Consider the following 55,983-nt stretch of genomic DNA (forward strand, 5'->3'; position numbering starts at 1 on the left):
GAGTAGATCTTCAGCGCTTCTTCGAGGGTGATCGAGAAGAGCTGGTCCTCGGTCGAGAGCGAACGCGAGTCCGTGCCCTTCTTCAGGTACGGCCCGTAGCGCCCGTTCTGCGCCGTGATCTCGTCCCCGGACTCCGGGTCCTTGCCGACCACGCGCGGCAGCGACAGCAGCTTCAGCGCGTCGTCCAGCGTGATGGTCTCGATGTCCATCGACTTGAACAGCGAGCCCGTACGCGGCTTCGGCGCCTTCGCCTTCAACGCCTTCTTCTGCGCGGCCGTGGCGTCTTCGGGGATCTCGATCTCCGGCAGCACCTCGGTCACGTACGGCCCGAAGCGGCCTTCCTTGGCGACGATGTCGTGCCCGCTCACCGGGTCGGTGCCCAGCGTGCGGCCCTCCTGCGGGGTCGCGAACAGCTTCTCCGCGATCTCCTGCGACAGCTCGTCCGGCGGCAGGTCCTCGGGCAGGTTCGCGCGCTGCGACTCGCCGTTGACCTCGCGCTCGAGGTACGGCCCGTAGCGGCCGACGCGGACCACGACCGTGTGCCCGTCCGCGTCGCTGAACAGCGGGATCGAGTTGATCTCGCGCGCGTCGATGTCCTCGACGCTGCCCTCGACCAGCTTCTTCAGCCCGCCCAGGCGGCCGATCGAGCCGTCCACGCCCATGTCGCCGCCGAAGTAGAACTTCGACAGCCACTGCGCGCGCTGCTCGTCACCGGCCGCGATGCGGTCGAGCTCGTCCTCCATGCCGGCGGTGAAGTCGTAGTCGACCAGCCGCTCGAAGTGGCGTTCCATCAGGCCGATCACGGCGAACGCGACCCACGACGGAACGAGCGCGGAGCCCTTCTTCCAGACGTACCCGCGGTCCTGGATGGTCTTGATGATCGACGCGTACGTCGACGGACGGCCGATGCCCAGCTCTTCCAGCTTGCTGACCAGGCTCGGCTCCGAGTACCGGGCCGGCGGCGACGTGGTGTGGCCGTCCGGGTTCAGGTCCGACGCGGTCAGCGCCTGGTCCTTCTCCAGCACCGGCAGGCGGCTCTGCTTGTCGTCGGCCTCGCCACCGGTCTCGGTGTCGACGGCTTCGACGTACGCCTTGAGGAAGCCCGCGAAGGTGATCGTGCGGCCCGAAGCGGCGAAGGTGCACTCCTCGCCCGAGGTCGCGTTGCCGACGATCCGCACGGACATCGTGGTGCCCTTGGCGTCCGCCATCTGCGACGCGATCGTGCGCTGCCAGATCATCTCGTAGAGCCGGAACTCGTCGGTGTCCAGCTCGCCCGCGACCTGGCCCGGCGTCCGGAAGACCTCGCCCGACGGCCGGATCGCCTCGTGGGCCTCCTGCGCGTTCTTCACCTTGCGCGTGTACTGGCGCGGCGACGGCGAGACGTACTCCTTGCCGTACAGCTGCGTGGCCTGGCTGCGCGCGGCCGAGATCGCCGACTCCGACAGGGTCGTGGAGTCGGTACGCATATAAGTGATGTAGCCGTTCTCGTACAGCTTCTGCGCGATCCGCATGGTGCGCTCCGAGGTGAACCGCATCTTGCGGCCCGCCTCCTGCTGCAGCGTCGACGTCATGAAGGGCGCGTACGGCTTGCGCGTGTACGGCTTCTCCTCGACGCTCGAGACCTTGAAGTCACGCTGCTTCAGCGCTTCGGCCAGGCGCCGCGCGTCGGCCTCCGCGAGCACGCGGACCTCGGTGTTCGACGCCTTCAGCTGCCCGTCCGAGCCGAAGTCGCGGCCGGTGGCCAGGCGCGCGCCGTCGACGGCGACGAGCCGCGCGGGAAAGTTTCGCGGCGAAGCGTCCTCGCCCGCGTCCATCGTGGCGGAAATGTCCCAGTACGACGCCGAGGTGAAGCGCATGCGCTCGCGCTCCCGCTCGACCACGATCCGGGTCGCCACGGACTGCACGCGGCCCGCCGAGAGCTTCGGCATGACCTTTTTCCACAGCACCGGCGAGACCTCGTAGCCGTAGAGGCGGTCGAGGATGCGGCGGGTCTCCTGGGCGTCGACCAGGTCGGCGTCCAGCTCACGGGTCGAGTCGGCGGCCGCGCGGATGGCCTGCTCGGTGACCTCGTGGAAGACCATCCGGCGGACCGGGACCTTCGGCTTCAGCGTCTCGAGCAGGTGCCACGCGATGGCCTCGCCCTCGCGGTCGGGGTCCGTGGCGAGGTAGAGCTCGTCGACGTCCTTCAGCAGGCCCTTCAGCTCGGTGACCTTGGACTTCTTGTCCGGGGTGACCACGTAGAGGGCCTTGAAGCCGTTGTCGACGTCGACGCCGAGCCGCGCCCACGCCTCGCCCTTGTACTGGGCGGGCACGTCGGCGGCACCGCGCGGCAGGTCGCGGATGTGCCCGACGGAGGACTCGACGACGTAACCGCCGCCGAGGTAGGGCGCGATCTTGCGGGCCTTCGTCGGCGACTCGACGATGACCAGCCGCCGGTGCCCGGCGCCGTTGCCCGCCGAGGCTCCGTTCTTCTTGGTCCGTGCTCCTGCCACGCTGTCCTGCTCTCCGCTCATCTCGTCCCGCCGCCGCGGGACTGCACCACGTCCCTGCCAGGGCCCGTGTCTCGACCTGCCAGTGTGCACGCTGTTCCGGCCCGGACGGCGCGGAGGTGGCCCAACACGCCGCCGGTCCTGTGCCCAGCGCATCGCCGCTGACCTCGACGATGTTTCCCCAACGTACCTGCCACGTGATTTCGGCCACGTCCCGCGCAGCCTAGCGCGTGACCGTCCGGATACCCTCCGTTCGACGGTGGTGGGCACGGGGACGTCACCGCTTCACTGGTTTCCCCGCCCAGCCGAAAGGATCCGCCATGACCCGACGCCTGCTCGGCGCCCTGTTCACCGCTGCGACCGCCACAGTATTGCTGGGTGTCACTCCGGCGAACGCGGCCGCGGCGAACTTCGCCGGCACCGTGGCCCTGTCCAACTGCTCGGGGTCGGTGGTCAAGCCGGCCGCTACACCCGACACCGCGCCCGCGCTCGTCATGTCCAACGGGCACTGCCTCGAAACCGGTTTCCCGGGGCCGGGCGAGGTGATCACCAACCGCGCGTCGAGCCGGACGTTCACGCTGCTCACCGCCAGCGGCAGCAACAAGGCGACGCTGCGGGCCAAGAAGATCGTCTACGGCACGATGACCGACACCGACGTGTCGCTCTACCAGCTCACCACCACCTACGCGCAGATCAAGGCCAGCTACGGCATCTCGCCGCTGGAACTGTCGAACGCGCACCCCTCGGCGGGCGCGGCGATCGACGTCGTCTCCGGCTACTGGAAGCGCATCTACTCCTGCAACATCGACGGGTTCGTCTACCGGCTGAAGGAGGGCAGCTGGACCTGGAAGGACTCGATCCGCTACACCTCCGCCTGCCAGACCATCGGCGGCACGTCCGGTTCGCCGATCGTCTCCGGCGGCAAGGTCGTCGGCGTGAACAACACCGGCAACGAGGACGGCGAACGCTGCACGGAGAACAACCCGTGCGAGGTCGACCAGGCCGGCAACGTCACCGTGCACTACAAGACGAACTACGGCCAGGAGACCTACGGCATTCCCGCCTGCCTCACCGCGGCCAACGAAATCGCCCTCACCCAGGCCGGCTGCACCCTGCCCCGGCCCTGACGCACCCGCCGCACCCGGTCAGGCCGTGCTCGTCGCGGCCTCCGGGTGCGGTTGTGGTTCCGCGCCCGGCCACGCCGCTTCGGCACCCGGCGGCGGCTCGCCGATCAGCTCCAGCAGCGCCTCCAGCCGGCGTTTCCCGGTGACCTTCACGGCCGGGACCTCGGCCTTCGGGCCGGTCAGCTTCGCCGCGACGCCCAACGGCGTCAGCGCCTCGACCAGCCGCTCGTGCATGCCGGGCGCGAGCGGATCGACGCCCAGCAGGTACCCCTGCGTGCCGGGACGGCCACCGGCCAGCGCCCACATCCGCAGCATCGCGCCGCTCAGCCGGAACCCCGCCGGCACCGCCTTGCCCGAGTCGTCCTCGGCCGGGCCCGCGCAGCCCTCACGCAGCCACCGCAGCGCCAGCGGCAGCAGGTCGACCCGGAACGACGTGCGCACCTGCGGGCGGCCGCAGTCGGCCTTCGACACCTGGGCGTCCGCGCCGCGGCAGCGGAACTCGCGCGCCAGGACGTGCGCCCGCCACGGCTCCTCGACGACCACCGACAGCCGGGCGGCGGTGCGCCCGAAGCCGGTGATCTGGCCGTGACAGCACAACAGGCCGGCCAGGTCGCCCAGGCCCGGCCCACTGGCCTCGGCGGAGAAGAGCGAGATCGTCCGATCCACCGCGCTATACTAGAACACAAGTTCGATTCGTGGCGAGCGTCACGGCGATCTTCAGCCGGCCGGTTGATCCAGCCGCCGGCATGCCGGAGCGCGCTGTTCCGCCCCCGCCAGCGCCGGGACGTCCCGGAGGCCCTTGAGGTAGTCGAGGGCGTCGATGCGGTCGAGAGCCGCCTTGGCGTCGCCGAGAGCGGCCTTCGTCGCCGGTGCGTTGCCGCGGACCGTTTCGATGCGCTGGCGCGCGCTCTCGGCCTCGGCGCGGATCTCGGCGAACTGCCGGATGACGTCCTTGCGGCCGGCGTCCGCCGACGGCACCGGCGGCGCACCGAGCGCGTTCAGCCCGGCCAGGCTCTGGTCGAGGCCGCCGACGACGGACGAAAGCAGGTCGCTGGACGTCCGGGACGCCTTCTGCGGCGTGCTCGGATCGACGGCAGGCAGATCCGCGAGGGTGCGGACCAGGTGTGTCACGGCGTCGCAGTAACCGGCGGCCCAGTCCGCCGCGGGATCAGCGTGGGGAACGACGGTCGTGACCGACAGATCCTGGTCGCGCGGCGGCTGCTCCGCGGACGGCTGCCCGCAGCCGACGAGACAGAAGGTGATCGTCGTGGTCAGGGCGGCGAAAACGGTCGGCCGCTGCCGCACTGGCGTACCTCCTGCCCGACGACGTCCCGGCAGGCCCGACGGTACCGACTCGGTGCTGCTTCGCAAGTCGCCGGGCCTTTCTGGGATGGCATGCCCCGGGCCCGGCACGCGTTGGCGCGCGCCGGGCCCGGGGTCACCTTGGAACTCAGGCCTTGATTTCGGCCGGGGTGTCGGAAATGACCGTCCCCCGCCGCTTCGAGACCACGATCGCCGCAACGATCACGGCGACCGCGACCAGCGAAATGATGATGCGGACCGCGGCGTTCTCGTCGGGGCCGATCGAGAACTGCACGACAGCGGGCGCGATCAGTACGGAGACCAGGTTCATCACCTTGATCAGCGGGTTGATCGCCGGGCCGGCGGTGTCCTTGAACGGGTCGCCGACGGTGTCACCGATGATGGTGGCCTCGTGCGAGGACGAGCCCTTGCCACCGTGGTTGCCGTCCTCGACCAGCTTCTTCGCGTTGTCCCACGCGCCACCGGAGTTGGCGAGGAAGATCGCCATCAGGGTGCCGCAGGCGATCGCGCCGGCCAGGTAACCGGCGAGCGCGCCGGTGCCCAGGCCGAAGCCGACCGCGATCGGGGCGAAGACCGCCAGCAGACCCGGGGTCGTCAGCTCGCGCAGCGAGTCGCGCGTGACGATGTCGACGACCTTGCCGTACTCGGGGCGGGTGGTGCCCTCCATGATCCCCGGGATGTCGCGGAACTGACGACGCACCTCGAAGACGACCGCGCCGGCGGCCCGCGAGACCGCGTTGACGGCGAGACCGGAGAAGAGGAACACCACGGCCGCACCGACGATCACACCGACCAGCGTGTTCGGGCTGACGATCTCGTTGACGAACGACTTCGCCGCGTCGAGACCGGTGACCACGCCGGTGCCCATGCCCGACAGCGTCTTCGTGATCGCGTCCGAGTAGGACCCGAACAGCGCCGTCGCCGCGAGGACCGCGGTGGCGATCGCGATGCCCTTGGTGATCGCCTTGGTGGTGTTGCCGACCGCGTCGAGCTCGGTGAGGATCTGCGCGGCCTTCTCGTCGACGTCACCGGACATCTCGGCGATGCCCTGCGCGTTGTCCGAAACCGGGCCGAAGGTGTCCATCGCGACGATGACGCCGACCGTGGTCAGCAGGCCGGTGCCGGCCAGCGCCACGGCGAACAGCGCGATGCCGCCACCCAGCAGGTAGGCGCCGAACACGGCGGCGCCGATCACGAGGGCGGTGTACACAGCGGACTCGAAACCGACCGAGATGCCGGACAGGATGACCGTCGCCGGGCCGGTTTCCGACGTCCGGCCGACGTCCTTGACCGGCTTGTACTCGGTGCCGGTGTAGTACCCGGTCAGCTTCAGGATGATCGCCGCGAGCACGATGCCGATGATCACCGCGACGGTCGCGATGACCGCCGGGTTGCCCGACGTCGAAGCGAATTCCGCGCCGAAGTCGCGGAAGCTGCTCGGCAGGTACACGAACGCCGCGATCGCCGACAGCACCGCGGAAATCACCGCGGAGATGTAGAAGGAGCGGTTGATCGTGACCAGGCCGCCTTCGCCCGCGCGCGCCTTGGTGATGTAGACACCGATGACGGCGGTGATGACACCGATCGCCGGGACGATCAGCGGGAAGATCAGGCCGTGCACGCCGAAGGCGGTGCTGCCCAGGATCAGCGCGGCGACCAGCATGACGGCGTAGGACTCGAAGAGGTCCGCGGCCATGCCGGCGCAGTCGCCGACGTTGTCACCCACGTTGTCCGCGATGGTGGCGGCGTTGCGCGGGTCGTCCTCCGGGATGCCCTGCTCGACCTTGCCGACCAGGTCCGCGCCGACGTCGGCGGCCTTGGTGAAGATGCCGCCGCCGACACGCATGAACATCGCGATCAGCGCCGCGCCGAACCCGAAGCCCTCGAGCACCTTCGGGGCCTGCCCGGTGTAGACCAGCACGACGACCGCGGCACCGAACAGGCCGAGGCCGACGGTGATCATGCCGACGACGCCACCGGTGCGGAACGCGACGCGCATTGCCTTCTCGCGCCCGCCTTCCTCACGCGACGCGGCGGCGACGCGCAGGTTCGCCTGCGTCGCCAGCCACATGCCGAGGTAGCCGATCGCGAACGAGAAACCCGCGCCGACCAGGAAGAAGATCGAACGGCCGATCTTCTCGTTCCAGTCGTCCGCGGGAAGGATGAAGAGCAGGAGGAACACGATCACGCCGAAAATGGCGAGGGTGTTCCGCTGCCGCTTGAGATACGCGGCCGCGCCTTCCTGCACCGCCTTGGCGATGTCCTGCATCTTGGCGGTGCCCTGGCCTGCGGCCAGCACCTCCTTGAGCAGGACGTAGCCGATGACGAGTGCGGCAAGCGCGACCACGGCGACTACACCGACAATCGTGTAGCCACCTCCGGAGAGCGTGATGGACCCGCCCTCCGCGAGGAACTGCCGTGACATTCGTCCTCCAGGAGACGTCGCCGTGCGCCAGCGTCGACGGCAAGCCGAGGGTTCGACACGGCCGGCGCTGGCATGGACCCTGTACCGAGCGACACGCTAGCCGGGCAGCAATGCACGTCTCACATGACGCTCACCACAGAGGGTGTGGATTGCGGGAGTGTATTGGTATCGCAACCAGCGTCTTCACGCCGTCCCGGGGACGGTACATTCCGTTACCTTGTGAGCCTCCTCACTTGAACGATCACTCTGATGCCGATCCGTTGGCGCAGCTGGGGATGGGCGGAACTGTCGTACCCCTGTGCCAAGCTCGGCGGGTGGACGAAACACGTGGGCAGCGGCTGCTGAGGCGGGTGACCGCCGGCACCCCGTCGCGCGAGCACCCGGTCACGCACGTCGCGGACCTGCCGGGTCGCGCCGCGCGCTACGCAGAGTGGCCGTCGTGGGCGGATCCGGCGGTTGTCGCTGCGCTGCGTGACTGCGGGGTTTCGGCTCCCTGGGCGCACCAGGCCGAGGCGGCTTCGCACGCGTACGAGGGCCGGCACGTCGTGGTCTCGACCGGCACGGCGTCGGGCAAGTCGCTGGCGTACCAGCTGCCGGTGCTCTCGCGGCTGGCCGCGGGCGAGAAGGCGAACGCGCTGTACCTGTCGCCGACCAAGGCGCTGGGGGCGGACCAGCTGCGGTCCGTGTCCTCTTTGGACGTACCCGGGGTGCGGGCGGCGTCGTTCGACGGGGACACGCCGATGGCGGAGCGCGACTGGGTGCGTGCGCACGCGAACTGGGTGTTCACCAACCCGGACATGCTGCACCGCGGGATCCTCTCGGCGCACGGCCGGTGGGCGACGTTCTTCCGGCGGCTCCGGTACGTGGTCGTGGACGAGTGCCACAGCTATCGCGGCGTCTTCGGCTCACACGTCGCGCTGCTGCTTCGCCGGCTTCGGCGGGTGGCGGAGCACTACGGCGCTTCGCCGGTGTTCGTGCTTGCTTCGGCGACGACGGCTTCGCCAGCTTCGTTCGCTTCGCGATTGACGGGCGTGCCATGTGTCGCCGTGACGGAGGACGCGTCGCCGCGCGGCGCCCGGACGGTGGCGCTGTGGGAGCCGCCGTTGTTGGAGGAGCTGACCGGGGAGAACGGCGCGCCGGTCCGGCGGCCGGCCGGCGCGGAGGCGTCGCGGATCCTCGCCGACCTGGTGGTGGAAGGTGCGCGGTCGCTGGCCTTCATCCGGTCGCGGCGGGGCGCGGAGCTGGCCGCGCTGGGTGCGCGTCGCATTCTGTCCGAAGTGGACCCCGCGCTGGTGGAAACCGTTGCGGCGTATCGGTCTGGTTATCTTCCGGAGGAGCGTCGCGCACTCGAAGCGGCGTTGTTGTCGGGGCGTCTCCTCGGGGTGGCGACGACGAACGCGCTGGAGCTCGGCGTCGACATCGCGGGGCTCGACGCGGTGGTGCTGGCCGGCTACCCGGGCACGCTCGCGTCGTTCTGGCAGCAGGCCGGGCGAGCGGGCCGGTCGGGCGACTCGGCGCTGGTGGTGTTCGTCGCACGGGACGACCCGCTCGACACGTACCTGGTGCACCACCCGGCGGCGCTGCTTTCGCGGCCGGTCGAGACGGCGGTGCTGGACCCCGCGAACCCGTACGTCCTGGCGCCGCAGCTGGCGTGCGCGGTGGCCGAGCTGCCGTTGACGGTGCCGGAGCTGGAGGTGTTCGGCGGCGCGGCGGCCCTGGAGGTGCTGGCCGAGCTGGCGGAGCAGAAGCTGCTGCGGCGCCGGTCGAGCGGCTGGTACTGGACGTCACGGGAGCGGCCGCACGCCGAAGTCGGCATCCGCGGAACGGGCGGCGAGCAGATCGCAGTGGTCGAATCGGACTCGGGCCGGATGCTGGGAACGGTCGACCCGGGCTCGGCGTGCTTCGCGGTCCACCCGGGCGCGGTGTACCTGCACCAGGGATCGTCGTACGTGGTCGACGAGCTGGACCTGGAGACGGGGCTGGCGCTGGTGCACGCGGAGAACCCGGACTGGACGACGACGCCACGCGAGGTCGTGGACATCTCGGTGCTGAGCACCCAGGAGAAGCAGGACTACGGCGGAGTGAGCATCTGCCTCGGCGAGGTGGCGGTGACATCCCAGGTGGTGGGCTACCTGCGGCGGCGACCGTCCGGGGAGGTGCTGGACCACACGCCGCTCGACCTGCCGGAGCAGAGCCTGCGCACGCGAGCGGTTTGGTACACGGTTTCGGCGGAGTTGCTCGGGCCGGCTGCTGGTGGGGGGAAGGGCTGGCGAGGGAGTTCGCGCGGTACCGGTGGTGGAGGTGCGGAGGGCCCGGCGGCGGCTGACACGGAGGTCGCACCGGATCCGGGCGGCTCGCCCGGCTCTTTGGCGGCGGACTCCGGCGCTGCGGGCGGTTCCGGCGGTGCGGCCGCTGCCTCGGCTGCGGGCGGTGCCACCGACGCGGAGGCTGCGAGCGGCTCCGTGACTGCGGCCGGCGACTCGACCGGGTCGGCGGCCGCGAGGCCCTTCACTACCGTGGCCGGCTCCGCGACTGCGGCCGGCGGTTCGGTCTCTACCGCTGCCGCGAGTGGTGCTCCGGGTGCGAGCAGTTCCGGCGTATCCGGTGATGGCGAGGCGGGGACCGGGGGCCATCGGGTGGGGACCGAATCTGCGGGGCCGGTGGGGACCGGGGAGGAACCCCTGGCGAGCGGTCGGGGGCCCGCTCACGAGGGTGGCAGGACACCGGGGGGTGCCGGACTGGTTCCGGCACGGGTCCCCGGTGCCCTGCATGCCGCCGAGCACGCGGCGATCGGCCTGCTACCGCTGTTCGCTACGTGCGACCGGTGGGACATCGGCGGGGTGAGTACCGCGTGGCACGAGGACACCGGGGAGGCGACGGTGTTCGTGCATGACGGGCATCCCGGGGGTGCGGGATTTGCCGAACGCGGTTATGCCGCGATTGTCCCGTGGCTGGCCGCAACGCGGGAGGCGATCGTCTCCTGCGAGTGCCCGACGGGTTGCCCGTCCTGCGTCCAGTCGCCGAAGTGCGGGAACGGCAACGAGCCGCTGGACAAGGCGGGGGCAGTGGCTGTTCTGGACACCGTGCTCGGGGCGTTGCGTCAACACGGCGCCTAGGACGGCCACATCTTGGCTCATGGAGTTGTGTCCTGCTCCGCCTCGGCCGGGCTGGGACCGGCCGGCGGCGGTGGTGCGGGTGGTTCAGGCCGCGCTGGACTGGACCAGCTGCGGGGCGTGCTCGCCGGCCAGGGCCCGCACGAGGACGTCGTGCACCTCGGCGGCGTCCGGCAGCTGCCAGCCGCACACCTCGGGCTTCACGCGCCAGTGCACGACACCGTGCTGGAACGGCGAAGGCGGCAGCGGGATGTAGCTGTCCTTGCCGTGCCACTGGATGGCGGCGCGCTCGGCCAGCTCGGCCGGAACGCTGTCGGCGACGGTGGTGAGGAACAGCCAGCGGCCGTTCGGCAGCGCGATGATCGGCGCCGGGTGGCCCAGGGCGCGGAGGAGGCGGCAGGCGCGCTTGCCCAGTTCGTCGTCGACCTCGATGGCGTCGAGCACGGTGCCGGTGGCGACGAGCAGGCTGTGCGTGCGGTTGGAGAACCAGGTGGCGACCTCGTGGGCGTGGGTGCCCAGCTGCTCACGCCAGGCGTCACTGGCCGGAACGGGACGGCGCCAGGTGAGGTCGTCGCCGTCGGTGAGCGGAGCGGGGTTGACGCCCGGGAGCACCGGCCAGCCGCGCCAGGCGAGACCGATCGCCTCCGCCCGTAGTTCGATGCGGAAGGCGCCGCGCCAGCTGTCCGGCCAATTCGCGTCCAACATTGTCTTTCCTGCCTTAAGGTTCCGGTTCGCCGCGACCCCGCTAGACCCTGTCGTGGTGTCGCACATCTCACTTAACGGCAAGTTGCACATTGCCCGGAACCCCCGCGCGACAACCGGTGGTTACGAGGCGATGAACGCCCAGTGATCTATACGGCCCGACCGAACGCCCAGGCGCGGATGGACGGTAAACGGCAACCACACACGGACCGTTCATCGTGCGAAAGCCCTGGATTCTTCGGTTTTCGGAGGAGCGGCCGGCGGCCCCGAAGCCGCCCTTCGGCCCAGGTGAGCAGCGGATTCGACCGCTCGCCGTACACCAACGACCGCTGCCCGTGACATTGAGCCGCTCATCGGCCGGCCGGGCGGATCAGCCGGTCATCGCCGCATACCGACCGGTCGGCGTCCGGCGAACGGTGCCGCGGGCGCGAGGCCCGCCGAACGGCGACGGTGGTCGGCCCGCGGGCCGCCGCTGGGCATCGGACGGCCACGATGGGCCAGGCCGCGGGGCCGGTTAGATGCCTCGGATGGCCACGTCCGTCAGCCTGCGGGGCCGGCGCGGGCGCGAGCCGACGAGCGGGGCAGGCCGGCGAGACCGGGGCTGGGTGCCTCCACCTCGACCAGGGCGTCCAGTTGCTGCCATCGGCAGGTCAGGAGCGTGACTCCCATCCGGGTCGTCACCCACCTCGCGCGCTCGCATGCTCCGGTCGGGCCCTCCGCGGCGTGGGAGGCCGCCGCGAGGGCTGCCAGGTCGGCCGCCGACTCGGCTCGGTGGCGGGCGATGACCGTCGCCGCCAGCCAGAACGCCAGTGCCGCTACTCCGGCCAGTGCTGTTACTGACATGGCTGTCCAGATCGTGGCGGCTCCGCTGTCCCGGCCGGGTGCTGGTGGTTGCCGGTCAGCCGGGGGCATTCGCCGCCTCCGTGCCTGGCTCGGCCACCGCGTAGGCCGTGGCGTTCAGGTGCACCGCCGGGAGAAGACCGCCTGCGGGGAGGGCTGTCACCTTGACCGTGATCGTGTCGCCGACGTGCTCGAACGTCAGGTTCGCGCCCGGTGGGGCGATCTGGTGGACCGCTGCCGCGGCCTCGTGCGGTTGGCCTCTGGCCAGCAGCCGGGCGGCCTCGCGGGCCGCGTCCGTGCAGCGCAACTGGCTCGTCAGGGCCGTGAGGCCTGCGATGAGCAGCACGGTCACCACCGTCAGGCCGGCCAGGCCGAGGGCTGCCTCGACGGTCACCGAGCCTTCGTCCCGGCGGCTCATGACGGCACCGACAGCGCCTTCATGACCAGGTTCGTCAGCCACGAGACGACCGAGTCTCCGGTGAGCAGGGTGTAGAGGACTGCGGCGAAGGCCGCGACAGCGACGGTGACGATGGCGTACTCGACCGTCGTGGAGCCGTCGTCCGAGCGGGGTCGGCGGCGGAACGTGCGCATGGGGGTTCCCTTCATTCTTGTGGTCAGAGGAGCGGGCCGAGCCGTCCGGCCAGGCCGAGGACGACCGGCAGCACGCCCAGGCAGAAGAAGGCGGGCAGGAAACACAGGCCGACCGGCAGGGCCAGCGCCACACCGGCTCGTTCGGCTCGCTCCTCCGCCTCGGTGGCCAGCTCGTCGCGGATTCGCCCGGCGAGGTCACCGGCCGACGCGGCGAAGGCTGCGCCCGAACGGGACGTCCGGATCGCCGCGGCCGCCAGCTCGCCGAGGCCAGGGACCGTCCGCACCGGTGCCCATGCCTCGTCCGGCCGGGAGCCGAGGGCGAGCAGCCCGGCGGTCGAGCTCAGCGCCGCGTCGACGGGTGCGGGCGCTGTGCCGGCCACGGCGTCGAGGGCCGACGGCACTGGCAGCCCGGCGCGCAGGCAGGCGGCCAGGAGGTCGAGGGTTCCGGCCAACCGCAGCCTGGCGGCGATGTCCGCGGCCGGTGGACGCGGACGGCGGGTCCGGCGGATCGCCCACCAGCCGGTCGCGGTGAGGATCGCGCCCAGCACCACGCCGGTGATTCCGCCGATCAGGACCGCGGCCGAGGCGCCGCCGAGAGTGGCCGCGATGTGCGGGATGGCGCGAGGCCACTTGCGGGTGGTGTTCGGGGTGCCGGTCAGGCGGTCGAATCGCCGCGTGATGGTGCTGTCCGGCCAGGTGAGTAGTGCTCCGGCGAGCAGGAGGAGGGCGGCCGCGGTCATTGGGCGCGCGCCTTCGCCGTCAGGGCTCGGCACCAGGCTGTGCCTGCCCAGAGCAGGGTGCTGCCCGTGACCAGGAGGAGCTGGCCGGGTGTGCTGGCTGTCAGCACCGGGAGCGGAGCTGCACCCATGAGCTGTCCCAGCAGTACGCACAAGGCCGGGAGGGCCGTCAGTACCGCCGCGCTTGCCTGGGGGCCGGCCAGCTTTGCCCGGGCTCGGCGGGCGAATGTCAGGGCCGCTTCGGCGTCGCGGCGGGTTGCGTCCAGCACGTCGGCCATGGGGAGGCCGTGGCGCTTGGCCAGCTTCCAGGCCGCTGCCAGCTGGGGGAAGGCCGGCACGCTCGGCTCGGTGTCCAGGCGGGCCGCCGTTGCCAGGGCTTGGAGGTCGGCTGCCAGTGGGGGGACCGCGGCCGCTGCTGCTTCCGCTGCGGTTACCGGGTGGGCTCCCGTTCGGAGTTCCGCCACCATTGTCCGCAACGCCGTTGCCGTGTGTGCCGCTGTTGTCAGGTCCGCGGTGGCTCGGTGGTGGGCTCGCCACTCCTGGCTCCACGCCAGCGTCAGTACGCCGGCCGCGATTGCGCCGCCGGGGCCCGCGAGCAGTCCCGCGAGTGCGGCCGGGAGCAGCCAGCGGATGGTGCGCCAGACGTCGGGGATCCGGATCGGCGCTGGCTGCTCGAGCGCGGCCTGGAGGCGGGTCGGTGCGGCCGGCCAGCAGGCCAGGGCCGCTCCCGCGCACAGCGGGACCCATGGGGTGATCATCGCTGCCTCCCGATCAGAAAAAAGATGTCGTGGTGAAGAGATGGCGGTCGACTGTCCAGCGGCCCGTGCGCCACACCGGCACGACCCGTGCCCGGCCGCGCTCGGTGCGGAGTACGCCGACCTCGGCCAGGCGTCGGCGGCCGTCTGGTTCGCGCCGCATGTGCAGCACCACGCGGATCGCCGCGACCAGCTGGCTGTGCACCGCGTCGCGGCCGAGGCCGCCGAGTGCGGCCAGTGCCTCGATGCGGGCCGGCACCTCGGCCGGGGAGTTGGCGTGGACCGTGCACGCGCCGCCGTCGTGGCCGGTGTTGAGGGCCGTGAGCAGGGCGCCGACCTCGGCGCCGCGGACCTCGCCGACCACCAGCCGGTCGGGGCGCATGCGCAGCGCCTGGCGGACGAGCTCGGGCAGGCCGACCGCGCCCGCACCCTCCACATTGGCCGGACGGGCGACCAGGCTGACGAACTGCGGGTGCGCCGGCCGGAGCTCGCCGGCGTCCTCGACGCAGACGATCCGCTCCCGCGGGTCGACCGCGCCCAGCAGTGCGGCCAGGAGCGTGGTCTTGCCCGCGCCCGTGCCGCCGGTGACGAGGAACGCCATCCGCCGCGAAACGACGGTCCGGAGCAGGTTCGCGCCGTCGGCGTCGAACGCGCCCAGTTCGCCGAGGGTGGTGAGGTCGTGCGTCGCCGGGCGGAGGATGCGCAGGGACAGGCACGTGCCGCCGGCCGCGATCGGCGAGAGGACGGCGTGCAGGCGGATGCGGCCGTGGGGGCCGGACCCGGGCAGCCAGCCGTCGACGTACGGCTGGGCGTCGTCGAGGCGCCGGCCCGCCACGAGGGCGAGGCGCTGCGCCAGCCGGCGGACGGATTCTTCGTCGTCGAAGCGGATGCCGGTGCGCTCGAGGCCGGCCGGGCCGTCCGTCCAGACCTCGTCCGGGCCGGTGACGAGCACGTCCGTGGTCGCCGGGTCGGCGAGGAGCGGGGCCAGCGGGCCGGGGCCGACGAACTCGTCGCGGGCCTGGCGGGCTGCGTCGAGCGCGGCGTCGTGGCCGAGGACGCCGCCGGCTTCGGCGCGAACCGCCGTGGCGACGGCGACCGGGTCGGCCTGGCGGCGGTCGCCGGCGAGGCGGTTGCGGACGCGGTCGACGAAGTCGGTTGTCATGAGGTCACCGCCTTGGCTGGGATGCGGGTTGGGATGGCGCTGGCCGTGACGCGGCCGGCTCGCGACGCGGGCCGGGGTTCGGCGGGCGAGCTGCCGGAGCTGGAGGACGCCAGCAACGTCGAGAAGCTCGGCGCGCTCCTAGAGCCTCGGGTCGTCAGGTGCAGGACCGTCGGGAACAGGAGCTCGCCCACCGCGACCGAGTTGGCCTGGCGGCGGTCGCCGGCGAGGCGATTGCGGACGCGGTCCACGAAGTCGGTCGTCATGAGGTCACCGCCTTGGCCGGGATGCGGGTCGGGATGATGCAGGCCGTCACGCGGGTGCCAGCTCTCGGCACGGGGCCGGCCGGGGACAGGCGGGGACGCCAGCAACGTCGAAAAGCTCGCCGCAATCCGGGAGCCTTCGGTCGTCGGCTGCAGGACCGTCGGGAAAAGGAGCCCGCCCACCGCGACCGGATCGGCTTGGCGGCGATCGCCCGCGGGACGGTTGCGGACGCGGTCTACGAAGTCGGTCGTCATGAGGTCACCGCCTCGGCCGGGATGCGGGTCGGGATGACACAGGCCGTCACGCGGGTGCCGGCTCGCGACGCGGGACCAGCCGGCGAGCTGCCGGGGCCAGGCGAGGACGCCAGCAACGTCGAAAAGCTCGCCGCACTCCTCGAGCCTTCGGTCGTCGGCTGCAGGACCGTCGGGAGCAGGAGCTCGCCCACCGCGACCGAGTTGGCCTGGCGGTGGTCGCCGGCGAGGCGGTTGCGGACGCGGTCCACGAAGTCGGTCGTCATGAGCTCACCGCCTTGGCCGGGATGCGGATCGGGATGACACAGGCCGTCACGCGGGTGCCGGCTCGCGACGCGGGACCAGCCGGCGAGCTGCCGGGGCCAGGCGAGGACGCCAGCAACGTCGAGAAGCTCGCCGCGCTCCGGGAGCCTCTGGTCGTCAGGTGCAGGACCGTCGGGAGCAGGAGCTCGCCCACCGTGACCGGGCGGCTCGGCGGGCGGAGGCAGGCGGGCGCGGTCATCGGGACGCCGCCCGGGCTTCGCGGCGGGCCACCGTCAGGACTTCGGCCGCCGCCGTGGCCAGGGGGCCGGATGGCTTGGCCGGGAACTCGCCGCGCTCCACGTCGGCCGACAGGCCGCGCTCCAGGGGCATTGCGGCCAGCAGGGGCGGGCCGAGGAGGGCCGCCGTGCGGGCGGCGGACGCGGCCCTCGACCGTCCACACGCGACCACGCCGAGGCGGGCCGTCACGTCCGACAGGCGGCGCAGGACCTGCTTCGCCGCCATGCACGCCCGGACCTCCGTCGGGACCACCAGGACCACCATGTCGGCCACCGCAACCGCTTCCGTGGCCGCGCCGCCGAGGGCGCGGGGCAGGTCGCACACCACCGTGCGGCCCGAGCGGCGGCCCGCGGACACGACCGCCGACAGCGATTCGACCGCCGGCCCTTCGCCCTCCTTGCCGCACGCGAGCACCGGGAGGCTGCCGCCGCGATGCCTTCGGCGTGGCAGGACCGCCGCCAGTGACGACACCGAGATGCGGCCGCTCAACCGGACGTCCGGCCAGCGGGGTCCGGGTGTCTTTTCCAAGCCCAGCAACACATCCAGGCCGCCGCCGAGCGGGTCGCAGTCCACCAGCAGGGCGCCGCCCGGGTCACGGTCGGCCGCCAGCGCCAGTGCCGCGGCGAAGACGGACGCGCCCGCGCCACCGCGGCCGCCGACCACGCCGAGCACCAGGCCGGCTTCCTCCGCCGGTGTCTCGACGACGTCGGCGAACGCGCCGGCGAGCTCGGTCTCCTCGTCCGGCAACGAGATCACGCGCTCGATGCCGCAGCGGAACGCGTGCTCCCACGTCGCGGTGCCCGGGCTGCCCTTGCAGACCAGGACGACCCCGCCGCGCCGGGGCAACACGGGTGCCAGCCGCACGGTTTCTTCGTCGAGCACCACCAGCGGTGCCCGTGCCCAGTGCCCGCGGGCCGCGGTCAGGTCCGGTGCCCGGTCGAGTTCGCAGCCCGCGACCGCCGCCACGCGCAGTATCTCGTCGAGCACGGTCTCGTCCGCGGCGACCACCAGCGGTCGTTCCCCCGTCATGCGTTCCTCCCCCGTCGTCGGTGCGGGCCGTGGGTGGCCCGGCTTCCACCGTCGCGGGCGGGGGTGGGGCGGCACAACGGGGTGGGCGGCCGGCTGTGGACAAGCGGGGTGTTGTGGACAACTTCCGCCCGGGGAGCCGCTCGGGGACCGGTTCTGTCGGTGGGCCGTGGCAGGATCGCGCCCGCCCGCGACGCACCTGCGGCGGAAATGGGCCGGGATATCCGCATCCGGGTTCGACCACGATCGGCGTCCGGCCGGCGACGGAAATCGCCGAAGGTAAGAAGAAGGCAAGAAGATCAACGCAGCCGGAATCCGGCCGCGGAAAAGAAATCCGGCGAAGGCAAACGGAAGGTAAGAGGGCGGCCCCCGCCAGGGGGGAGGGACGGGGGCCGCCGTGGGTTCAGCCCCGGGGGGTCGGACTGAACCGGCCCGGTTGGACACCGGGCTCCCTCACTGTAACTCCGCCGAGCGCCGGTTCGCGCGCCGGGCGAGGCACACAGTTCGGTAACGGCACGGCGCGCCCGAAGTGCCTGCCTGTCATGGATTTTCCGCCGCGGCGACGCGCGCGTGGTGGATCAACGGGACGCGACGGCGATCAAGCTCCTATCCTGGGGAGGTGGCCGAACCGAGCAGCGCGCCGTCGCGCATCCGGAAGCCGGGCCCGGAGCACGCGGTGGCCGCGTTCTTCGACCTGGACAAGACGATCATTGCTTCGTCGAGCGCGTTGGCGTTCAGCAAACCGCTGCTGAAAGAAGGATTGATCAACCGGCGCGCCGCATTGCGCAGTGCGTACGCGCAACTGGTGTTCTCACTCGCCGGCGCCGACGAGAACAAGACCGAGCGCCTGCGCGCCGAAGTTTCCGCGCTGTGCGCCGGCTGGGACGTCGCCCAGGTTTCCGCGATCGTGCGCGAGACGCTGCACGACGTCGTCGACCCACTCGTGTACGCGGAGGCCGCGGAGCTGATCGCGCGCCACCGCGCGGACGGGCACGACGTGATCGTGCTGTCGGCCACCGGCGAGGAGGTCGTCGCGCCGGTGGCAGAGATGCTCGGGGCGAACCGGAGCGTCGCCACGCGGATGCAGATCGTCGACGGCCGCTACTCCGGCGAAGTCGACTTCTACTGCTACGGCGCCAACAAGGCCGTCGCCGCGAAGCAGCTCGCCGCCACACACGGCTACGACCTCGCCGAGTGCTTCGCGTACACGGATTCGAGCACCGACATCCCGCTGCTCGAGGTCGTCGGGCACCCGCACGCGGTCAACCCGGACAAGCTCCTGCGGCGCGAGGCCCTCGACCGCGGCTGGCCGATCCTGGCCTTCGAGCGGCCGATGTCGCTGCGCACCCGGATCCCCACCCGATCGGCGGGAATCGTGGCGCTCGGCGTGGGCGCGGTGGCCGCCGGCGCGACCTGGTACGGCCTCAGCCGTCGCCGACGGTCCCGGTAGCCGAGCAGCTGCCACCCACACGGCCGTACGGCTGTCACTTTGCTAGGCCCAGCCCCGAATTGTCCGTCGCGCAGGGTGCCGATGTCACCCGATCCAGCCTCTGTACCGGTGCACCCGTACGCGCACTTGAAGTGACCGGGCTCACGGCGTAGAAAGTAGGTGCGGACGTTCGGTCGGCCAGGGAGCAGGTAGAAGAGAAGCCTGTTCCACCCCGGCAAACCTCCGTGCGCGGACTCCGGGTACCCACGCGCAGCGCGCCGCGGGAGGCTCGTCGTCTAGGGACTGCGTAGTGGGACGCCACACGCCGAGTCCATGTAGGTACGACCAGAGTTGCACGCTTGGTCGCCCGAGAAGTTCGCGCTTTGCAGGCGGCGCCCGTGGCCATTGGCTACGGGCGCCGCCTCGTCTATTTGGGGGGTCGGCACCGCGAGGCCGCCACGTGCGAGACCGGGCATCACGCGTGATTGGCGGGGCATCTCGCGTGATTGGCGGGGCATCTCGCGTGAGCCGGGACGGAACTCGCGTGAGGCGGGGCGGGAGTCGCGTGACTGGGGGCGTCACTCACGTGATTGAAGGCGGAAGTCGGGCCTCACTCGTTCGGCCGCAGCGTGTGGCCGCTTTCCTACCGATCCGGGTACGACTGGGGCGTTCGTGCGGTCGGTCGATGGACAGCGCCGGATTCGGTGAGTAGCTTCCCGATACTGGCGCCTCCGAGTGGACTTCTGACGTCCCGACCGGCGCCCGCTACTTTCTGGGAGGCTGAGTCGTGACGTCCCGAAATCGGAGGTTCCATGCGTTCGCCCTGCCCGTTGCGGGGGTGCTCGCCCTCACCGGTGTGGGTGTTGCGACCGCGGCGAGCGCACCCGCGGTGAGCGCGGAAGCCGCCGCGACGCAGGCGCTGCACGGGCTGACGCTCGAACAAAAAGTCGGACAGCTGTTCGTCACCTGGGTGAACGGCAAGACCGCCGACGAGGTCAACCCGAAGAACCGGACCGACTTCGGCGTCGACACCCCCGCGCAGGTCATCCAGAAGTACCACCTCGGCGGCGTCATCTACTTCAACAACGACACGCGCGACAACTTCGACGACCCCGTGCAGGTCGCCAAGCTCTCGAACGGCCTGCAGCAGGCCGCCGTCAGCAGCGGGGCGCACATCCCGCTGCAGATCGGGGCCGACCAGGAGGGTGGCACGGTGACCCGGATGGGCGCGCCGGCCACCGAGTTCCCGAACTCGATGGCCATCTCGGCCGGGCGGGACGCGAACCGGGCCACCAAGGCCGCCACGATCATCGGGCGCGAACTGCGGGCCGTCGGCATCAACCAGGACTTCGCGCCTGACTCCGACGTCAACTCGAACCCGGCCAACCCCGTCATCGGGGTGCGCTCGTTCGCCGGGCAGCCCGGCCTCGCCAGCCAGTTCGTGGCCGCCGAGGTCAAGGGCTACCAGGACTCCGGCCTGCCGGCGAAGACCGTCGCCGCCACCGCCAAGCACTTCCCCGGCCACGGTGACGCCGCCACCGACAGCCACACCGGCCTGCCGCGGATCGACCGCACCGAGCAGGCGTGGCGCGACATCGACGTACCGCCGTTCAAGGCCGCCATCAAGGCCGGCATCGACTCGATCATGACCGCGCACATCCAGTTCCCCAGCCTCGACCCGTCGCTGGAGCCGGCGACGCTGTCGAAGCCGATCGTCACCGGCAAGCTGCGCAACGAGCTCCACTACAACGGCGTCGTCATCACCGACTCCCTCGAGATGCAGGGCGTGCGCGAGATGCACAGCGACGCCGAAATCCCCGTCCTCGCGCTCAAGGCCGGCGTCGACCAGCTGCTCATGCCGGTGCACCTGGACGTCGCGATCAACTCGGTGCTCGCCGCCGTCAAGTCCGGGGACATCCCGATGTGGCGGATCGACCAGAGCGTGCTGCGCGTGCTGAAGCTCAAGTTCGAACGCGGCATCCTGTTCTCGCCGTTCGTCGACCCGAACCGGGTGATGAAGACCGTCGGCACGCCGTCGAGCCTCCAGACCGCGCAGGACATCGCCGACCGCGGCATCACGGCCATCGCGAACGACGCCGGTGTCCTGCCGCTGACGCAGAAGCCCGCGACCGCTCTCGTCACCGGCTGGGGCGTCTCCACGACGGCGTCCCTCGCGCAGAAGCTGACCGCCCACGGCACCGCCGCGACGGCCTACCAGACCGGCCAGGCGCCGACCGACGCCCAGATCGCGCAGGCCGTCGCGAACGCCGGGTCCGCGGACCTGGTCGTCGTGCTGACCAACAACATCGGCGCCTTCCCCCGGCAGACCAAGCTGCTCGACGCCCTCCAGGCCACCGGCAAGCCGGTCGTCGCGGTCGCCGCGCAGATCCCCTACGACGCCGGCTACCCGACCACCGTGAAGACCTGGCTGGCCACCTACGGCTACATCACGCCGACCCTGGAGGCGCTGGCCAAGGTGATCCTCGGCGAGACGAAACCGGTCGGGAAGCTGCCGGTCGACATCCCGGCGGGCGCTGACCTGCAGACCGTGAAGTACCCGTTCGGCCACGGGCTGACCTGGTGAACCTCAACCGGCGCCACTTCCTCGGCGCGAGCGCGCTGGCCGTCCCGGCGCTGGCCGGCGGCTCGGCCGTCGCCGGGGCACAGCCCGAACAGCCGGAAGCGGCAGCCCACACCGGCCGCGTCCTCACCGGCGCGGAGCAGCTGGCCGCGCAGGGCTGGCGGGCCTTCAAGGGCCGCAAGCTGGGCGTCCTGTCCAACCCGACCGGCGTGCTGCTGAACGGCGACCACATCGTCGACTCGATGGTCGCGGCCGGTGTCAAGCCGGTCGCGGCCTTCGGGCCGGAGCACGGCTTCCGCGGCAGCGCGCAGGCCGGCGGCTCCGAAGGCGACTACACCGACCCGCGGACCGGCGTCCCGGTCTACGACGCGTACGGCGTCGACGCGACGAAGCTCGCTTCGCTGTTCACCAAGGCCGGCGTCGACACGGTCGTGTTCGACATCGCCGACGTCGGCGCGCGTTTCTACACCTACATCTGGTCGCTCTACACGGCGATGGACGCCGCCGCGAAGGCGAACGCCGCCCTCGTCGTGCTCGACCGGCCGAACCCGCTCGGCGGCCGCGCGGCCGGGCCGGTGCTCGACCCCAAGTTCGCCTCCGGGATCGGGCGGCAGCCGATCGCCCAGCAGCACGGCATGACCGTCGGCGAGCTCGCGCGTTTCTTCGCCGGGGAATTCCTGCCGGACGGAAAACCCCAGCTCGACGTCGTCCAGGTCCGCGGCTGGCAGCGTGACACGCTCTTCGCGCGCACCGGGCTGAACTGGGTGCTCCCGAGCCCGAACATGCCGACGCCGGACACCGCGCTCGTCTACCCGGGCACCGGCATGTTCGAAGGCACGGTCTTCTCCGAGGGCCGCGGCACGACCCGGCCGTTCGAGATCATCGGTGCCCCCGGGCTCGACTGGCGCTGGCGCGAGAAGCTCGAAGCCGAGCAGCTGCCCGGAGCGAAGTTCCGCGAGACCTACTTCGTCCCCACGTTCAGCAAGTTCGTCAACCAGACGTGCGGGGGCGTGCAGGTGAGCGTCGAGGACCCGCGGGCCTTCGACGCGATCCGGACCGCGGTCGCCATGCTCGTCACGGCGAAGGCACTGCACCCGGACGTCTTCGCCTGGCGCCCCGACAACTACATCGACAAGCTCTCCGGCTCCGGCAGGCTCCGGACCATGGTCGACGCCGGCGCGGGCGTCGACGAGGTCACCGGGGCCTGGCGGGCCGAGCTGGCCGAGTTCGACCGGAAACGTCGCCGCTACCTGCTCTACCGCTGAGGGGGAGACTCGTGCGTGCTAGGAAGGTCCTCGTCGCGGCCACCGGAGTGCTGGTCGCGCTGACCACGTTGACTTCGGGAGCCGGCGCCATCACCAGCCACGATCCGGCGGCCGGGCGCTTCGACCGGCCGCAGCACGGGTTCGCCCCGCCGTGGACGACCCTGCGCGACGGCCGCCCGCAGGAGGTCAACCTCGACCCGGCGCCGATCAAGGCGGCCGAGGACTTCCTGGCGAGCTGGACGAAACCGGACACCTCCGGGCACCCGCACTTCTCCGGCGCGGTCGGCCTGCTCGCGCACGACGGCGTGGTCGTCGACCGGTACGCCGTCGGCGGGGCGCTGCGGTACGCCGACGCCAAGGGCACCGAACTGCCCGCCGACCAGCAGGTTCCGATGCGGAACGACACGATCTTCGACATGGCGTCGATCTCCAAGCTGTTCACCTCGATCGCGGTGCTCCAGCTGGTCGAACGCGGGCAGCTCACCATCGACACGCCGGTGAGCCGCTTCTTCCCGGAGTTCGCCACCGGCGACAAGGCCGCCATCACGGTCAAGATGCTGCTCACGCACGTCTCCGGCTTCGACGCCGACCCGATCCCGTCGCTCTGGGCGGGCTACCCGGACATCCCGTCGCGGCGGCAGGCCGTGCTCGACAGCCCGCTGAAGAACAAGCCGGGGACGACGTACCTCTACTCGGACATCAACCTGCTGACGCTCGGGTTCATCGTCGAGAAGCTGACCGGGCAGTCCCTTGACAAGGTCGTCCACGACCGGATCACCGCGCCGCTGGGCATGGCCGACACCGGCTACAACCCGCCCGCGGCGAAGCTGGGCCGGATCGCCGCGACGGAGTTCGAGGCGAACCCGCCGCGCGGAATGGTGCGCGGCAGCGTGCACGACGAGAACGCCTGGTCGCTGGGCGGCGTCGCCGGGCACGCCGGCGTGTTCAGCACCGCAGGCGACATGGCCGTCCTCGCCCAGACCATGCTCAACGGCGGCAGCTACCGCGGGCACCGGATCCTCCGCGAGGACACCGTCCGGCAGATGATGCTGACGAACTACAACCAGCAGTTCCCCGATGACGCGCACGGCCTCGGCTTCGAGCTCGACCAGCCCTGGTACATGGGCGCGCTGGCGTCGCCGGTCACCGCCGGGCACACGGGTTTCACCGGGACGACGCTGGTCATCGACCCGGAGTCGCGGTCGTTCGCGATCCTGCTGACCAACCGGGTGCACCCGACCCGGAACTGGGGCTCGATCAACACCGCCCGCCAGGTCTGGGCGACGTCGCTGGCCAGGGCGATGGCGGTGCGGCCGGTCGTCGGCAAGGACGCCTGGACGAGCACCCTCGGTAACGCCGGTGTCGCTACGCTGAGCACTCGCGCGTTCACCACGCAAAGTGATCAGGCCCGCGTCTCGTTCGCTGCCTTCGTGGATACCGAGGGTCCGAGTGATCCACTTCAGCTGTTGGCCAGCACCGACGGCGTTAACTGGCAACCGATCGCAGTATCGGTATCGGGACCGGGGGCACCCTCCGGAGCTGTGACGTCGCTCTCCGGACACGGGCACCGCGCCTGGTGGCGGGTGGTGGGCGCGCTGCCGCAGGGCGCGTCGGTGAGCCTGCGCTGGCGTTACAGCACCGATCCGAGTTACACGGGCCGGGGAGTTTCGGTGGACGGTGTGAAAGTCACCGAGAGCGGCCGATCACTCCTCGACGGTGAACGAGACCCCGCCGCTTTCGTTGCAGACGGTTGGCAGTTGAGCTCACGGTGACCAGCCGGTCGCCGAACGTCGACCGGACGTCCGAATTTACCGTCCGCTTGCCGCTTGCACCGCGACACTAAGTTGCCAAGTCGTTAGCTTGACCTCGTTAACAAGGTTGACCCTGTTGGCGACTTTCTGGTCAGTGATTAATCGCAAATCCAGATCCGCAGACACGGACGGGTTGCGATCCGACCGAAGGGTGTGGGTAGCCTTGTCGCAGATGCCAACGGTTAGTAACTTTCCGACGGTGAGTGATACCGAATCCGTAGTCGGCACGGCACCGTCCGAGCCCGTATCGGTCCAGCCGGCCGTGCGTGACGCCGATTCCAGTCCGCTGGTCCGGATCCGGTCGCTCCTCCCCGGACTCGCCCGCGCCGAGCAGCGCGTGGCCAAGGTGGTGCTGGAAGACCCCGCGTCCGTCGCGAGGCGCAGCATCACCGAGGTGGCCCTGGCCGCCAACACGAGCGAGACGACGGTGACGCGGTTCTGCAAGGCCGTCGGCGTCGGCGGGTACCCGCAGCTGCGCATCGCGCTGGCCGCGGACACCGCGCGCACCGAGGCGCGCACCACGCGCAACCTCGGCGGCGAGATCGGCCCGGAGGACGACCTGGCCGCCGTCATCGGCAAGGTCAGCTTCGCCGACGCGCGGGCGGTCGAGGAGACGGCCGACCAGCTCGACGTCGCCACCCTGGAGCGGGTGATCGAGGTCGTGGCGAGCGCCGGCCGGGTGGACGTCTACGGCGTGGGCGCCAGCGCGTTCGTCGCCGCCGACCTGCAGCAGAAGCTGCACCGCATCGGCCGCGTGTGCTTCTCGTGGTCGGACACGCACATCATGCTCACCTCGGCCGCGGTGCTGAGCCCCGGTGACGTCGCGATCGGCGTCTCGCACACCGGCGCGACCACCGACACCGTCGAGGCGCTGCGCGTGGCGCGCGAGCACGGCGCGATCACCATCGCCGTGACGAACTTCCCGCGCTCCCCGATCACCGAGGTCGCCGACCACGTTTTGACGACCGCGGCCCGGGAAACCACGTTCCGTTCGGGGGCGACGGCGAGCCGCATCGCCCAGCTCACCGTCATCGACTGCCTGTTCATCGGCGTCGCGCAGCGGCACATGGACGCGTCGGTCAGCGCCCTGGACGCGACCAGGGACGCCGTCGGCTCGCACCGCTTGGGGGTCAGGCCGGACGGTCGTCGCCGTCCGCGGGAAACCGGCAAGTAATGCCCGGAGAAAAAGTGAGGCGCATGATGACCGTCCCCATGCAGGCGGTGCACGTCGATTCGCCGACCGAGACCCGCAATCCCCGCACCAAGGACATCGACCTGATGTCCACCGCGGGGATCCTGGGCGCGATCAACGCCGAGGACCGCACGGTCCCCGGTGCCGTCGCCGCGGTGCTGCCCCAGGTGGCGCACGCGGTGGACTACGCGGTCGACGCCCTGCGGGCGGGCGGCCGGGTGCACTACGTCGGCGCGGGCACGTCCGGGCGCCTGGCCACCCTGGACGCGGCCGAGCTGGTGCCGACGTTCAACGTGCCGGGCGACTGGTTCATCGCGCACCACGCCGGCGGCGAGCGCGCGCTGCGCCACGCCGTCGAAAACGCCGAGGACGACTCGGCGGCGGGCGCGGCCGAGATGGCCGCGATGGTCCAGCCCGGCGACTTCGTGCTGGGCCTGACGGCGTCGGGCAGGACGCCGTACGTGCTGGGCGCGCTGCTGGCCGCGTCGCGCCAGGGCGCCCGGACCGGGCTGGTCTCGGGCAACCCGAAGGCCGCGAAGCCGGCCGGGGTGGACGTGCTCATCGCCGTCGACACCGGCCCGGAGGCGATCGCCGGCTCGACCCGGATGAAGGCGGGCACGGCGCAGAAGATGATCCTGACGTCGTTCTCCACGGCGACGATGATCAAGCTGGGCCGGACCTACTCGAACCTGATGGTCAGCATGCGGGCCACCAACGCCAAGCTGCGCGGCCGGACCATCCGGATCCTGCAGGAAGCCACCGGCATGACGATGGCGGACTGCTCGGACGCGCTCACCGAGGCCGGGGGCGACCTCAAGGTGGCGTTGGTGCACCTGCTGTCCGGCGAGGACGTGAAGAGCGCGGCGAAGGCGCTGCACGCGTCCGGCGGGCACGTGCGTAAGGCCTTGGACACTCTCAGGGTGCGCGCGAGCTAGACCTTCATCTGTTCATCTGCCTAACCTCTCAGATGAGGAAGGGCGGGTGGCGATGGCGGGCACGACGGAGGACTCGCGGCGCAGGCTGTCGCGTCGCGAGTGGGTGTCGGTCGGCGGGATGGGCGGGTTCATCCTGCTGCTGAACGTCGTGGGCTGGGGCGTGCTCACGGCGTTCGTCGCACCGCACCACTACGCGCTGGGCACGTCCGGGGTGTTCGGGATCGGGCTCGGCGTCACCGCGTTCACGCTCGGGATGCGGCACGCCTTCGACGCGGACCACATCGCCGCGATCGACAACACCACGCGCAAGCTGATGGCCGACGGCAGGCGGCCGCTGTCGGTCGGGTTCTGGTTCTCGCTCGGGCACTCGACGATCGTCTTCGCGCTGTGCCTGCTGCTGTCCCTCGGCGTCCGCGCGCTGGCCGGCCAGGTCGAGGACGACTCCTCGGCGTTGCACCAGGCGACCGGGCTGATCGGGACGTCGGTGTCCGGGGTGTTCCTGTACGTGATCGCGATCCTGAACCTGGTGGTGCTGGTCGGGATCCTGCGGGTCTTCAAGCAGATGCGCCGCGGCGAGTTCGACGAGGCCGCGCTCGAACGCCAGCTGGACAACCGCGGCGTGCTGAACCGGCTGCTGCGCGGCGCGACGAAGGCCGTGCGCAAGCCGTGGCACATCTACCCGGTCGGGCTGCTGTTCGGGCTGGGGTTCGACACCGCGACCGAGATCGGGCTGCTCGTGCTGGCCGCGGGCGCGGCGACCTTCGCCCTCCCCTGGTACGCGATCCTCGTGCTGCCGGTCCTGTTCGCCGCCGGGATGACCCTGTTCGACACCGTGGACGGCTGCTTCATGAACTTCGCCTACGGCTGGGCGTTCGCGAAGCCGGTGCGCAAGATCTTCTACAACCTCACGGTGACCGCGCTGTCGGTCGCGGTGGCGCTGCTCATCGGGACGATCGAACTCGTGTCGATCCTGGCCGAGAAGCTGGACATCACGTCCGGGCCGCTGGCCGCGATCGCCTCGGTCGACCTGGACTACGTCGGCTTCGGGATCGTCGGGTTGTTCGTGCTGACGTGGGTCATCGCGCTGGCCGTGTGGCGGTTCGGGCGGATCGAGGAGAAGTGGTCGGCGAAGCTGTCCGGTTGACGCACAGGGCGAGCGCGGCGACGGCGGCGAGCGCGCCGGCCGGTCCGATCCACGACGCTCCCGCGGCGGCGAGGACGAGGCCGCCGAGCGCCGAACCGAGCGCCCCGCCGACGTAGATCGCCGAGCCGTTCACGCCGAGCGCCACCGTCGGGACGTCCGGCGCGATCGTGAAGAGCCGGTGCTGCTGCGGCACCATCAGCATCCCGCCGAACGCCCCGGCGAGGAGCGCGAACAGCAGGGCGCCGGGCAAGGACAGCACCGCGAGGTCCACGACGGCGAGCACGACCGCCATGCCGGCCAGGGAAAGCGCGCGGACGCGCCCCGGGCCGAGGCGGTCGGTGGCCCGGCCGGTCACCGTCGTCCCGGCGAGCTGGCCGAGGCCGAACCCGACCAGCACCCACGACAGCACGGCCCCGCTCGCCACCGGCGCGACCAGCACCGGCAGGTAGACGAAGACGGTGAACCCGGCGAGCGTGCCGAGGACCGTCACCAGCAGGACCCGGGCCACGGCCGGGCGCACGACGACGGCGAGCCGCTCCCGCAGCCCCGCCGCCGGCACGCGGACCTCGGGGATGACCGGGATCAGCACCGCGACGACGACCGCCACCACCCCGATGCCCCACATCACCGCCCGCCAGCCGAACCACGTCCCGGCCAGCACCCCGATCGGCACGCCGAGCACCGTCGACACGCTCATGCCGGCGGCGACCGTGGCCAGCGCCCGGCCCCGCCGCTCGGCGGAGGACAACGCACCGGCGAGGACGTAGGCGTTGGACTGGAACGCGGCCGCGCCGACCGCGGCGACCAGCCGGGCGAGGGCGACCACGGCGAACGTCGGGCCGAGCGCCTGACCCGCCATGCCGGCGGTGAACAGCACCATGCCGCCCGCCAGCACCCACCGGCGGTCCCAGGTGCCGGTGAACGCGGCGATGAGCGGCGACGCGACCGCGTACGTCAGGGCGAAGACCGTGGCGAGCTGGCCCGCGGCGGACTCCGTGACCCGCAGGTCGGCGGCGATGACCGGGAGCAGGCCGTTGAGCACGAACCCGTCGGTGCCGACGGTGAACGTGCCCACCGCGAGGACGAGCAGGACCCCCAGCCGATCATTAGATGATCGTCGAATCGTCATAGGGTCATCGTGGCGGTACACTTCGATGGTTGTCAAACGATCCAAGTGTTGGGAGGCCGTGGTGGCCAGGACGCTGCCCCAGCCGGCGCGCGACGCGATCGAGATCGTGACGGTGCTGCAGGCGCTCGCCGACCCCGTGCGCCTGGAGATCGTCCGCGAGCTGTCGCAGGAGACCGAGCCGCGCAGTTGCGCGCTCGAGGAGTACGACGTCGACATCAGCGCCGCGACGCTTTCGCACCACTGGCGCGTACTGCGCGAAGCCGGCTTGACGACGACGACCGTGGAAGGCCGGCGGCGGTGGATCGTGCTGCGGCGCGACGATCTGCAGGAGCGGTTTCCCGGCCTGCTGAACGCCGTGCTGGCTTAGGAAGCCGCGTCCGAAATGGACTTCGCTTCCCGCGCGCCCGCTTCGAACGCTTCGCAGCAGAAGAGCAGCCACTCGCGTACGCCGTCCGGCGTTCCGCTCGCGAAGCCCTCCGCCGCTTCGAGGTAGCGCGGCACCCGGCGGAAGAACGCCACTTCGGGAACGCTCAGCGACTTCGGGTCCAGGCCCATCGCGACCATCGTCAGCCGTGCCGCCGCGCGGGCGACGACGCCGTCCGCGCTGCCGAACGGCTTGAGCGCCAGCAGTTCCCCGTGCACCACCGCCGCCAGGACCGGGCCCGGCACCGACGTCGCTCCCGTCACCAGCTGGGCGAGCAGCTCGAGCCGTCCGCCGCCGGAATGCGGGCGGCCCAGTGCGTCCAGGTCGTCGACGAGGTCCGCCGCGGCGAGGACGTGCAGCCGCGCCAGCGCCTGCAGCGGCGCGCGGCGCCACGTCGGCAGCAGCGTTTCGAGCGTTTCCGCGACGCGCAGGGCGCCCGCCAGGACGGGGTCGGCCACCGCGCCGTCGAGCGGCAGTTCCGGGTTCGCGCCCTCGATGCCGGCGGACGCGCGGGCGGCCCGCACCGACGCCTCCGCCGCCGTCGCCGCGCCGCCGCGGAGGTTCGCCGGGAGGCGGTGGACCGCGAACACGGCGTCCTGGGCGGACTTCGCCGCCGCCGCGACGCCTTCGAGGTCGAGGAGGGGCTTCAGCGGATCAGGCATCGAGAACCTGGCCTTCGCGGGAGACCACGGGCGGCAGGACCGACCACGGGAAGTTGATCCAGCGGTCGGTGTGCCGCCAGACGTACTCGCACTTCACCGTCGAATGCGGCTTCTCGTAGACGACGGCCGAGCGGACCTCGGCGACGTGCTCGAGGCAGAAGTCGCGGACCAGCTTGAGCGTGGCGCCGGTGTCGGCGACATCGTCGGCGATCAGCACCTTCTTGCTCGTCAGGTCGACGACGTTGGGCACCGGCGGCAGCATCACCGGCAGGTCGAGCCGCTGGTCGACACCGGTGTAGAACTCCACGTTCATCACGTGCAGGTTCTTCACGTCGAGGGCGTAGCCGAGAGCGCCGGCGACGAAGAGGCCGCCGCGCGCGATGGACAGGATGAGGTCCGGCGCGAAGCCGTCGTCGGCGATGGTGTGAGCCAGTTCACGGCTCGCCGTGCCGAACAGCTCCCAGCTCAGCTCTTCCCGCTCCTCGGCCATCGAGCCTGCCCTTCCGTCGTGGTCAGCCGAGCATAGGCAACCCAGAAGTGGACTCTGAAGATGCTCGGAAATTGGCTATCCTGAGCAGCCAATACCCGTTCTACCGTGATCGGGTGAACGACTGGAACACACGCCCGACGCTGGCCGGCGAGCACGTCCGCCTGGAGCCGCTGACCCCCGAGCACGCCAAGGGCCTCCTCGAAGCGGGCGCCGACCCGGGCATCTGGGCGTGGCTGAGCATCCGGCAGCCGGGGGATCTTCCCGCGGCGGAGCGGATGGTCGAGCAGGCGCTCGCCGACCCCGCACGCCGGGCGTTCGTGCAGCTCGACGTCGCCTCCGGCCGGGTCGCCGGCACGACGTCGTACTACCAGGTCGTCGAGGCGCACCGGATCCTCTCGATCGGGCACACGTGGATCGGCGCGGACTGGCAGCGCACCGGGCTGAACACCGAGTCGAAGCTGCTGCTGCTCACCCACGCGTTCGAAACCCTTGGCGCGCAACGCGTTTCGTGGGAGACCGACATCCGCAACCTCCGGTCGCAGCGCGCCATCGAACGGCTTGGCGCGCTTCGCGAAGGCGTCCTGCGGGCGCACCGGATCCGGCCGGACGGCTCGTCGCGCGACACCGTCACCTATTCGATGCTGGCGCCGGAATGGCCCGCCGCGAAGGCACGGCTGAGCGAACGCTTAGTCACCGGGGCTCGCCTGGCGAGGTGAACCGGCCGGGCAACGTGGGTGCAACCTTTTACAAGGCGGGCTAACGTCGCTAGCGTGCCGCTAGCCGTCGTTTCGGCGCACTACAGGAGGCCTTGCAACCATGACCGAGCAGTCCCCAGCACTGGACAACCTGCTCACCGAGAGCCGCACCTTCCCGCCCGGCGATGATTTCGCCGCTCAGGCCAATGCGAAGGCCGATCTCTACGCCGAAGCGGATGCCGATCGCGAAGCGTTCTGGGCGAAGCAGGCCGAGCGGCTCACGTGGGACACGAAGTGGACCACGGTACTGGACTGGACCAATGCGCCGTTCGCGAAGTGGTTCGTCGGCGGCAAGCTGAACGTCGCCTACAACTGCGTCGACCGGCACGTCGAGTCCGGCCACGGCGAGCAGGTCGCGATCCACTGGGTCGGCGAACCGGGCGACACCCGGGACATCACCTACGCCGAGCTGAAGACCGAGGTTTCCAAGGCCGCCAACGCGCTCACGTCGCTGGGCGTGACCGCGGGCGACGTCGTGGCGATCCAGCTGCAGATGGTGCCCGAGGCCATCTTCGCGATGCTCGCGTGCGCCCGGATCGGCGCGCTGCACAACGTCGTCTTCGGCGGCTTCTCCCCGACGGCGCTGCGAGCCCGCGTCGACGACGCCGCCGCGAAGGTCGTGATCACCTCCGACGGCCAGTTCCGCCGCGGCAAGGCCGCGCCGATGAAGGCCAACGTCGACGAAGCGCTCGAAGGCGCCGAGACCGTCGAGAAGGTCATCGTCGTGAAGCGCACGGGCGACCAGCTCGAGGGCGAAGTGCCGTGGACGGACTCGCGGGACGTCTGGTGGCACGAGCTCGTCGACGGACAGTCCGAAGAGCACACTCCCGAAGCCTTCGACAGCGAGCACCCGCTGTTCATCCTGTACACGTCCGGCACGACCGGGAAGCCGAAGGGCATTCTCCACACTTCGGGCGGCTACCTGACGCAGACCGCGTACACGCACCACAACGTCTTCGACCACAAGGCCGGCGAAGACGTCTACTGGTGCACCGCGGACATCGGCTGGATCACCGGCCACAGCTACATCGTCTACGGGCCGCTCGCGAACCGCGTCACGCAGGTCGTCTACGAAGGCACGCCGAACACCCCGCACGAGGGGCGGCACTGGGAGATCGTCCAGAAGTACAAGGTCTCCCTCTACTACACGGCGCCGACGCTGATCCGCACCTTCATGAAGTGGGGCGCGGAAATCCCGGAGAAGTACGACCTGTCGTCGCTGCGTGTGCTGGGTTCGGTCGGCGAGCCGATCAACCCCGAGGCGTGGATCTGGTACCGCGAGAACATCGGCGCCGGCAAGGCCCCGATCGTCGACACGTGGTGGCAGACCGAAACCGGCGCGATCATGATCTCGCCGCTGCCGGGCGTCACCTCGACCAAGCCGGGCTCGGCGCAGAAGGCGCTGCCGGGCATCTCCGCGAAGGTCGTCGACGACCAGGGCACCGAGGTCGGGCACGGCGGCGGCGGGTACCTGGTCCTCGACAAGCCGTGGCCGTCGATGCTGCGGGGCGTCTGGGGCGACGAAGAGCGCTTCAAGGAGACGTACTGGTCGCGCTTCAAGGACCAGGGCTTCTACTTCGCCGGCGACGGCGCGAAGTACGACAACGACGGTGACGTCTGGCTGCTGGGCCGCGTCGACGACGTGATGAACGTGTCCGGCCACCGCATCTCGACGACGGAGGTCGAGTCGGCGCTGGTCTCGCACCCGACGGTGGCCGAGGCCGCGGTCGTCGGCGCGACCGACCCGACGACCGGCCAGGGCATCGTCGCGTTCGTGATCCTCCGCGGCAACGCCGTCGACGGTGGCGAAGAGGCCATCCAGGCGCTGCGCAACCACGTCGCCAAGGAGATCGGACCGATCGCGAAGCCGCGGCAGATCATGGTCGTGCCGGAGCTGCCGAAGACGCGCTCGGGCAAGATCATGCGACGGCTGCTGCGGGACGTCGCGGAGAACCGGCAGGTCGGGGACGTCACCACGCTGGCCGACTCGTCGGTGATGGACCTGATCTCGTCGGGCCTGCAGTCGGGCAAGTCCGAGGAGTGAGCTAGCGTTCTTCCGTCAGAGCCCTTCCGGCTTCGCGCCGGGAGGGCTCTGTCATGACACCCCGTGTGGCACGAGTCGAACGCATGTTCTACGCTGTGCCGCGAACCACACCCACTTCCCGGGCAAGGAGACGACACGACGATGACCGTGGATGTCCTGACGCACGACGAGGAAACGGCTGCCGAAGCCCCGGCTGTTGCTGTTGCCACTGACGAGGCGGCCGTCACCGAGTCCGCGTCCCCGGCTTCCGCTTCGGAGGAGCCGGCCACGCCGGCCACCGAGGAAGAGGAGGCCCCCAAGCCGAAGCGCGGCCGCCCGAAGGGTGCGACGGCGTCGACGGCGAAGAAGACCCGCACGGTCGAGCTGACCCTGACGGTCACCGGCACGGCCGACGGCGAGTGGCAGGCCGAGCTGAAGAACGGCTCGAAGTGGGTCGCGAAGGGCCTCGAGATCCCGGCGGCGGCCGTCTCGCGCGCGGCCAAGGAGCTGCACGCGGACCTGTCCGGCCCGATCGACGAGGTGATCAACCAGGCCCGCGAGGCGCAGGCCGCGAAGGTCGCCGCGCTGGAAGCCGAGCTCGAGAAGGCCAAGCAGGCCCTCGCCGAGCTGGACGCCTGAGCTTCACTCCAGGAAACGCCCGGTCCGCTTCGCGCGGGCCGGGCGTTTCCGCTTTTCCGGGCTCAGGCTTTCCCCTCCTGCACCGGGTAGTGGAGGACGACCGCACCTCCGGTGGCGTAGTTGGCGACGTCGGCGGAGACCCGACGGCCTTGCGGAGACTCCCTCGACGCGGTCATCGCCGCCTCGTCGGCGAACTCGGCTTCGAAGATCGCGAAGTACGGCGGCCCGCCCGGCGTCGCGGCCACGTCGAAGCTGTAGCGCCACGCGAGCAGGCCGGGCATCTGCGCGACCAGCGGGAGGTGGGTGGTCACGTAGTAGTCACGGAAGTGGGCGGGGTCGGCGGGCTCGGGGTACAGAACCACCAGCTTGTGCATGGAACCTCACCCTGCCAGCGCCGCGCGCGATCGCAACCGGGTTTCCCGGCCGCTCAGGCGATCGGCGGGCGGACCGGCAGCGGGGACTTGAACTCCACCCACATCGCGTCCGTCAGCGCCTCGACGTGGTGGGTGACTCCGCGCGGGTGCACGACCGAATCGCCCGGTTCGAGGACGGCCTCCACGCCGTCGACCGCTCCGCGCAGCCGGCCCGACAGCACGTAGACGATCGAGTCGTGGTCGTGCGCGTGCGGCGGCGAGGCCACTCCGGCCGGGTAGTGGATCAAGTACGCCAGGCCGCTCTCCGCCGTTTCCAGCAGCCGGAACCGGCCTTCGCCGCCCAGCAGCGGCAAGCCCTCGACCGTGGCCAGCGGCTGCCACACCTGCTCTTCCATGCCGTCCATCATGACGCGGAACGGCTGAGAGTCCACACAGGACCACTTAGGTAAGGCAGCCGTTATTTAGGCGCACCTGACAAAAAGACCGGCTCTCGCCACCATTCCGGGTTCGTGTTTCACTGGTCCGGTGACCGAAACGATCGACGGTGACGCCGTGGAGCACGCCCACGAACCGCACCAGGGCGTGGGCGGGAAACTGAACTGGCTGCGGGCCGGGGTGCTCGGGGCGAACGACGGGATCGTCTCCGTCGCCGGGATCGTCGTCGGCGTCGCGGGGGCGACCACGGAAAGCACGACGATCCTGACCGCCGGCATCGCCGGGCTCGTCGCCGGCGCCTTTTCCATGGCCGGTGGCGAATACGTTTCCGTCAGCACCCAGCGCGACACCGAACAGGCCTTGCTCCGGCTGGAAAAGCAGGAGCTCAAGACGATGCCCGAGGCCGAGGAACGCGAGCTCGCGCAGATCTACGAGGACAAGGGCCTGTCGCCGGAGCTGGCCGGCCGGGTCGCCCGCGAACTGACCGAAAAGGACGCGCTGCAGGCGCACGCCGAAGCCGAACTCGGCATCGACCCGGACAACCTCACCAGCCCGTGGCAGGCGGCGTGGGCGTCGCTGCTCGCGTTCTCGGTCGGCGCGCTGCTGCCGATCCTCTCGATCGCCTGGGCCGGCGTCTCCCTGCGGGTGTGGGCGTGCGCGGCCGCGGTCGTCGTCGGCCTCACGCTGACCGGGTGGGTCAGCGCGAGGCTCGGCGACGCGAACGTGGGGCGCGCGATCCTCCGCAACGTCGGCGTCGGCGCCCTCACGATGGTGGTGACCTACTTCGTCGGGGTGATCTTCGGAGTCACCGTCGGCTAGTGCACGCCCTTCATCAGCTTGCGGATGAACGGGATGCCCAGGAACAGCAGCACGCCCACGCCGACGGCGACCAGGCCGACCGTGCTGAAGTACGGCGCTTCGTCGTCGACGGAGTAGTACTCGGCGAGCTTGCCGGACATCGCCGTGCCGAACGAGATGGACAGGAAGTTCAGCGCCACCATCTGCGTCCGGAACGCCTCGGGCGCGAGCTTCGTCGACAGCGACAGCCCGACCGGTGAGAGGCACAGCTCGGCGATCGTGAACACGAAGAGGATGCCGACCATCGCCAGGATCGGGCTGGCGTTCTTGCCGCTGCCCACCATCGGCAGGAACAGCAGGAAGGCCGCGCCCATCAGCACCGTGCCGAGGACGAACTTCATCGGCGTCGACGGCTGGCGGTCGCCCAGCTTCGTCCACAGCGCCGCCAGCACCGGGGCGAAGACGATGATGAACACCGGGTTGATCGAGTTGACCCAGGACACCGGCATCTCCCAGCCGAACAGGCTCCGGTTCAGCCGCTGGTCCGTGTAGGCCGCGACGACCGTGAACTGCTGCTGGTACAGCGAGAAGAACACCGCGCTGGCGATGAACATCGGGATGAAGGAGAACACCCGGCTGCGCTCGACCGCGGTGATCTTGCCGCTGGTCAGGATGACGAGGAAGTAGACCACCGAGATCACGCCGACCACCCACACGACGACGTCGGCGAGGTTGCCCGGGTTGACGACGCCGGTGAGGACCAGGGTCACCACCGCGGCCACCAGCACGACGGCGGCACCGATCGCCAGCAAGCGCTGGGGCGCCGGCAGCGGGTTCGGCACCTCCTTCGCCTTGTCGCCGAGGTTCTTGCGGCCGATCGCGTACTGGGTCAGGCCGAGCGCCATGCCGATCGCGGCGAGGCCGAAGCCGAGGTGGAAGCCGACCTCGGTCTGCGCCAGCCCGGTCAGCAGCGGGCCGACGAAGCCGCCGAGGTTGATGCCCATGTAGAAGATCGTGAAGCCCGCGTCGCGCCGCTCGTCACCTTCGGCGTAGAGCGTGCCGACGATCGCCGTCGCGTTGGATTTCAGCCCGCCGCTGCCGACCGCGACGCACACGAGGCCGACGCCGATGCCGGCCAGGCCCGGCAGCAGCGCCAGGCTGAGGTGGCCGATCATGATCAGCACGGCGCTGTAGAACAGCGTCCGTTCGGAGCCGAGGAGGCGGTCGGCCACCCACGCGCCGATGACGGCCGAGAGGTACACCAGGCCGCCGTACGCGCCGACGATGCCGAGCGCGGACTCCTGCGCCAGGCCCAACCCGCCCTGTTCGACCTTGTAGTACAGGTAGATCGGCAGGATGCCGAGCATCCCGTAGTAGGAGAACCGCTCCCACATCTCGACGCCGAAGAGGTTCGCCAGCCCTCGTGGGTGCCCGAAGAACCTCGTGTCCTGCTGGACCTCGGTGGAGGTGCTCACAACTCGTCTTCCTTTGTCTAGGGACTTCGTTGTCGCTTGGCATGCTATGAGCACAGCCGGTTACCCACCACCGGCACCCCGTGTGGCGGCCGTCATGACAATGCGTGACAAAGCGGTGTTAAAATTTCCTCAAGGTGCGCCGGGAAGGCTGGTCGGCAACAGTGATCAGCGACCCCAGGAGCCGCCCCGATGTCCCGCCCGTTCAGCGAATTCGCCCGGTACCTGCGCACCGAGACGACCGGCGGGCTGATCCTGCTCGGCGCGACGGCGGTCGCGCTGCTCTGGGCCAACTCGCCGCTGCGGGACAGCTACCACGCGCTGCGCGACTTCCGGCTCGGCCCGGAGTTCCTCCACCTGAACCTGACGATCGGCGACTGGGCCAAGGACGGCCTGCTCGCCTTGTTCTTCTTCGTCGCCGGGCTGGAACTCAAGCGCGAACTCGTCATCGGCGAGCTGTCCCGGTTCAAGCAGGCGATCCTGCCGGTCGTGGCCGCGCTGGGCGGGATGGTCGTGCCCGCGCTCGTGGCCTTGGCCGTCGGGTGGGGGACGCCGGGCATGGAACGGGCCTGGGCGATCCCGGTCGCCACGGACATCGCGTTCGCCCTCGGCGTGCTGGCCCTGACGGCGTCGAACCTGCCGTCGAGCGCACGGGTCTTCCTGCTTTCCCTCGCCGTGGTGGACGACCTCGGCGCGATCATCGTCATCGCCGTGCTGTTCACGACCGGCTTCGACCTGGTCGCGGTGGCCGTCGCCGTCGTGGCGCTCGCCCTGTACGCGTTCCTGCAGCACCGCCGGGTCCGGATGCCGTGGGTGTACGTCCCGCTGGCACTGGTCACCTGGATCGCGGTGCACTCGGCGGGCATCCACGCGACGATCGCCGGTGTCGCGCTCGGCCTGCTCACCCGCGTCCGCGCCGACGACGGCGAAGCGGAGGCGCCCGCGTTGCGGCTGGAACACCGGCTCCAGCCGTGGTCGGCGGCCGTCGCGGTGCCGGTGTTCGCGCTGTTCGCGGCCGGGATCTCGGTCAACGCCGACACGCTCGGCGCGGTGTTCACGACGGCGTTGCCGCTCGCGGTGCTGGCCGGGCTGCTCGGCGGCAAGGTCGTCGGGATCCTCGGGGCCGGCCTGCTCGCCGTGAAGCTGCGGCTGGCGGAGAAGCCGCGCGGGATGGGCTGGCGCGATCTGGCCGCGTTGTCCGTGCTCGGCGGGGTCGGGTTCACGGTCAGCCTGCTGATCGCGGAGCTGGCGCTGCCGGGCGAGGCGAGCGAACTGGCGAAGGCGGCGGTGCTGATCGCTTCGGCGACGGCGTCCCTGCTGGCGGCGGCCTTGCTACTCCGCCGTAGCAAGGTTCACGCGCGAATCGACGACACACTGTGAGTCCGCCGCGCCCGGTTTCGGGACACATGGCACGATGACCCGGTGAGCAGCCCCAAACACGAGCGCACCGGTCCCGACGGCGTGGGGGCCGTGCCTTACCTCCCGCTGTCCTCCGCCGCCGACGTCCCCGGCGACCAGTCGATCGGCCGCCTGGTCGGCGACGCGACCCAGCACATCTCCACCCTGGTCAGGGCCGAGATGGAGCTGGCGAAGTCCGAGCTGGTCGGCGAGGTGAAGAAGGGCCTCAAGGGGGCCGTTTTCTTCCTGATCGCGCTGACGGTCTTCCTGTACAGCACGTTCTTCCTGTTCTTCTTCGCGGCCGAGGGGCTGGCCCAGTGGCTGCGCTACCGCTGGATCGCGTTCGGCATCGTGTTCTTCCTGATGCTGCTCGTCGCGGGCGTGGCCGGGTTCCTGGGCTACCGCAAGGTGAAGAAGTTCAAGGCACCGGAACGGACCATCGCCAGCGTCAAGGAGACCGCCGCCGCGCTCAAGCCGCAGCGCGCGCCCGAAGGCGACTTGACGACCACGCGCGACTGAGTTCGTTGCACGCGTCCCCCGACCCGTCGATCGTCCGGCTCGACGGCCCGTGGGTCCACCGCGACGTGTCCGCGAACGGCATCCGCCTGCACGTCGCCGAGCTCGGCGACGGGCCGGTCGTGGTGCTGCTGCACGGGTTCGCCGAGTTCTGGTGGGCCTGGCACCACCAGCTGCACGCACTGGCCGAGGCCGGGTTCCGCGCCGTCGCCGTCGACCTGCGCGGCTACGGCGACTCCGACAAACCGCCCCGCGGCTACGACGCCTGGACGCTCGCCGGTGACGTCGGCGGGCTGATCAAATCGCTCGGCGCGCGCCGGGCGCACCTCGCCGGGCACGCGTGGGGCGGCCTGCTCGCCTGGACGGTCGCGGCGCTGCACCCGCGGCTCGTGTCGTCGGTGACGGCGATCGGCGCCGCGCACCCGCTGGCGTTGCGCTCGTCGGTCCGCCCGTGGGGCGGCCAGGGCCGCGCGGCCGGGCACCTCTTCCGCTTCCAGGTGCCGATGGCGCCGGAGAAGTGGCTCGTGAAGGACGACGCCCGGGCCGTCGAGGACCTCTTCGGCGGCTGGGCCGGCCGCCGCTGGCGGGCCACCCCGGACTTCGACGCCAGCGTCGACGCGTTCCGGCAGGCGATGCTCGTGCCCGGGGTGGCCCACAGCGCGCTCGAGTACTACCGGTGGGCGTTCCGCGCCCAGTTCCGCGGCGAAGGCCGCCGCTTCACCGACGCCGTCGGCACCCGGATCGCGGCGCCGACGCTGCAGCTGCACGGCGCCGAGGACACCTGCATCCTGCCCGAAACGGCGATGTCGTCGGCGCGCTGGGCGGGCCCGCACGCCGAACCGGAGATCTGGTCCGGCGTCGGGCACTTCCCCCACCTCGAGGTTCCGGACCGCACGTCGGCGGCCCTGGTGGACTTCCTCAATCGAGGCTGATGGCGTTCTTCGCCCGCTCCACCGACTCTTCCGACGCCGGGCCTTCCGGGTTCTCCGTGGCCAGCGCCTGGTTGAGCGCGACGAACGGCCGCATTCGCGTTTCGTAAGCCGCGAAGGCGGCTTCGTGGCCCGCCCGGCCGAGCTCCTGCGCGAGGACGTACGCCCCGACGAGGGCGAGGCTCGTGCCCTGGCCGGACAGCGCCGACGCGCAGTAGCCGGCGTCGCCGACCAGCACGACCCGGCCGGCCGACCAGCGGTCGAGGCGGATCTGGGCCATGGCGTCGAAGTAGAAGACGTCCGCGGCGGCCATCGCTTCGAGCAGCTTCGGCACCTCCCAGCCGACGCCGGCGAGCCGCTCGGCGACCAGCCGCTTCTGCTCCGGGACGGTCAGCCGCGGCAGCGGTTCCGAGCCGAAGCCGAGGGTGACGCGCAGTTCCGTGTTGCCGCGGACCGGGTAGACCGCGCCGCCGGTGTGCTCGTGCCGGAACCAGACCTGCCAGTCCTCGAGGCCGAGGAAGTTGGCCGTCGGGAAGATCGCGAGGTACTGGCCGAGGTGGCGGGTGAAGTCCTTCTCCGGGCCGAAGGCGAGCCGCCGCACGGCCGAGTGCAGGCCGTCCGCCCCGACGACCAGGTCGAACGTCCGGAAGCCACCGTGCTCGAACTCGACGCGCACGCCGTGGGCTTCTTCGGTCAACGCCGTGATCGAGTCGCCGAAGACGTACTCGACGCCGGGTGCCTCGCCCAGGATCGCGACGACGTCGTCGCGCAGGAGCTCGAAGTCCGCGCTGTCGAGCCGTCCGCTGCTGAAGGTGTGCTCCTCGGACCGGAACAGCTCGTGCCCCTCGCCGTCCACCACGGACATCCCGCGCATCCGGGTGCGGACCGCCCGCATCCGCTCGCCGAGGCCCATCCGGTCGACGACGTCGAGTGCCACCCCGCGGACGTCGATCGCCTGGCCGCCGGTGCGCGGGCCGGGCGCCCGCTCCACCACGGTCACCGCCCAGCCCTCACGGGCCAGGAACCAGGCCAGGGTGCCGCCGGCGACACCGGCGCCGGAGATCAGGATGTTCCGCATTGTGCCTCCAGAGTCGTACGCTTGTCCGCACCACAGTGGAGTCAACACAGCTCAAGAGCCATTTCTGTACTAGTACAGATGGCTGTCTGTACTAGGTCAGGAGCCGATCGTGAAGTACGTGGCCATCGCCGACGAACTGCGGGGCCGCATCACGCGCGGCGAGCTCCCGCCGGGCGCGCGGGTGCCCTCGACCCGCCGGCTCGCGGCCGACCACGGCGTGGCGATGGCGACCGCGGCGAAGGCGCTGGCCCAGCTGAGCCAGGAAGGACTCGTCCGCGCGGAGCCGCGGTCCGGCACGGTCGTCGCCGAGCCCGAGCGCCGCGGTGGCCAGCGCGGGCTGACCCGCGAACGGCTCGTGCGGACCGCCATCGCCATCGCCGACGCCGAGGGCCTCGCCGCGCTGTCGATGCGCGGGGTCGCGGCCCGCCTCGGCGTCGCGGCGATGGCGCCGTACCGGTACGTGCGGGGCAAGGACGAGCTGGTGCTGCTGATGGCCGACGCGGCGTTCGGCGAGCGCGGCTACCCGGCGAAGCCGTCCGGCGACTGGCGCGAACGCCTGACGCTCGGCGCCCGCACGCTCTGGTCGCTCTTCCGGCGGCACCCGTGGCTGGCCCAGCTGGGCCCGATCACGCGGCCGCTGCCGCTGCGCAACCTCGGCCTGCACGGCGAGTGGGCGCTCACGGCGCTGTCCGAACTCGGCGTCGACGCGGCCACGCTGTGCGACCTGCACGTCCTGTTCTTCAGCTACGTCCAGGGCATCGCGATCCACCTCGAACGCGAGCAGCACGCGCTGGCCGCGTCCGGGCTGTCCGAGGACGAGTGGATGGACCGCCAGCTCCCCTCGATGGGCCCGATGACCACCGGGCGCCCGGTGTTCGCCAAGATGCTCCGCGAACTCGAGGAGACCGGCTACGACCTCGTCCTGGACGACCTCTTCGAGTCGGGCCTGCGTGCCCTGCTGGACGGCGTCGCCCTGCGCTTCGGTCACCGGGATGTCGTGAGTGGTAAGGCGGGTTAGAACCCGCCTTACCACTCACGACAAGCCGCGGCAGACCACTCAGCCGGGCGTTAGGCCGCGCAGGAGCCGGTGGACACGTTCGTCGTCTGCGAGGGGGCCGCGTCGACCTCCGCGCGGACCTGCTCGGCCGTCAGCGTGAAGCCCGTCTCCGGGTCCTCCACCGCCGCGCCGAAGACCACGCCGATCACCTTGCCGTCCGGGGTCACCATCGGGCCGCCCGAGTTGCCGCTGCGGATCTCCGCGCGGACCGTGAAGACGTCGCGCTGCACCGTGTTGGCCTCGTAGATGTCCGGACCGCGGAGGTTGATCCGGCCGCGTACGCGGGCCGGTGTCGCGCGGTACGGGCCGTCGAGCGGGTAGCCGAGCACGATCGCGCTGTCGCCCGCCGTCGCCGTTTCCGGGGCGAACGGCAGGGCCGGGGCCCGCAGGCGCGGCACCGCGAGCACCGCGATGTCGACCTCGGGGTCGAAGTAGACGACGCGGGCCGGGAAGTCGCCCTGGGTCGTTTCGATGCCGACGGTGTCGGTGCCCGCCACGACGTGCGCGTTCGTCATCACCCGCTGCGGCGCGATCACGAACCCGCTGCCCTCCAGCGACCGCGAGCACGAGCTGGCGGTGCCGCGGATCTTGACCACGCTGCCGTGCAGGTCCTGGACGATCCCGCTGCGCTGCAGCGCGGGGTCCGGCGGCGAGGTGTCCGCCGTCGGCGCCTTCTGGAACGGGTCCACGATGGACGGGAAGCCGGACGCGTCGAGCAGCTTGCGCAGCTGGCTCGGGAAGCCCTGGGCGGCCGCCGGCATGGCGTCGTTGACCTTGCCGAGCACCACCGAGCCGTTGATCGCCTTGGCCAGCCCGGGCAGGCCGGACACGGTCGTCAGCGGCGTCGCGATCAGCCACGCCACCACGAACACGACCAGCGCCTGCACGATCGCGCCGAGCGTTTTGTCGATGCCGGAGAACCGGTCCGGGTTGATCTTCTGCCGCAGCCGGCGGCCGACGTAGACGCCGATCGCCTCGCCGAAGGCGACCAGGAACACCACCGTCGCCACGGCGAAGGCGACCTTCCAGACCGGGTCGTCGAAGAACGCGACCACGACCGGCGCCAGCTTGATGCCGGCGACTGCGCCGAGCACGACGCCCACCAGCGACGGCAGCGCGATGATCACCCCCTGGTATGCGCCGGACACGGCCGCCAGCAGCGCCAGCAGCAGCACCAGCACATCGACCCAGTTCACCGCGTCACCCCTTCACCCGCGCCTGGAACGCGGCCAGTGCCTCGTCGAGGTCCCGGACGTCATCCGGGTCCCAGTCACGCTCCCAGCCTCCCAGGCCGAGGAGGACCGACAGCAACCCGGCCGTGAACCCCCAGACGAACAGGCCGCCGACCTCGAAGGCCGGCCCCTTCCACGGCATGCCCTTCTTCTGCACCGTGAACCGGTTGGCCGGGTCGACCAGGTCGGCGATGGCCACGCGGGCGACGGACGCCGTCTCGGCCGGGTCGACCGCGTGCACCGGCGACGGCTCGGCCCAGTGCGCCAGCACCGGCGTCACGGCGAAGCCGGACACCGGGACGAACAGCTCCGGCAGCACCGCGACCGGCCGGACGCCGGACGGGACGACGCCGGTCTCCTCCTCGGCCTCGCGCAGCGCGGTGCCGATCGGGCCGCCGTCGCCGTCCTCGGCGCCGCCGCCCGGGAAGGCGACCTGACCGGCGTGCGAGCCCAGCGTGTCGGCGCGGCGCTGCAGGAGGACGTCCGGCTCGCCGTCGGCTTCGCGTTCACCGAAGAGGATGAGGACGGCGGCCGGCCGGGTGTAGGCGTCTTCGGGCGGGCTGAACCGGGTGAACGTCTTCGAATCGACCTCGCCGCTCACCTTGACCAGCGGCCGGAGCCACTCGGGCACCGACTCGGGTTCGACAAGTGGTCCGATCACGATGCCCCCTCGACTGCCGCGCGCACCTGGTCAGTGTTCACGAACGAGCGAGGATTGGCGATGAACCGCACTTCGCCGCCGGCGGTGACCAGGTAGGACGCCGGGAGCGACGAAGGCACCTTCAGCGCGGCCCGGACCGGGCCGGTCTGCCCGTCGCCGTCGAACACCGACGGCAGGTGCACCCCCAGCTTCGCCAGCAGGTCCAGGCCGTCCTTCGCCGGGCTCTGCACCTGGACGCCGAGGACGCGCACGGCACCCGGCTGCTTCGCGTACTCCTGGAGCACGGGCAGCTCGGTCCGGCACGGCTGGCACCACGACGCCCACACGTTGACCAGCGCCGGAGCCCCGGCGAGGGCCTTCCCGACGTCGACGCTCCCGCCGTCGCCGAGGCAGTCCGCCGTGACACCTTCGAGCTGTTTCACCGGCTGGGCCGCACCCGCGGCCGGGCACGGCTGGAGCGCCGCCGCGGACCGGGCGGGCGCGAGGTCCCCCGACGGCTTCGCGGCGGTGTCATCACCTCCACGCGGCAGCAGCGCGACGATCAGCGCCACCGCGAGCACGGCGGCGGCGAGTGCCCACTTGGTGACTCTCGTCACCGGGGCGCCGCCAGCGCCAGGATGTGGTCCTTTTCTTCGCCTTTGACCAGCTTCGCGGCTTCCTCGAACCCGGTCGGCCCGGTGCCGTAGGACGGGCAGTCCTTGGCCAGCGGGCAGGCACCGCAGGCCGGCTTCTTGGCGTGGCAGACGCGGCGGCCGTGGAAGATCACCCGGTGGGAGAGCATCGTCCACTCCTTGCGGGGGATCAGCTCACCGATCGCGTGCTCGACCTTGACCGGGTCCTCCTCCGCCGTCCAGCCCCAGCGCCGGACCAGCCGGCCGAAGTGGGTGTCGACGGTGATCCCCGGCACGTCGAAGGCGTTGCCGAGGACGACGTTGGCCGTCTTTCGGCCGACACCGGGCAGGGTGACCAGGTCCTCGAGCTTGGCCGGGACCTCGCCGCCGAAGCGCTCGACCAAGGCGGCGCCCAGGCCCATGACGGAGTTCGCCTTGGCCCGGTAGAAGCCGGTGCTCCGGAGGTACTCCTCCAGCTCGGTGCGGTCGGCGCCGGCGTAGTCGGCGGCGGTCCGGTAGCGCTTGAACAGCGCGGGCGTGACGAGGTTCACCCGGACGTCGGTGGTCTGCGCGGACAGTACGACCGCGACCAGCAGTTCCAGCGGGGTGGTGAAGTCGAGCTCGCAGTGGGCGTCGGGATACACGTCGTCCAGGCAACGCTTCATCCGCCTGGCGCGTCTCACCAGAGCTAACCGGCTTTCACCAGCGCCCTCACGGGGGGCGTTCGTGGTGGCAGGTGGCACCCCGATAGCCTACGGGCGCCGTCGGACGAGCCGGTGACTGCACCGGTGGACGACCGACACGCCAGAGCACCACCTCGGCGCGTTTTCCGGCCGCCATGAGCGAGGATCTGGAGTAGATGCTTTCCATCGAGTGTTTCGGGGTCCGGTCATGACCGTCTGGTTCGTCATCCTGGTCCCCTTGGTGATCATGTTCTTCGCGCTCGGCATGGAGCGCGTCGAGAGCAGGCTGAAGCACGTCGCGGTGCAGGAGAACGAGGTCGAAGAGTTCCTCGAGCAGGCGCAGCCCAACGAGGTCAGGGCGCTCTACGGGCACGGCATCGGCCGCGCGCTGGAGCTGTTCCGGCTCCGTAGGCTGGGCGGACGGGCAGCCAGGCTACGCGCGCGTCGCGTGCGGAGTTAGGCTCCACGTTCGAACGAGATCGTTTGGGCGGACCGCGCGTCCGGCGGGCGATCTCGGGAGTACGCCCTAGACTGACGCGCAAGTGATCGGCGTCACGCTCCTCCAGCCCCGGGGGAGCGCGCACGTTTCTCGACGAGGAGGCACCCGAGGTGGACGAAACCCTGGCCCGTGCGGGCATTTTCCAGGGTGTTGAGCCGGCAGCGGCGGAGGCGCTGGCCCAGACCTTGGAATCCGTGGAGTTCCCCCGCGGCCACGTCATCTTCAACGAGGGCGAACCCGGCGACAAGCTGTACATCATCCAGTCCGGCAAGGTGAAGATCGGCCGCAAGTCCCCGGACGGCCGCGAGAACCTGCTGGGCATCTTCGGCCCGTCGGACATGTTCGGCGAGCTGTCCATCTTCGACCCCGGCCCCCGGACGTCGAGCGCGACCACGGTCACCGAGGTCCGCGCGGTCACCATGGACCGCCCGGCCCTGCGCCAGTGGATCTCGACCCGCCCGGAGATCGCCGAGCAGCTGCTGCGCGTGGTCGCGCGCCGCCTGCGCCGGACGAACAACATGGTCGCGGAGCTGATCTTCACCGACGTCCCCGGCCGCGTGGCCCGGGCGCTGCTGCAGCTCGCGCAGCGCTTCGGCAGCCAGGAGGCGGGCCTGCTGCGGGTCACGCACGACCTGACGCAGGAAGAGATCGCCCAGTACGTCGGCGCCTCGCGCGAGACCGTCAACAAGGCCCTCGCCGACTTCGCCCACCGCGGCTGGCTGCGGCTCGAAGGCAAGAGCGTGCTGATCCTGGACCCGGAGCGGCTCGCCCGCCGCGCCCGCTGAGTCTTCTCGACACGAAGAAGGCCCCCTCGGTTCGCCGAGGGGGCCTTCTTCGTGTCCCATAACAAAGAGCCGGGCGCCACCCCCGACGTGGCGCACCGGCTCTTCGTTGTTTGCGCGGACCATCCCCCGACGATCCGCGCTCCCCGCCCTCCGGGCCAGGCCCCGACCCGTGTGCCGGAGGGAGCTGGGTTTTCTGTGCTGTTGTTCAACCATCACGGCCCATACCCACGAATTCAAGGCCATTCACTCTCAAGGACGCCGTCTGCGCCGTTTCGTTGCAGGAGTTCACGGAGAATATCGTGAGTGTTACCCGATCGAGACCTACCGTGCGCACATCAAGATCAACTCTCCCGCCGGCGGTGACGCACCTGACCGGTAAATAACTGGTACTGACGTACCACTCTGCGGCATACTTGTACTCGTGTCCCAGTCTGTCTCGAACCACGAAAGCCGCACGTCCCTCGCCGACTACCGGACCGCGCTGACGACCCGGGCGGCCCGTCGGCCCGCCGTCGCGTCCGTCCTCGCCCGCCTGCCGATCGCCATGATCGGCATCTCGGCCCTGCTCTACGTCCAGCGCGAGACCGGTTCCTTCGCCGTCGCCGGGCTGGTCTCGGCCGGTTCACTCGTCGGCGTCTCGGTGGGCGCGGTGGTGCAGGGCAGGCTGATCGACCGGTTCGGGCCGACGCGGCCGCTGCTGACCGTCTCGCTGCTGCTGGCGCTGTCGATGACCGCGCTGGTGACGGCCATCGAGTCGCACGCCGCGACCGCCGTGCTCGTCGCCTTGGGCGCGCTCACCGGGCTGTCGGAGCCGATGGTCGGGTCGGCGTCGCGGGCGCTGTGGACGCGCCTGCTGCCGCCGGGCGGGGCGCGCAACGCGGCGTTCTCGTACGAGGCGATCAGCATGGAGGTCTTCTTCATCCTGGGGCCCGGCCTGGCCGGGCTGCTGGTCATGGCGCCGTGGGCGGGCACCGGCCTGGTGCTGGGCGTCGCGCTGCAGTTCACCGGCGCGGTGCTGTTCGCGCTGAGCCCGGTCGTGCGGGCGTGGGGTCCGTCCGCCGAATCGCACGGGTCGCTGCTGGGCGCGCTGGCGAGCCCGGGCATGCGGACGCTGGCCGTCGCCGCGCTCGGCTTCGGCGTGGTGATCGGGTTCGTCGAGGTCGCCGTGCCGGCCGCGGCCACCGAAGCGGGCCAGGCGTCCGTCGGCGGCCTGCTGCTGTCGGCGTGGTCGCTGAGCTCGGTCGCGTTCGGCGTCGCCTACAGCCTGCGGCCGTGGCCGAGGCGGCTGGGCCTGCGGCTGCCGGTGCTGCTCGGCGGGTTCGGCGCGCTGGTCGCGCTGCTGGCGTGGCCGACGTCGCTGTGGGGCCTGGCGCTGATGATGCTGCTGGCCGGCGCGTTGATCACGCCGCAGTCGACGGCTCACTCGACGACGATCGAGGTGGTCGCCCCGGCCGGGACGGCGGCGGAGGCGTTCGGCTGGGTGCTCACGGCGGTGACGCTGGGGCTGGCCGCGGGCCAGTCGGTCAGCGGGTACGTCGTCGAGCACGCGGGCCCGGGTGCGGCGTTCCTGGCCGCGAGCGTGGCCGGGGTCGTGCTCGCCCTGGTCGTCTGGCTGCTGCGCGGCACGGTCCGCCCGGCCACGCCCGCTCCGGTTCCTTCGCTGGTCAACGCTTAGATCGGCGGTTTTTGTCGGTGTCTGCCGCTAGCTTGCGGGCATGGACGTCACCGCGCCTGCCCACCGCCTCTCGGCGGCCGTCTCCGCCGCGTCGCGCCTGCTGCCGGCCCGCACCGGGCTCCGCCTGCACGCCGACGCGGCGGGGCTGACGGTCGCCGGCGGCGCCGCGGACCTCGCCGTCCGGTTCGGCTGTCCGGCGACCACGCACACGGACGGCTCGGTCGCCGTCCCGGCGGCCCCGCTGGTGGAGACGCTGAAGGTGCTCGACGCCGAGCAGGTGCGCTTGGTCGTCGAGGGCACGCGCTTGGCGTTGCGGCTGGACAACGCCCGGTTCGCGCTGCCACTGCTGCCCGCTCCCGACGTTGCTCCGGACCCACCCGCGCAGGTGTCCGAAGTGGCCGGGGAGGCGTTCGCGGCGGCGGTGCGGATCGTCGCGGGAACGGCGGCCAAGGACGACCCGCTCCCCCTGTTCACCGGCGTCCGGCTGCAGGCGGCCGGGGACGTCCTGACGTTGACGGCGTCCGACCGCTACCGGATGGCGGTGGCCCGGCTGCCGCTGCGGTCACCGGGCTCGCTGGACGTCCTGGTACCGGCGGCCCTGCTGACGGAGGCGGCCCGGCAGGCGCGCGGCCGGGTGGGCCTGCACGCCGGCCCGGGCCGGTTCGGGGTGAGCTGGCCGGGCGGCCTGGTCGCCACGGCGGTCCTGGACGCGGGCTTCCTGTCGGAGGAGTCGATCGGGTCCGGAGCGGTGGACACGACGGTGACGCTGCCGGCGGACGCACTAGCCGCGGCGGTCCGCCGCGTAGGGGTGTACGCGGAGGACAGGCGGGTCCTGACGGTGGAGGTGGGGGACGCCCAGGTCCGGCTGGCGAGCGCCCGTCAGGACACGGGCGAGGCGGAGGAGGTCCTGAAGGCGGACGTCGAGGGCGGCCGGACGTCTCCGTCGTTCCAGGCCCGGTACCTGCTGGACGCGCTGGCCGCGTTCGCGGGTGAGCGGGTGGTGCTGTCGATCCAGCCCGGGATGCGGGCGTGCGTGCTGCGGGCGGCGGAGCCCGGGGAGGTGGCGCTGACGTACTACCTGATGCCGATGCTCAGCCGATGATCTGGGTCAGGTCCTGGAGCACGACCCCGGCCGCCGGCCCGGCGGTGAACTGGCCGACGGTCATGGCCCCGCTGCCGAAGCGCTGTTCGTAGGCGCGCCGCAGGTGCGGCGACGAGCGGCCGAGCGCCCACTCCATGGTCGAGTTGCTGGTCCGCAGGAAGTCGATCGGCAGGCGGCCGAGCACGTAGAGCTCCGCGCGGCGCTCGTCGCCTTCGAGGACCAGACCGGCCAGGTCCGCGACGAGCATGCGTTTGCGCATCGCGTCGCGGCCCTTCCACTCGGCGGCCTTGAACTCGGCCACGCGGCGGTCCGTCTCGAGGTCGAACTTCCGGCTGGGATCGTTCCCGGCCGCCAGCGAGGGACGCCGGACGATGCGCTCACCGGGCTCGAGGATCTTCGGCAGCGCCCGGACGATCACCGTCGCGTGGATGAGGTCGTTGACCCGCCCGGCGTGCTGCCGGACGAGCAGCGCGCCCGCGAGCAGGTCATCGGTCATGCCTTCGCGCGCCACTCGCGCACCGACGGTCTCGACGTCCGCTCCCTCCAGGAGACCTTCCAGCCGCACGACGCGACTGGACAGGTCTTCCCGGCCGAAGAACTGGATGAGGTCGATGAACGACTTGATCGCCGTCCCGAGGTCGGTCCCGCCTGCCGGCGGCTCGGCGGGCTCCTCGGGACCGGCCGGAACGCCGGGCTCGTGGGGCAGCGGGCTCGTCGTGAAACCGAGGCGCCGGAGCTGCCGGATCGCGTAGTGCGAGATGAAGTCGGTCCGCGGCACCCCGAGCGCACGTTCGAAGAGCTGCCTCGGCGGCCAGCGTTCCTCGCCGACCGACACCCAGTGCGTGCGGATCGGCTCGGGCCCGCCCACGGCGGCGGCGCGCAGCACCTGGTCCCGGCTCAGGTGGTGCTGCTCGCCGTTGAGTACGAAGTCGATCGCGCGCTCGTCGTCCACAGGCTGTGAGTCGCCCGCCTGCCCGCTCCCGCTACACCGGCTCCCAGGTGCCGAAGCGCTTCAACGTCCGGATCATCGGGGCCGTCTCCACCTGCCGCACCCCGGGCAGGCTCCCGAGATCCACCGCCAGGTACTCGTACAAGGCCGCGTCGTCGCGGCAGCCGACGTTGGCCACGAGGTTGGCCGGGCCCGTCGTCGCCGCCGCGAAAGCCACCTGCGGGTGCGTCGCCAGCGCCCGCCCCGCCGACTCCAGGGCCGACGGTGCCACCGTCAGCCAGAGGGTGGCCGTCAGCGGGTAGCCGAGCAGGGCCGCGTCCACTTCCACGTCGAAGTACAGCACCCCGGACGACCGCAGGACCTCCAGGCGACGGCGGACCGTCGACTCCGATCGGCCGCAGGCCGCCGCCAATGCCGGTATGTCGGCGCGGCCGTCGTGGGCCAGGGCCGCCAGCACCTCCGCGTCGCCCGGCTCGGGGCGGTACCCGGCGTCCGACGGCGGGCGGCGCAACGCCGCCACCTGCTCCGCCGTCAGTGCGCTCGCCCGGCCGGGCCACGCGGCCGGGCCGCCCGCGAAGCGGCGCAGCAACCGGTACGCCGTCATCGACACCACGCGGGGTGTCCGGGGCAGCTGCCCCAGCAGCAGGCCGTCCGCCTGCTCGCGCAGCGGAGCCCGGACGAAGCAGGCGATCTCCGTTCCGCCGGACATCAGGCTCACCCACTGCGTGTCGTCCCGGCGGGCCAGGCCGGCCGCGATCGCGGCCGCCGCGTCCGGGACGCAGCGCAGCCGGACCAGCCAGGTGACCTGGCCCAGCGGGGCCGCCTCGGTGAGGCCGACCACGCGCAGCACCCCGGCCGACCGCAGCCTGCGGTAGCGGCGGGCGACCGTCTGGTCCGAGACGCCCAGCACCGCCGCGATGGCGGCGAACGACGCCCGGCCGTCCAGCTGCAGCGCGTGCGCCAACCGGCGGTCCAGGCCGTCGAGCAGGCCGGATTCCACCAGCTCAGCCTAGGTGATGTCGGATTTCGCGCAGGATTTCGGCGTGAATGGAACACGGCGGTAACCGGGTCGATCCTGGTGGCATGACCGTTGTCGAAACCACCGCCGGCCGGGTCCGCGGAGCCCTGGGCGCGTTCAAGGGCATCCCGTACGCCACCGCGAAACGCTTCGAAGCACCCACGCTGCCGAAGCCGTGGACCGGCGTCCGCGACGCGCTCGAGCCCGGCCCCGCCGCTCCGCAGCCGCCGTCCCGGCTGGAACGCGCGCTCGGCCCGATGCCGTTGCCGCAGAGCGAGGACTGCCTGTCGCTCAACGTCTTCACGCCGTCGGCCGCCGGGAGCCGTCCGGTGCTGGTGTGGATCCATGGCGGCGGGTTTTCCAGCGGTTCGGGTGGCCAGGTCTGGTACACCGGCACGCGCCTGGCCCGCGAGGCCGACGCCGTCGTCGTGACGCTCAACTACCGGCTCGGCGCCCTCGGCTTCGCCGCGCTGGACGGGGTGCCGCCCAACCTCGGGATCGCCGACCAGCTCGCGGCGCTGCACTGGGTGCGGGACAACATCGCCGCGTTCGGCGGGAACCCGGCCGAAGTCACCCTCGCCGGGCAGTCGGCGGGCGCGCAGTCGACGCTCGCGCTGTGGTCGTCACCGCGGGCGGACGGCCTGGTCAAGCGCATCGCGTTGCAGAGCGCGCCACTCGGCATGCGACCGTCCACAGCGGACGAAGCCGCGGTGTCCGCCGGGCGGCTCGCCGAAGCGCTGGCCGGCGCGGACATCCGGACAGTGGAAGTCGAGCGGCTGATTGCCGCGCAACTCGCGGTCCCCGGCAAGCCGGGTTCGATCGAGCCGCCGTTCCAGCTGGTCGCCGACGACGACCTCGTCGCCGCGGACCTGATCGAGGCCGCCCCGAAGGGAACCGCGCTGATCAGCTGGACCCGCGAAGAACTCCGCGCCTTCGTCCCCGACGCGCCGCCGGAGGCCGTCGAGCAAGCGAACGGCATGTTCACGAGCGACCGGCTGGTGACCGAGCTCGACGCCTTCGCCTACCGCTTCGACTGGCAGGCGCCCGGCAACCCGTTCGGCGCCTGCCACTGCATCGACATCCCGTTCCTCTTCGGCACCCACGACCTTTGGGACGCGCCGATGCTGCGTGGCGCCCCGAAGGGCCTCGAAGAGGAGACCGGGCTGCGCGAGGTCTGGACCGCCTTCCTGCACGGTCAGCGACCGAGCGCGCGGTGGGCCGCGATCAGGCCGACGCGGCCTTGACCGCCGCCTCGACCTCGGCGAACGACGGGTTGACCATGGCCGTCGAGCCCACGATCACCGTCGGCACGGTCTCGTTGCCGTTCGCCACCTCGCGCACGCGGGCGGCCGCCGCCGGGTCTTCCCAGATGTTGATCGCGCGGACGTTGAAGCCGCTCTTCGACAACGGCCGCTCCAGCGCGGCGCAGAAGCCGCACCCCGGCCGCCAGTAGAACTCGACCTCGACGTTGCTCATCCGTTCTCCTCCGACCGCAAGTAGTCCAGCTGCGCCTGCACGCTCCACTCGGCGGGCGCCCACAGCGCCCGGTCGACGTCGGCGTACACGACTTCGACGACCTGGCGCGGGGTGGCGTCCGCCCCGAGCGTCTTCAGAGCCGAACGCACCTGGTCGAGCCGCTGTTCCCGGTGGGCAAGGTACTCGCGGGCGGTCGCGGGCAGATCGAGGAGCTCCGGACCGTGGCCGGGCAGCCCCAGCGTGCCCGGCGGCAGCTCGATCAGCTTCCGCAGCGAACGCAGGTAGTCGCCGAGGTCGTGCAGCACCGTGGTGCCGCGGCCGAGGATGGTGTCGCCGGTCAGCACCTGGCCGTCGAGCACGAGGGACACCGAGTCGTCGGTGTGCCCGGGAGTGTGCAGGATCCGAAGGGAAAGCCCGCCCGCCTCGATCACCTCTCCGTCCACAACGGACGAGGCGCCGACGCACAGCGCGGGGTCGAACGCCCGCACCGGCGCGCCGGTGCGCTCAGCGAACCACGGCGCGCCCTCGGCGTGGTCGGGGTGGTGGTGCGTGAGCAGGATCAGGTCCACCTCGCCGACCCCGGCCAGCAGCTCGAGGTGCTCGAGGTCGCGGTAGCCCGGGTCGACGACCACGGCCGGGCTCGACGGCGTCGCCCGCAGCACCCAGCTGTTGGTGCCTTCGAGCGTCATCGACGACGGGTTGTTCTCCAGCAGCACCGAAGCCGTCTCGGAGACCTGGCGCAGCACGCCGTACGCGGGGGCGGTCATCGCTTCTCCAGCACGACTCGGACCTGGTCGTTCTCGCGGACCAGCGTCGGCGCGATCCGGACGATCTCGCGCGGGGCGTTCAGCACGTCGTCGGCGGTGGCGAACGCCGCCAGCTCGCTCAGCGTCAGCCACGTCGGCGGCATCAGCATCCGGCGGCCTTCGCGCGCGTCAGCGATGGCGTCCGCCGGACGCTGCCAGCCGGAGCTCGACGCCTCCGACGTCACCCCGTCGGCCTCCTGGCCTTCCGGCAGCTTCGCGACGTAGAACCGGGTGTCGTAGCGGCGCGGCTCCTGCTCGGGCGTGATCCAGTGCGCCCACGGCCGCAGCAGGTCGGCCCGCACGGTCAGCCCCGCACCGGCGAGGAACCCGGCCAGCGACACCTCCCGCGTCTCCAGGGCCTGGCGCGCGGCCGCGTACGGCGAGACGTCGGTGAGGACCGTGTCCGCGTCACCCGCGAGCAGCACGCCGGACTCCTCGAACGTTTCGCGCACCGCGGCGCAGGTCAGCGCCCGCGCGAGGGCTTCGTCGCAGCCGAACCGCGACGCCCACCACGACGGCTCCGGGCCGGCCCAGGCCACCGACGTGTCGGCGTCGCGCCGATCGACCCCGCCGCCGGGGAACACGGTCATCCCGCCCGCGAACGGCATGCCCTTGACCCGGTGCTGGAGGAAGACCTCGACACCGTCGGCACCGTCCCGGACCAGGATCACCGTGGCCGCGTCCTTCGGCGTCGCCGGCGGGCCGTCGGCGTTGGCGCGGGTGGCCACCCCCGCGCCGACCGGGATGTCGAAGACGAACTCCGTTGGCTGCTCCACCCGGGCAACATACCTCCGGTACCCGACGTCCCGTCGCGCAGTTGTGGCACGCCGGACACGGAAAAGGCGGCACCTCCCGGAGGAAGTGCCGCCTTCTCGCGAAAAGAGTCCTACGGAGCGGTCCAGCCGCGCTGGTCGCCGCCGGAGCGGGACGCGCCGTTGAGCCGCATCTTCGCCGCCTCGGCCCGCTCGCGCTCGGCCAGCTCGGCGTGCAGCTCGCGCAGCAGCGCCCGGTCGCGCTCGCTCAGGCTGGGGTCGTCCAGGTCCAGCGCCGGCAGCTCGACGACCTCGTGCATCGACGGCTTGCCGATCGCGATCTCGCGGCCCTTCTCCGGGTCCTCGGCCAGCGCCTGCCGCAGCTGCGCCACCTCGGCCGGGGTCAGGTCGGCGGTGCGCTCCGCCCGCGTCTCCGACCGCGCCTTGCGGGGCGGCTCGGCGGCGGGCGGCGGCGACACGATCGGCACCACCGGGGCGACCGGCTCGGCCGGCGCCGTCGTGGTGCTGCTCGACCGCATGCTGTGCCTGCTGCCCGACTCCGCGACCGGCTCCGAGTTCACCGGGGCCGACGGCTTCGCGGGCTCCGGGCGGTACGTCGACGCGGGCGCCGACGTGCTCCCGGTCACCCACGCCGGCGACGAGGCCGCCGAAGCGGCCTGGTGGTACTCGGAGTGCGCGACGCCCGGACCGCTGACCTCGACGACCGAGTGGATGCCGGCCCGGCGCAGTGCCGTGTCGACGCGGAAGGCGACGGCGGGCGGGTTGCCCTCCGGCCCCAGCTCGACGAGCACCACGCGCTGCGGCAGCGCGCCCGGCACGCTGCCGGCCGGGGTGTTGCGCCACACCGCGTGCACCGACCGGACGTCCGGCAGCACCTGCAGCGTCCGGTCGAGCGCCTCGGCGATGCCGAACTCCGGGGAGTTCTCGCCGGTGAACCGGTGCGTGTTGACCGGCTCGGCCTCGTCGACCAGCAGGTCGTTCGCCAGCGTCGCGTCCGACCGGCTCATCTCGAGGACCAGCGCGAGCTCGCGCTGCTCGGCGGAGCTGACCGGGATCCGGCCCGCGATGAGCGTGCCGGTGGTCAGCTCGACCGCCTCGTCGATGTGGGCCCGGGCGATCAGCTCACGCGCTTCGGTGAGCGCGCTGTCGTCGATCCGGCCCGCCAGGGCCAGCAACAGGTTGTGCAGGCGCAGGGGCACCGAGAACCCGTCCATGGGCGGGCCGTCGTGGACCTCCACCATTGCCTTGCTCCCTCCCAGCTCGCTGGCGGGCGAGCGTTATGCGGCTACTAGCCGGTTCCCCGTCACCGCGCCCACGCAGACCAGCTCTGAGTCGGCCAGCGCGGCCCGGTGGTACCCCGGCAGGTCGAAGCGCGGCGGGATGACCTCGACGCTGGGCTCTTCGTCACCCAGGACCCGCAACACGCGCTGCAGTTCGCCCGTCAACCTCGGCAAGCCGGCCTGCGCGGTGATGAGCAGGACGCGCTTGGCGGTCCCCTGCCCGACCACACCGACGTGTCGCCAGCTCTGCCGCACTTCCCCCACGTCCGGGCGACCCCGCAACGTTGCGTGGATCAGAACGGACACGGAGTCGACCGAGTTAACCCATTCGGGCGCACTCGACGTGAATGTGTACCGGTTCTCGGAGACGTCGTCTACCCCCAGGGTCGAACTGACCTGGTGCCAGTCGGCGCCGTGCGGGATCAGCCCGGCCACGAGCAGGCGGTACTCCGTCTGGTCGAGGTCAATCCTGTGCTTAAGCAAAGACCTCGGCAGGGTCCGGGCGAGGGTGCCCATGGCGCCCTCGCCGAGCCAGTCGCGGAACCGCCACAGCAGCTG

Annotated in this window: 56 protein-coding genes (2 of these 56 only partly in view); 23 read left to right on the plus strand and 33 right to left on the minus strand. The window is 71.4% G+C overall.

The window, feature by feature from the left end; genetic code table 11:
* Positions 1-2,513, minus strand: partial view of a type I DNA topoisomerase gene (topA, locus tag OO60_RS17190; RefSeq protein ID WP_205624241.1) — the 5' portion only. 349 nt of this gene lie to the left of the window's left edge; only the first 2,513 of its 2,862 coding nucleotides appear in the window; it begins with the start codon at positions 2,511-2,513; its stop codon lies off the left edge, out of view.
* Positions 2,514-2,809: 296 nt separating this feature from the next.
* Between topA and OO60_RS17195 the strand changes: the two genes are divergently transcribed.
* Positions 2,810-3,616: a S1 family peptidase gene (locus OO60_RS17195; protein WP_004558546.1), complete on the plus strand. Its 807-nt coding sequence runs from the start codon at positions 2,810-2,812 to the stop codon at positions 3,614-3,616.
* An 18-nt stretch (positions 3,617-3,634) separates the two neighbouring features.
* Here OO60_RS17195 and OO60_RS17200 read toward each other — a convergent pair whose 3' ends face one another.
* From OO60_RS17200 to OO60_RS17210, 3 genes are all read right to left on the minus strand, one after another.
* Entirely contained in the window at positions 3,635-4,279 is a 645-nt protein-coding gene (locus tag OO60_RS17200; protein WP_004558547.1) for a hypothetical protein, read from the minus strand.
* Positions 4,280-4,330: 51 nt separating this feature from the next.
* A complete protein-coding gene (locus OO60_RS17205; RefSeq protein ID WP_004558548.1) occupies positions 4,331-4,918 on the minus strand; it encodes a hypothetical protein in 588 nt (195 codons plus the stop codon).
* Between the two features lie 145 nt (positions 4,919-5,063).
* The gene (locus OO60_RS17210) at positions 5,064-7,361 is read right to left on the minus strand and encodes a sodium-translocating pyrophosphatase (RefSeq protein ID WP_004558549.1); all 2,298 of its coding nucleotides are present in this window, start codon (positions 7,359-7,361) and stop codon (positions 5,064-5,066) included.
* A 275-nt stretch (positions 7,362-7,636) separates the two neighbouring features.
* Between OO60_RS17210 and OO60_RS17215 the strand changes: the two genes are divergently transcribed.
* The gene (locus OO60_RS17215; protein WP_162146245.1) at positions 7,637-10,477 is read left to right on the plus strand and encodes a DEAD/DEAH box helicase; all 2,841 of its coding nucleotides are present in this window, start codon (positions 7,637-7,639) and stop codon (positions 10,475-10,477) included.
* 84 nt (positions 10,478-10,561) lie between these two features.
* Here the strand turns inward: OO60_RS17215 and OO60_RS17220 are convergent, their stop codons facing one another.
* From OO60_RS17220 to ssd, 11 genes are all read right to left on the minus strand, one after another.
* Positions 10,562-11,179, minus strand: coding sequence for a bifunctional DNA primase/polymerase (locus OO60_RS17220; protein WP_004558551.1), 618 nt, complete (start codon positions 11,177-11,179; stop codon positions 10,562-10,564).
* A 537-nt stretch (positions 11,180-11,716) separates the two neighbouring features.
* The gene (locus OO60_RS17225; RefSeq protein ID WP_081655985.1) at positions 11,717-12,088 is read right to left on the minus strand and encodes an Rv3654c family TadE-like protein; all 372 of its coding nucleotides are present in this window, start codon (positions 12,086-12,088) and stop codon (positions 11,717-11,719) included.
* A complete protein-coding gene (locus tag OO60_RS17230) occupies positions 12,075-12,410 on the minus strand; it encodes a TadE family type IV pilus minor pilin (RefSeq protein WP_004558553.1) in 336 nt (111 codons plus the stop codon). The genes OO60_RS17225 and OO60_RS17230 overlap by 14 nt, the downstream gene beginning before the upstream one ends.
* Positions 12,411-12,430: 20 nt before the next feature.
* A complete protein-coding gene (locus OO60_RS45435; RefSeq protein WP_004558554.1) occupies positions 12,431-12,607 on the minus strand; it encodes a DUF4244 domain-containing protein in 177 nt (58 codons plus the stop codon).
* Between the two features lie 23 nt (positions 12,608-12,630).
* Positions 12,631-13,347 (minus strand): type II secretion system F family protein, encoded by a 717-nt coding sequence (locus OO60_RS17235; protein ID WP_004558555.1) that lies wholly within the window; start codon positions 13,345-13,347, stop codon positions 12,631-12,633.
* The gene (locus tag OO60_RS17240) at positions 13,344-14,102 is read right to left on the minus strand and encodes a type II secretion system F family protein (RefSeq protein WP_004558556.1); all 759 of its coding nucleotides are present in this window, start codon (positions 14,100-14,102) and stop codon (positions 13,344-13,346) included. The genes OO60_RS17235 and OO60_RS17240 overlap by 4 nt, the downstream gene beginning before the upstream one ends.
* A 13-nt stretch (positions 14,103-14,115) precedes the next feature.
* Positions 14,116-15,261, minus strand: coding sequence for a TadA family conjugal transfer-associated ATPase (locus tag OO60_RS17245; protein WP_033261651.1), 1,146 nt, complete (start codon positions 15,259-15,261; stop codon positions 14,116-14,118).
* Positions 15,258-15,776 carry a hypothetical protein gene (locus OO60_RS17250; protein ID WP_003081658.1) on the minus strand — a complete coding sequence of 173 codons (519 nt, stop codon included), beginning with the start codon at positions 15,774-15,776 and terminating at the stop codon, positions 15,258-15,260. Before OO60_RS17250 ends, OO60_RS17245 begins: the two co-directional genes overlap by 4 nt.
* On the minus strand, positions 15,773-16,039 hold the full coding sequence (locus OO60_RS17255; RefSeq protein ID WP_003081659.1) for a hypothetical protein: 267 nt from the start codon (positions 16,037-16,039) through the stop codon (positions 15,773-15,775). The genes OO60_RS17250 and OO60_RS17255 overlap by 4 nt, the downstream gene beginning before the upstream one ends.
* A complete protein-coding gene (locus OO60_RS46475; RefSeq protein ID WP_155848891.1) occupies positions 16,036-16,275 on the minus strand; it encodes a hypothetical protein in 240 nt (79 codons plus the stop codon). Before OO60_RS46475 ends, OO60_RS17255 begins: the two co-directional genes overlap by 4 nt.
* Complete coding sequence (ssd, locus tag OO60_RS17260) at positions 16,272-17,342, minus strand: septum site-determining protein Ssd (protein WP_003081660.1); 1,071 nt, start codon at positions 17,340-17,342, stop codon at positions 16,272-16,274. The genes OO60_RS46475 and ssd overlap by 4 nt, the downstream gene beginning before the upstream one ends.
* A gap of 616 nt (positions 17,343-17,958) precedes the next feature.
* Between ssd and OO60_RS17265 the strand changes: the two genes are divergently transcribed.
* The 7 genes from OO60_RS17265 to nicT all read left to right on the plus strand — a co-directional run bounded on the left by OO60_RS17265 (position 17,959) and on the right by nicT (position 27,696).
* The gene (locus tag OO60_RS17265; protein WP_003081661.1) at positions 17,959-18,789 is read left to right on the plus strand and encodes an HAD family hydrolase; all 831 of its coding nucleotides are present in this window, start codon (positions 17,959-17,961) and stop codon (positions 18,787-18,789) included.
* Positions 18,790-19,606: 817 nt separating this feature from the next.
* Positions 19,607-21,352, plus strand: a complete 1,746-nt coding sequence (locus tag OO60_RS17270; protein WP_033261652.1) for a glycoside hydrolase family 3 protein — start codon at positions 19,607-19,609, stop codon at positions 21,350-21,352.
* Entirely contained in the window at positions 21,349-22,614 is a 1,266-nt protein-coding gene (locus tag OO60_RS17275) for an exo-beta-N-acetylmuramidase NamZ family protein (RefSeq protein WP_003081669.1), read from the plus strand. Before OO60_RS17270 ends, OO60_RS17275 begins: the two co-directional genes overlap by 4 nt.
* Before the next feature lie 47 nt (positions 22,615-22,661).
* A complete protein-coding gene (locus OO60_RS17280; RefSeq protein WP_003081670.1) occupies positions 22,662-24,386 on the plus strand; it encodes a serine hydrolase domain-containing protein in 1,725 nt (574 codons plus the stop codon).
* A 238-nt stretch (positions 24,387-24,624) separates the two neighbouring features.
* Positions 24,625-25,599, plus strand: a complete 975-nt coding sequence (locus OO60_RS17285) for a MurR/RpiR family transcriptional regulator (protein ID WP_425304651.1) — start codon at positions 24,625-24,627, stop codon at positions 25,597-25,599.
* Between the two features lie 23 nt (positions 25,600-25,622).
* Positions 25,623-26,552, plus strand: a complete 930-nt coding sequence (locus OO60_RS17290; RefSeq protein WP_003081672.1) for an N-acetylmuramic acid 6-phosphate etherase — start codon at positions 25,623-25,625, stop codon at positions 26,550-26,552.
* A gap of 52 nt (positions 26,553-26,604) precedes the next feature.
* Positions 26,605-27,696: a Nickel transporter NicT gene (nicT, locus tag OO60_RS17295; protein WP_033261746.1), complete on the plus strand. Its 1,092-nt coding sequence runs from the start codon at positions 26,605-26,607 to the stop codon at positions 27,694-27,696.
* Here nicT and OO60_RS17300 read toward each other — a convergent pair.
* A complete protein-coding gene (locus OO60_RS17300) occupies positions 27,629-28,825 on the minus strand; it encodes an MFS transporter (RefSeq protein WP_051767708.1) in 1,197 nt (398 codons plus the stop codon). The genes nicT and OO60_RS17300 overlap by 68 nt on opposite strands.
* Before the next feature lie 61 nt (positions 28,826-28,886).
* Here OO60_RS17300 and OO60_RS17305 point away from each other — a divergent pair, with 61 nt between their 5' ends.
* Complete coding sequence (locus tag OO60_RS17305; protein ID WP_033261747.1) at positions 28,887-29,192, plus strand: ArsR/SmtB family transcription factor; 306 nt, start codon at positions 28,887-28,889, stop codon at positions 29,190-29,192.
* Here the strand turns inward: OO60_RS17305 and OO60_RS17310 are convergent.
* On the minus strand, positions 29,189-29,911 hold the full coding sequence (locus OO60_RS17310; RefSeq protein WP_003081686.1) for a Fic family protein: 723 nt from the start codon (positions 29,909-29,911) through the stop codon (positions 29,189-29,191). The two genes, OO60_RS17305 and OO60_RS17310, sit on opposite strands and share 4 nt — an antisense overlap.
* A complete protein-coding gene (locus OO60_RS17315; RefSeq protein WP_003081688.1) occupies positions 29,904-30,401 on the minus strand; it encodes a phosphoribosyltransferase in 498 nt (165 codons plus the stop codon). The genes OO60_RS17310 and OO60_RS17315 overlap by 8 nt, the downstream gene beginning before the upstream one ends.
* Before the next feature lie 113 nt (positions 30,402-30,514).
* On the opposite strand from OO60_RS17315, the gene OO60_RS17320 reads away from it, so the two are divergent.
* The 3 genes from OO60_RS17320 (at position 30,515) to OO60_RS17330 (ending at position 33,818) form a co-directional block, all read left to right on the plus strand.
* Positions 30,515-31,117: a GNAT family N-acetyltransferase gene (locus tag OO60_RS17320; protein WP_003081689.1), complete on the plus strand. Its 603-nt coding sequence runs from the start codon at positions 30,515-30,517 to the stop codon at positions 31,115-31,117.
* Between the two features lie 100 nt (positions 31,118-31,217).
* Entirely contained in the window at positions 31,218-33,200 is a 1,983-nt protein-coding gene (gene acs, locus OO60_RS17325) for an acetate--CoA ligase (protein ID WP_003081690.1), read from the plus strand.
* A 141-nt stretch (positions 33,201-33,341) separates the two neighbouring features.
* Complete coding sequence (locus OO60_RS17330; protein ID WP_003081691.1) at positions 33,342-33,818, plus strand: DUF6319 family protein; 477 nt, start codon at positions 33,342-33,344, stop codon at positions 33,816-33,818.
* A 62-nt stretch (positions 33,819-33,880) separates the two neighbouring features.
* On the opposite strand, the gene OO60_RS17335 is transcribed toward OO60_RS17330, so the two are convergent.
* Together OO60_RS17335 and OO60_RS17340 are read right to left on the minus strand one after the other, a co-directional pair.
* Positions 33,881-34,192, minus strand: coding sequence for an EthD family reductase (locus tag OO60_RS17335; protein WP_003081694.1), 312 nt, complete (start codon positions 34,190-34,192; stop codon positions 33,881-33,883).
* 53 nt (positions 34,193-34,245) lie between these two features.
* Positions 34,246-34,599, minus strand: coding sequence for a cupin domain-containing protein (locus tag OO60_RS17340; protein WP_003081695.1), 354 nt, complete (start codon positions 34,597-34,599; stop codon positions 34,246-34,248).
* 118 nt (positions 34,600-34,717) lie between these two features.
* Here OO60_RS17340 and OO60_RS17345 point away from each other — a divergent pair, with 118 nt between their 5' ends.
* Positions 34,718-35,446, plus strand: coding sequence for a VIT1/CCC1 transporter family protein (locus OO60_RS17345; protein WP_003081703.1), 729 nt, complete (start codon positions 34,718-34,720; stop codon positions 35,444-35,446).
* Here OO60_RS17345 and OO60_RS17350 read toward each other — a convergent pair.
* Positions 35,443-36,900, minus strand: coding sequence for a peptide MFS transporter (locus OO60_RS17350; RefSeq protein ID WP_003081706.1), 1,458 nt, complete (start codon positions 36,898-36,900; stop codon positions 35,443-35,445). The two genes, OO60_RS17345 and OO60_RS17350, sit on opposite strands and share 4 nt — an antisense overlap.
* Positions 36,901-37,089: 189 nt before the next feature.
* Here OO60_RS17350 and nhaA point away from each other — a divergent pair, with 189 nt between their 5' ends.
* From nhaA to OO60_RS17365, 3 genes are read left to right on the plus strand one after another with little or no spacing between them, the layout of a single operon-like run.
* The gene (gene nhaA, locus OO60_RS17355; protein ID WP_003081707.1) at positions 37,090-38,277 is read left to right on the plus strand and encodes a Na+/H+ antiporter NhaA; all 1,188 of its coding nucleotides are present in this window, start codon (positions 37,090-37,092) and stop codon (positions 38,275-38,277) included.
* Positions 38,278-38,319: 42 nt separating this feature from the next.
* On the plus strand, positions 38,320-38,814 hold the full coding sequence (locus tag OO60_RS17360; RefSeq protein WP_003081708.1) for a phage holin family protein: 495 nt from the start codon (positions 38,320-38,322) through the stop codon (positions 38,812-38,814).
* Between the two features lie 5 nt (positions 38,815-38,819).
* Positions 38,820-39,743, plus strand: coding sequence for an alpha/beta fold hydrolase (locus tag OO60_RS17365; RefSeq protein WP_003081709.1), 924 nt, complete (start codon positions 38,820-38,822; stop codon positions 39,741-39,743).
* Here OO60_RS17365 and OO60_RS17370 read toward each other — a convergent pair.
* Positions 39,730-40,818: an FAD-dependent monooxygenase gene (locus OO60_RS17370; RefSeq protein WP_003081710.1), complete on the minus strand. Its 1,089-nt coding sequence runs from the start codon at positions 40,816-40,818 to the stop codon at positions 39,730-39,732. The genes OO60_RS17365 and OO60_RS17370 overlap by 14 nt on opposite strands.
* Positions 40,819-40,927: 109 nt before the next feature.
* On the opposite strand from OO60_RS17370, the gene OO60_RS17375 reads away from it, so the two are divergent.
* Complete coding sequence (locus OO60_RS17375) at positions 40,928-41,836, plus strand: GntR family transcriptional regulator (protein WP_003081711.1); 909 nt, start codon at positions 40,928-40,930, stop codon at positions 41,834-41,836.
* Positions 41,837-41,886: 50 nt separating this feature from the next.
* Here the strand turns inward: OO60_RS17375 and OO60_RS17380 are convergent, their stop codons facing one another.
* From OO60_RS17380 to nth, 4 genes are read right to left on the minus strand one after another with little or no spacing between them, the layout of a single operon-like run.
* Positions 41,887-43,071: a MarP family serine protease gene (locus tag OO60_RS17380; RefSeq protein ID WP_003081712.1), complete on the minus strand. Its 1,185-nt coding sequence runs from the start codon at positions 43,069-43,071 to the stop codon at positions 41,887-41,889.
* Between the two features lie 4 nt (positions 43,072-43,075).
* Positions 43,076-43,768, minus strand: coding sequence for an NUDIX hydrolase (locus tag OO60_RS17385; protein WP_003081714.1), 693 nt, complete (start codon positions 43,766-43,768; stop codon positions 43,076-43,078).
* A complete protein-coding gene (locus OO60_RS17390) occupies positions 43,765-44,364 on the minus strand; it encodes a TlpA family protein disulfide reductase (RefSeq protein ID WP_003081716.1) in 600 nt (199 codons plus the stop codon). The genes OO60_RS17385 and OO60_RS17390 overlap by 4 nt, the downstream gene beginning before the upstream one ends.
* On the minus strand, positions 44,361-45,044 hold the full coding sequence (gene nth / locus OO60_RS17395) for an endonuclease III (RefSeq protein WP_003081719.1): 684 nt from the start codon (positions 45,042-45,044) through the stop codon (positions 44,361-44,363). Before nth ends, OO60_RS17390 begins: the two co-directional genes overlap by 4 nt.
* Before the next feature lie 226 nt (positions 45,045-45,270).
* On the opposite strand from nth, the gene OO60_RS17400 reads away from it, so the two are divergent.
* From OO60_RS17400 to OO60_RS17415, 4 genes are all read left to right on the plus strand, one after another.
* Positions 45,271-45,522 carry a hypothetical protein gene (locus OO60_RS17400; protein WP_003081722.1) on the plus strand — a complete coding sequence of 84 codons (252 nt, stop codon included), beginning with the start codon at positions 45,271-45,273 and terminating at the stop codon, positions 45,520-45,522.
* A gap of 149 nt (positions 45,523-45,671) precedes the next feature.
* A complete protein-coding gene (locus OO60_RS17405) occupies positions 45,672-46,346 on the plus strand; it encodes a Crp/Fnr family transcriptional regulator (protein ID WP_003081747.1) in 675 nt (224 codons plus the stop codon).
* Positions 46,347-46,767: 421 nt separating this feature from the next.
* Positions 46,768-48,021: an MFS transporter gene (locus tag OO60_RS17410; protein ID WP_003081750.1), complete on the plus strand. Its 1,254-nt coding sequence runs from the start codon at positions 46,768-46,770 to the stop codon at positions 48,019-48,021.
* A 40-nt stretch (positions 48,022-48,061) separates the two neighbouring features.
* On the plus strand, positions 48,062-49,123 hold the full coding sequence (locus tag OO60_RS17415; RefSeq protein WP_033261653.1) for a DNA polymerase III subunit beta: 1,062 nt from the start codon (positions 48,062-48,064) through the stop codon (positions 49,121-49,123).
* Here the strand turns inward: OO60_RS17415 and OO60_RS45005 are convergent.
* Entirely contained in the window at positions 49,113-50,075 is a 963-nt protein-coding gene (locus OO60_RS45005) for a hypothetical protein (RefSeq protein ID WP_051767709.1), read from the minus strand. The two genes, OO60_RS17415 and OO60_RS45005, sit on opposite strands and share 11 nt — an antisense overlap.
* Positions 50,076-50,106: 31 nt before the next feature.
* Positions 50,107-51,072: an Lrp/AsnC family transcriptional regulator gene (locus OO60_RS17425; RefSeq protein WP_033261654.1), complete on the minus strand. Its 966-nt coding sequence runs from the start codon at positions 51,070-51,072 to the stop codon at positions 50,107-50,109.
* A gap of 83 nt (positions 51,073-51,155) precedes the next feature.
* Between OO60_RS17425 and OO60_RS17430 the strand changes: the two genes are divergently transcribed.
* Entirely contained in the window at positions 51,156-52,334 is a 1,179-nt protein-coding gene (locus OO60_RS17430; RefSeq protein WP_003068090.1) for a carboxylesterase family protein, read from the plus strand.
* Here OO60_RS17430 and OO60_RS17435 read toward each other — a convergent pair.
* The 5 genes from OO60_RS17435 to OO60_RS17455 form a co-directional block, all read right to left on the minus strand.
* Positions 52,315-52,566: a glutaredoxin domain-containing protein gene (locus OO60_RS17435; RefSeq protein ID WP_003068087.1), complete on the minus strand. Its 252-nt coding sequence runs from the start codon at positions 52,564-52,566 to the stop codon at positions 52,315-52,317. The genes OO60_RS17430 and OO60_RS17435 overlap by 20 nt on opposite strands.
* Positions 52,563-53,333, minus strand: coding sequence for an MBL fold metallo-hydrolase (locus OO60_RS17440; RefSeq protein WP_003068084.1), 771 nt, complete (start codon positions 53,331-53,333; stop codon positions 52,563-52,565). The genes OO60_RS17435 and OO60_RS17440 overlap by 4 nt, the downstream gene beginning before the upstream one ends.
* On the minus strand, positions 53,330-54,148 hold the full coding sequence (locus tag OO60_RS17445; protein WP_003068082.1) for an NUDIX hydrolase: 819 nt from the start codon (positions 54,146-54,148) through the stop codon (positions 53,330-53,332). The genes OO60_RS17440 and OO60_RS17445 overlap by 4 nt, the downstream gene beginning before the upstream one ends.
* A gap of 110 nt (positions 54,149-54,258) precedes the next feature.
* On the minus strand, positions 54,259-55,386 hold the full coding sequence (locus OO60_RS17450; protein ID WP_003068080.1) for a hypothetical protein: 1,128 nt from the start codon (positions 55,384-55,386) through the stop codon (positions 54,259-54,261).
* Positions 55,387-55,422: 36 nt separating this feature from the next.
* A protein-coding gene (locus OO60_RS17455) for a hypothetical protein (protein ID WP_003068077.1) crosses the window boundary here: on the minus strand, positions 55,423-55,983 show its 3' portion. The gene runs 66 nt beyond the window's last position; the window shows 561 of its 627 coding nt (coding positions 67-627); the start codon falls outside the window, past its right edge; the stop codon is at positions 55,423-55,425.

It is taken from the genome of Amycolatopsis vancoresmycina (assembly GCF_000716785.1).
GTDB lineage: Bacteria > Actinomycetota > Actinomycetes > Mycobacteriales > Pseudonocardiaceae > Amycolatopsis > Amycolatopsis vancoresmycina.

What these genes read in the sequence shown, in the direction of transcription:
- OO60_RS17215 (WP_162146245.1), top strand. Translation starts at nt 7,637, where the DNA reads ATGGGCGGAACTGTCGTACCCCTGTGCCAAGCTCGGCGGGTGGACGAA.
- OO60_RS17450 (WP_003068080.1), bottom strand. Translation starts at nt 55,386, where the DNA reads ATGGTGGAGGTCCACGACGGCCCGCCCATGGACGGGTTCTCGGTGCCC.
- OO60_RS17255 (WP_003081659.1), bottom strand. Translation starts at nt 16,039, where the DNA reads ATGACGACCGACTTCGTGGACCGCGTCCGCAACCGCCTCGCCGGCGAC.
- nth (WP_003081719.1), bottom strand. Translation starts at nt 45,044, where the DNA reads ATGAAGCGTTGCCTGGACGACGTGTATCCCGACGCCCACTGCGAGCTC.
- OO60_RS17310 (WP_003081686.1), bottom strand. Translation starts at nt 29,911, where the DNA reads ATGCCTGATCCGCTGAAGCCCCTCCTCGACCTCGAAGGCGTCGCGGCG.
- OO60_RS17435 (WP_003068087.1), bottom strand. Translation starts at nt 52,566, where the DNA reads ATGAGCAACGTCGAGGTCGAGTTCTACTGGCGGCCGGGGTGCGGCTTC.
- OO60_RS17415 (WP_033261653.1), top strand. Translation starts at nt 48,062, where the DNA reads ATGGACGTCACCGCGCCTGCCCACCGCCTCTCGGCGGCCGTCTCCGCC.
- OO60_RS17220 (WP_004558551.1), bottom strand. Translation starts at nt 11,179, where the DNA reads ATGTTGGACGCGAATTGGCCGGACAGCTGGCGCGGCGCCTTCCGCATC.
- acs (WP_003081690.1), top strand. Translation starts at nt 31,218, where the DNA reads ATGACCGAGCAGTCCCCAGCACTGGACAACCTGCTCACCGAGAGCCGC.
- OO60_RS17240 (WP_004558556.1), bottom strand. Translation starts at nt 14,102, where the DNA reads ATGATCACCCCATGGGTCCCGCTGTGCGCGGGAGCGGCCCTGGCCTGC.
- OO60_RS45435 (WP_004558554.1), bottom strand. Translation starts at nt 12,607, where the DNA reads ATGCGCACGTTCCGCCGCCGACCCCGCTCGGACGACGGCTCCACGACG.
- OO60_RS17235 (WP_004558555.1), bottom strand. Translation starts at nt 13,347, where the DNA reads ATGACCGCGGCCGCCCTCCTCCTGCTCGCCGGAGCACTACTCACCTGG.
- OO60_RS17430 (WP_003068090.1), top strand. Translation starts at nt 51,156, where the DNA reads ATGACCGTTGTCGAAACCACCGCCGGCCGGGTCCGCGGAGCCCTGGGC.
- OO60_RS17195 (WP_004558546.1), top strand. Translation starts at nt 2,810, where the DNA reads ATGACCCGACGCCTGCTCGGCGCCCTGTTCACCGCTGCGACCGCCACA.
- OO60_RS17210 (WP_004558549.1), bottom strand. Translation starts at nt 7,361, where the DNA reads ATGTCACGGCAGTTCCTCGCGGAGGGCGGGTCCATCACGCTCTCCGGA.
- nicT (WP_033261746.1), top strand. Translation starts at nt 26,605, where the DNA reads ATGGCGGGCACGACGGAGGACTCGCGGCGCAGGCTGTCGCGTCGCGAG.
- OO60_RS17245 (WP_033261651.1), bottom strand. Translation starts at nt 15,261, where the DNA reads ATGACAACCGACTTCGTCGACCGCGTCCGCAACCGCCTCGCCGGCGAC.
- OO60_RS17330 (WP_003081691.1), top strand. Translation starts at nt 33,342, where the DNA reads ATGACCGTGGATGTCCTGACGCACGACGAGGAAACGGCTGCCGAAGCC.
- OO60_RS46475 (WP_155848891.1), bottom strand. Translation starts at nt 16,275, where the DNA reads ATGACCGCGCCCGCCTGCCTCCGCCCGCCGAGCCGCCCGGTCACGGTG.
- OO60_RS17340 (WP_003081695.1), bottom strand. Translation starts at nt 34,599, where the DNA reads ATGATGGACGGCATGGAAGAGCAGGTGTGGCAGCCGCTGGCCACGGTC.
- OO60_RS17315 (WP_003081688.1), bottom strand. Translation starts at nt 30,401, where the DNA reads ATGGCCGAGGAGCGGGAAGAGCTGAGCTGGGAGCTGTTCGGCACGGCG.
- ssd (WP_003081660.1), bottom strand. Translation starts at nt 17,342, where the DNA reads ATGACGGGGGAACGACCGCTGGTGGTCGCCGCGGACGAGACCGTGCTC.
- nhaA (WP_003081707.1), top strand. Translation starts at nt 37,090, where the DNA reads ATGTCCCGCCCGTTCAGCGAATTCGCCCGGTACCTGCGCACCGAGACG.
- OO60_RS17335 (WP_003081694.1), bottom strand. Translation starts at nt 34,192, where the DNA reads ATGCACAAGCTGGTGGTTCTGTACCCCGAGCCCGCCGACCCCGCCCAC.
- OO60_RS17400 (WP_003081722.1), top strand. Translation starts at nt 45,271, where the DNA reads ATGACCGTCTGGTTCGTCATCCTGGTCCCCTTGGTGATCATGTTCTTC.
- OO60_RS17370 (WP_003081710.1), bottom strand. Translation starts at nt 40,818, where the DNA reads ATGCGGAACATCCTGATCTCCGGCGCCGGTGTCGCCGGCGGCACCCTG.
- OO60_RS17225 (WP_081655985.1), bottom strand. Translation starts at nt 12,088, where the DNA reads ATGCCCCCGGCTGACCGGCAACCACCAGCACCCGGCCGGGACAGCGGA.
- OO60_RS17290 (WP_003081672.1), top strand. Translation starts at nt 25,623, where the DNA reads ATGATGACCGTCCCCATGCAGGCGGTGCACGTCGATTCGCCGACCGAG.
- OO60_RS17300 (WP_051767708.1), bottom strand. Translation starts at nt 28,825, where the DNA reads ATGACGATTCGACGATCATCTAATGATCGGCTGGGGGTCCTGCTCGTC.
- OO60_RS17250 (WP_003081658.1), bottom strand. Translation starts at nt 15,776, where the DNA reads ATGACGACCGACTTCGTAGACCGCGTCCGCAACCGTCCCGCGGGCGAT.
- OO60_RS17440 (WP_003068084.1), bottom strand. Translation starts at nt 53,333, where the DNA reads ATGACCGCCCCCGCGTACGGCGTGCTGCGCCAGGTCTCCGAGACGGCT.